Source organism: Sphingomonas elodea ATCC 31461 (genome assembly GCF_000226955.1).
Classification (GTDB): domain Bacteria; phylum Pseudomonadota; class Alphaproteobacteria; order Sphingomonadales; family Sphingomonadaceae; genus Sphingomonas; species Sphingomonas elodea.
This window is the reverse complement of sequence record NZ_AGFU01000040.1, coordinates 1-48,038: the sequence shown is the minus strand read 5'-3', so window position 1 is coordinate 48,038 and position 48,038 is coordinate 1. Positions and strand designations below refer to the sequence as shown.

Annotated in this window: 55 protein-coding genes; 23 read left to right on the top strand and 32 right to left on the bottom strand. The window is 67.4% G+C overall.

Annotation, left to right across the window (positions count from 1 at the left end; all coding sequences use genetic code 11):
- Positions 1-53: 53 nt before the first annotated feature.
- From KK7_RS0112515 to KK7_RS0112495, 5 genes are read right to left on the bottom strand one after another with little or no spacing between them, the layout of a single operon-like run.
- Positions 54-326 carry an HPr family phosphocarrier protein gene (locus tag KK7_RS0112515; RefSeq protein ID WP_010544990.1) on the bottom strand — a complete coding sequence of 91 codons (273 nt, stop codon included), beginning with the start codon at positions 324-326 and terminating at the stop codon, positions 54-56.
- On the bottom strand, positions 323-727 hold the full coding sequence (locus tag KK7_RS0112510) for a PTS sugar transporter subunit IIA (RefSeq protein ID WP_010544989.1): 405 nt from the start codon (positions 725-727) through the stop codon (positions 323-325). Before KK7_RS0112510 ends, KK7_RS0112515 begins: the two co-directional genes overlap by 4 nt.
- A 1-nt stretch (position 728) precedes the next feature.
- Entirely contained in the window at positions 729-1,661 is a 933-nt protein-coding gene (rapZ, locus tag KK7_RS0112505) for an RNase adapter RapZ (protein WP_029623251.1), read from the bottom strand.
- 50 nt (positions 1,662-1,711) lie between these two features.
- Positions 1,712-3,286, bottom strand: a complete 1,575-nt coding sequence (locus KK7_RS0112500; protein ID WP_029623249.1) for a sensor histidine kinase — start codon at positions 3,284-3,286, stop codon at positions 1,712-1,714.
- Positions 3,255-3,965 carry a response regulator transcription factor gene (locus KK7_RS0112495; protein WP_010544986.1) on the bottom strand — a complete coding sequence of 237 codons (711 nt, stop codon included), beginning with the start codon at positions 3,963-3,965 and terminating at the stop codon, positions 3,255-3,257. Before KK7_RS0112495 ends, KK7_RS0112500 begins: the two co-directional genes overlap by 32 nt.
- Before the next feature lie 189 nt (positions 3,966-4,154).
- On the opposite strand from KK7_RS0112495, the gene KK7_RS0112490 reads away from it, so the two are divergent.
- From KK7_RS0112490 to KK7_RS23395, 3 genes are read left to right on the top strand one after another with little or no spacing between them, the layout of a single operon-like run.
- A complete protein-coding gene (locus tag KK7_RS0112490) occupies positions 4,155-5,774 on the top strand; it encodes a phosphoenolpyruvate carboxykinase (protein ID WP_040598520.1) in 1,620 nt (539 codons plus the stop codon).
- A 53-nt stretch (positions 5,775-5,827) separates the two neighbouring features.
- Complete coding sequence (locus KK7_RS23400) at positions 5,828-6,085, top strand: hypothetical protein (protein ID WP_237709202.1); 258 nt, start codon at positions 5,828-5,830, stop codon at positions 6,083-6,085.
- On the top strand, positions 6,078-6,233 hold the full coding sequence (locus tag KK7_RS23395) for a hypothetical protein (protein WP_237709201.1): 156 nt from the start codon (positions 6,078-6,080) through the stop codon (positions 6,231-6,233). The genes KK7_RS23400 and KK7_RS23395 overlap by 8 nt, the downstream gene beginning before the upstream one ends.
- A gap of 178 nt (positions 6,234-6,411) precedes the next feature.
- Here KK7_RS23395 and KK7_RS0112480 read toward each other — a convergent pair whose 3' ends face one another.
- From KK7_RS0112480 to KK7_RS0112460, 5 genes are all read right to left on the bottom strand, one after another.
- Complete coding sequence (locus tag KK7_RS0112480; RefSeq protein WP_010544984.1) at positions 6,412-6,639, bottom strand: DUF4170 domain-containing protein; 228 nt, start codon at positions 6,637-6,639, stop codon at positions 6,412-6,414.
- Between the two features lie 75 nt (positions 6,640-6,714).
- On the bottom strand, positions 6,715-7,020 hold the full coding sequence (locus KK7_RS0112475; protein WP_010544983.1) for a hypothetical protein: 306 nt from the start codon (positions 7,018-7,020) through the stop codon (positions 6,715-6,717).
- A gap of 4 nt (positions 7,021-7,024) precedes the next feature.
- Positions 7,025-7,354: a DUF3618 domain-containing protein gene (locus KK7_RS0112470; protein ID WP_010544982.1), complete on the bottom strand. Its 330-nt coding sequence runs from the start codon at positions 7,352-7,354 to the stop codon at positions 7,025-7,027.
- Positions 7,351-7,692: a phage holin family protein gene (locus tag KK7_RS0112465; RefSeq protein ID WP_010544981.1), complete on the bottom strand. Its 342-nt coding sequence runs from the start codon at positions 7,690-7,692 to the stop codon at positions 7,351-7,353. The genes KK7_RS0112470 and KK7_RS0112465 overlap by 4 nt, the downstream gene beginning before the upstream one ends.
- Before the next feature lie 18 nt (positions 7,693-7,710).
- The gene (locus KK7_RS0112460; RefSeq protein WP_010544980.1) at positions 7,711-8,295 is read right to left on the bottom strand and encodes a hypothetical protein; all 585 of its coding nucleotides are present in this window, start codon (positions 8,293-8,295) and stop codon (positions 7,711-7,713) included.
- A gap of 114 nt (positions 8,296-8,409) precedes the next feature.
- Here KK7_RS0112460 and eno point away from each other — a divergent pair, with 114 nt between their 5' ends.
- The 4 genes from eno to KK7_RS0112440 all read left to right on the top strand — a co-directional run bounded on the left by eno (position 8,410) and on the right by KK7_RS0112440 (position 12,638).
- Complete coding sequence (gene eno, locus KK7_RS0112455; protein ID WP_010544979.1) at positions 8,410-9,690, top strand: phosphopyruvate hydratase; 1,281 nt, start codon at positions 8,410-8,412, stop codon at positions 9,688-9,690.
- Positions 9,691-9,747: 57 nt separating this feature from the next.
- Positions 9,748-10,068, top strand: coding sequence for an FtsB family cell division protein (locus KK7_RS0112450; protein ID WP_029623248.1), 321 nt, complete (start codon positions 9,748-9,750; stop codon positions 10,066-10,068).
- 142 nt (positions 10,069-10,210) lie between these two features.
- The gene (gene pdhA / locus KK7_RS0112445; protein ID WP_010544977.1) at positions 10,211-11,260 is read left to right on the top strand and encodes a pyruvate dehydrogenase (acetyl-transferring) E1 component subunit alpha; all 1,050 of its coding nucleotides are present in this window, start codon (positions 10,211-10,213) and stop codon (positions 11,258-11,260) included.
- Position 11,261: 1 nt separating this feature from the next.
- Entirely contained in the window at positions 11,262-12,638 is a 1,377-nt protein-coding gene (locus tag KK7_RS0112440) for a pyruvate dehydrogenase complex E1 component subunit beta (RefSeq protein ID WP_010544976.1), read from the top strand.
- 59 nt (positions 12,639-12,697) lie between these two features.
- Here the strand turns inward: KK7_RS0112440 and KK7_RS0112435 are convergent, their stop codons facing one another.
- The 3 genes from KK7_RS0112435 to KK7_RS0112425 are packed head-to-tail and all read right to left on the bottom strand — an operon-like array spanning position 12,698 to position 15,881.
- Complete coding sequence (locus KK7_RS0112435; RefSeq protein ID WP_010544975.1) at positions 12,698-13,432, bottom strand: TadE/TadG family type IV pilus assembly protein; 735 nt, start codon at positions 13,430-13,432, stop codon at positions 12,698-12,700.
- Positions 13,429-13,998: a TadE/TadG family type IV pilus assembly protein gene (locus KK7_RS0112430; protein ID WP_010544974.1), complete on the bottom strand. Its 570-nt coding sequence runs from the start codon at positions 13,996-13,998 to the stop codon at positions 13,429-13,431. The genes KK7_RS0112435 and KK7_RS0112430 overlap by 4 nt, the downstream gene beginning before the upstream one ends.
- The gene (locus KK7_RS0112425; RefSeq protein ID WP_010544973.1) at positions 13,998-15,881 is read right to left on the bottom strand and encodes a TadE/TadG family type IV pilus assembly protein; all 1,884 of its coding nucleotides are present in this window, start codon (positions 15,879-15,881) and stop codon (positions 13,998-14,000) included. Before KK7_RS0112425 ends, KK7_RS0112430 begins: the two co-directional genes overlap by 1 nt.
- 144 nt (positions 15,882-16,025) lie before the next feature.
- On the opposite strand from KK7_RS0112425, the gene KK7_RS0112420 reads away from it, so the two are divergent.
- A complete protein-coding gene (locus KK7_RS0112420; RefSeq protein ID WP_010544972.1) occupies positions 16,026-16,706 on the top strand; it encodes a squalene/phytoene synthase family protein in 681 nt (226 codons plus the stop codon).
- A 60-nt stretch (positions 16,707-16,766) separates the two neighbouring features.
- Positions 16,767-17,258, top strand: a complete 492-nt coding sequence (locus KK7_RS0112415) for an EF-hand domain-containing protein (RefSeq protein ID WP_010544971.1) — start codon at positions 16,767-16,769, stop codon at positions 17,256-17,258.
- 4 nt (positions 17,259-17,262) lie between these two features.
- Here KK7_RS0112415 and KK7_RS0112410 read toward each other — a convergent pair whose 3' ends face one another.
- Together KK7_RS0112410 and purF are read right to left on the bottom strand one after the other, a co-directional pair.
- Positions 17,263-17,973, bottom strand: a complete 711-nt coding sequence (locus KK7_RS0112410; protein ID WP_010544970.1) for an SDR family NAD(P)-dependent oxidoreductase — start codon at positions 17,971-17,973, stop codon at positions 17,263-17,265.
- A 7-nt stretch (positions 17,974-17,980) separates the two neighbouring features.
- Complete coding sequence (purF, locus tag KK7_RS0112405; RefSeq protein ID WP_010544969.1) at positions 17,981-19,444, bottom strand: amidophosphoribosyltransferase; 1,464 nt, start codon at positions 19,442-19,444, stop codon at positions 17,981-17,983.
- 133 nt (positions 19,445-19,577) lie between these two features.
- Here purF and KK7_RS0112400 point away from each other — a divergent pair, with 133 nt between their 5' ends.
- Complete coding sequence (locus tag KK7_RS0112400; RefSeq protein WP_010544968.1) at positions 19,578-19,826, top strand: DUF7218 family protein; 249 nt, start codon at positions 19,578-19,580, stop codon at positions 19,824-19,826.
- Positions 19,827-19,829: 3 nt separating this feature from the next.
- On the opposite strand, the gene KK7_RS0112395 is transcribed toward KK7_RS0112400, so the two are convergent.
- On the bottom strand, positions 19,830-20,930 hold the full coding sequence (locus tag KK7_RS0112395) for a lysozyme inhibitor LprI family protein (RefSeq protein ID WP_010544967.1): 1,101 nt from the start codon (positions 20,928-20,930) through the stop codon (positions 19,830-19,832).
- 100 nt (positions 20,931-21,030) lie between these two features.
- Here KK7_RS0112395 and hisI point away from each other — a divergent pair, with 100 nt between their 5' ends.
- The 5 genes from hisI to KK7_RS0112370 all read left to right on the top strand — a co-directional run bounded on the left by hisI (position 21,031) and on the right by KK7_RS0112370 (position 24,423).
- A complete protein-coding gene (hisI, locus tag KK7_RS0112390; RefSeq protein ID WP_010544966.1) occupies positions 21,031-21,393 on the top strand; it encodes a phosphoribosyl-AMP cyclohydrolase in 363 nt (120 codons plus the stop codon).
- A complete protein-coding gene (locus KK7_RS0112385; RefSeq protein ID WP_010544965.1) occupies positions 21,390-21,893 on the top strand; it encodes a hypothetical protein in 504 nt (167 codons plus the stop codon). Before hisI ends, KK7_RS0112385 begins: the two co-directional genes overlap by 4 nt.
- 66 nt (positions 21,894-21,959) lie before the next feature.
- Positions 21,960-22,136 (top strand): hypothetical protein, encoded by a 177-nt coding sequence (locus KK7_RS22925; protein ID WP_158000003.1) that lies wholly within the window; start codon positions 21,960-21,962, stop codon positions 22,134-22,136.
- Between the two features lie 45 nt (positions 22,137-22,181).
- The gene (locus KK7_RS0112375; protein WP_010544964.1) at positions 22,182-22,610 is read left to right on the top strand and encodes a MerR family transcriptional regulator; all 429 of its coding nucleotides are present in this window, start codon (positions 22,182-22,184) and stop codon (positions 22,608-22,610) included.
- Between the two features lie 10 nt (positions 22,611-22,620).
- Positions 22,621-24,423: an acyl-CoA dehydrogenase C-terminal domain-containing protein gene (locus KK7_RS0112370; protein ID WP_010544963.1), complete on the top strand. Its 1,803-nt coding sequence runs from the start codon at positions 22,621-22,623 to the stop codon at positions 24,421-24,423.
- On the opposite strand, the gene KK7_RS0112365 is transcribed toward KK7_RS0112370, so the two are convergent.
- Complete coding sequence (locus KK7_RS0112365; RefSeq protein ID WP_010544962.1) at positions 24,420-25,763, bottom strand: cell wall hydrolase; 1,344 nt, start codon at positions 25,761-25,763, stop codon at positions 24,420-24,422. The two genes, KK7_RS0112370 and KK7_RS0112365, sit on opposite strands and share 4 nt — an antisense overlap.
- A gap of 163 nt (positions 25,764-25,926) precedes the next feature.
- Between KK7_RS0112365 and KK7_RS0112360 the strand changes: the two genes are divergently transcribed.
- The gene (locus KK7_RS0112360; RefSeq protein ID WP_010544961.1) at positions 25,927-27,744 is read left to right on the top strand and encodes a cation:proton antiporter; all 1,818 of its coding nucleotides are present in this window, start codon (positions 25,927-25,929) and stop codon (positions 27,742-27,744) included.
- Complete coding sequence (locus tag KK7_RS0112355) at positions 27,741-28,364, top strand: OmpA family protein (RefSeq protein ID WP_010544960.1); 624 nt, start codon at positions 27,741-27,743, stop codon at positions 28,362-28,364. The genes KK7_RS0112360 and KK7_RS0112355 overlap by 4 nt, the downstream gene beginning before the upstream one ends.
- Here the strand turns inward: KK7_RS0112355 and cysK are convergent.
- The 5 genes from cysK to KK7_RS0112330 form a co-directional block, all read right to left on the bottom strand.
- Positions 28,361-29,281: a cysteine synthase A gene (cysK, locus tag KK7_RS0112350; RefSeq protein ID WP_010544959.1), complete on the bottom strand. Its 921-nt coding sequence runs from the start codon at positions 29,279-29,281 to the stop codon at positions 28,361-28,363. The genes KK7_RS0112355 and cysK overlap by 4 nt on opposite strands.
- Complete coding sequence (locus KK7_RS0112345; protein ID WP_010544958.1) at positions 29,278-30,600, bottom strand: MFS transporter; 1,323 nt, start codon at positions 30,598-30,600, stop codon at positions 29,278-29,280. The genes cysK and KK7_RS0112345 overlap by 4 nt, the downstream gene beginning before the upstream one ends.
- Positions 30,601-30,665: 65 nt before the next feature.
- Positions 30,666-32,060 (bottom strand): MFS transporter, encoded by a 1,395-nt coding sequence (locus tag KK7_RS0112340; protein ID WP_010544957.1) that lies wholly within the window; start codon positions 32,058-32,060, stop codon positions 30,666-30,668.
- Positions 32,061-32,285: 225 nt separating this feature from the next.
- Complete coding sequence (locus tag KK7_RS0112335) at positions 32,286-32,480, bottom strand: HP1242/YdcH family protein (protein ID WP_237709200.1); 195 nt, start codon at positions 32,478-32,480, stop codon at positions 32,286-32,288.
- 236 nt (positions 32,481-32,716) lie between these two features.
- Positions 32,717-33,238 (bottom strand): glycine zipper 2TM domain-containing protein, encoded by a 522-nt coding sequence (locus KK7_RS0112330; protein WP_010544955.1) that lies wholly within the window; start codon positions 33,236-33,238, stop codon positions 32,717-32,719.
- A gap of 195 nt (positions 33,239-33,433) precedes the next feature.
- On the opposite strand from KK7_RS0112330, the gene KK7_RS0112325 reads away from it, so the two are divergent.
- Positions 33,434-33,763, top strand: coding sequence for a WYL domain-containing protein (locus tag KK7_RS0112325; RefSeq protein ID WP_237709199.1), 330 nt, complete (start codon positions 33,434-33,436; stop codon positions 33,761-33,763).
- A 9-nt stretch (positions 33,764-33,772) separates the two neighbouring features.
- Here the strand turns inward: KK7_RS0112325 and KK7_RS0112320 are convergent, their stop codons facing one another.
- Entirely contained in the window at positions 33,773-36,082 is a 2,310-nt protein-coding gene (locus KK7_RS0112320; protein WP_010544953.1) for an ATP-dependent helicase, read from the bottom strand.
- A gap of 166 nt (positions 36,083-36,248) precedes the next feature.
- Here KK7_RS0112320 and KK7_RS22575 point away from each other — a divergent pair, with 166 nt between their 5' ends.
- Positions 36,249-36,443: a hypothetical protein gene (locus tag KK7_RS22575; RefSeq protein WP_138983953.1), complete on the top strand. Its 195-nt coding sequence runs from the start codon at positions 36,249-36,251 to the stop codon at positions 36,441-36,443.
- 63 nt (positions 36,444-36,506) lie between these two features.
- A complete protein-coding gene (locus KK7_RS0112310; protein WP_010544952.1) occupies positions 36,507-38,150 on the top strand; it encodes an inorganic phosphate transporter in 1,644 nt (547 codons plus the stop codon).
- 38 nt (positions 38,151-38,188) lie between these two features.
- Here KK7_RS0112310 and KK7_RS23175 read toward each other — a convergent pair whose 3' ends face one another.
- Positions 38,189-38,362, bottom strand: a complete 174-nt coding sequence (locus tag KK7_RS23175) for a hypothetical protein (RefSeq protein WP_010544951.1) — start codon at positions 38,360-38,362, stop codon at positions 38,189-38,191.
- 125 nt (positions 38,363-38,487) lie between these two features.
- On the opposite strand from KK7_RS23175, the gene KK7_RS0112300 reads away from it, so the two are divergent.
- Positions 38,488-39,750, top strand: coding sequence for an MFS transporter (locus tag KK7_RS0112300; protein WP_010544950.1), 1,263 nt, complete (start codon positions 38,488-38,490; stop codon positions 39,748-39,750).
- A 4-nt stretch (positions 39,751-39,754) separates the two neighbouring features.
- Here the strand turns inward: KK7_RS0112300 and rsmD are convergent, their stop codons facing one another.
- Positions 39,755-40,294 carry a 16S rRNA (guanine(966)-N(2))-methyltransferase RsmD gene (rsmD, locus tag KK7_RS0112295; protein WP_010544949.1) on the bottom strand — a complete coding sequence of 180 codons (540 nt, stop codon included), beginning with the start codon at positions 40,292-40,294 and terminating at the stop codon, positions 39,755-39,757.
- Positions 40,294-41,697 carry a pseudouridine synthase gene (locus tag KK7_RS0112290; protein WP_029623243.1) on the bottom strand — a complete coding sequence of 468 codons (1,404 nt, stop codon included), beginning with the start codon at positions 41,695-41,697 and terminating at the stop codon, positions 40,294-40,296. Before KK7_RS0112290 ends, rsmD begins: the two co-directional genes overlap by 1 nt.
- Positions 41,698-41,806: 109 nt before the next feature.
- On the opposite strand from KK7_RS0112290, the gene KK7_RS0112285 reads away from it, so the two are divergent.
- Positions 41,807-42,238 (top strand): response regulator, encoded by a 432-nt coding sequence (locus KK7_RS0112285; RefSeq protein WP_010544947.1) that lies wholly within the window; start codon positions 41,807-41,809, stop codon positions 42,236-42,238.
- 6 nt (positions 42,239-42,244) lie between these two features.
- On the opposite strand, the gene KK7_RS23595 is transcribed toward KK7_RS0112285, so the two are convergent.
- Both KK7_RS23595 and KK7_RS20575 read right to left on the bottom strand, forming a co-directional pair.
- Positions 42,245-42,376, bottom strand: coding sequence for a hypothetical protein (locus KK7_RS23595; protein WP_272941572.1), 132 nt, complete (start codon positions 42,374-42,376; stop codon positions 42,245-42,247).
- Between the two features lie 26 nt (positions 42,377-42,402).
- Complete coding sequence (locus KK7_RS20575; protein WP_010544946.1) at positions 42,403-43,596, bottom strand: aromatic ring-hydroxylating oxygenase subunit alpha; 1,194 nt, start codon at positions 43,594-43,596, stop codon at positions 42,403-42,405.
- Positions 43,597-43,641: 45 nt separating this feature from the next.
- Here KK7_RS20575 and KK7_RS0112270 point away from each other — a divergent pair, with 45 nt between their 5' ends.
- Complete coding sequence (locus KK7_RS0112270) at positions 43,642-45,000, top strand: AmpG family muropeptide MFS transporter (protein ID WP_237709198.1); 1,359 nt, start codon at positions 43,642-43,644, stop codon at positions 44,998-45,000.
- A 4-nt stretch (positions 45,001-45,004) separates the two neighbouring features.
- Here KK7_RS0112270 and KK7_RS0112265 read toward each other — a convergent pair whose 3' ends face one another.
- The 4 genes from KK7_RS0112265 to KK7_RS20570 all read right to left on the bottom strand — a co-directional run.
- On the bottom strand, positions 45,005-45,436 hold the full coding sequence (locus KK7_RS0112265) for a DUF6628 family protein (protein ID WP_010544944.1): 432 nt from the start codon (positions 45,434-45,436) through the stop codon (positions 45,005-45,007).
- Positions 45,437-45,513: 77 nt separating this feature from the next.
- The gene (locus KK7_RS0112260; protein ID WP_010544943.1) at positions 45,514-46,830 is read right to left on the bottom strand and encodes a bifunctional folylpolyglutamate synthase/dihydrofolate synthase; all 1,317 of its coding nucleotides are present in this window, start codon (positions 46,828-46,830) and stop codon (positions 45,514-45,516) included.
- Positions 46,831-46,958: 128 nt separating this feature from the next.
- Positions 46,959-47,819 carry an acetyl-CoA carboxylase, carboxyltransferase subunit beta gene (gene accD / locus KK7_RS0112255; RefSeq protein WP_010544942.1) on the bottom strand — a complete coding sequence of 287 codons (861 nt, stop codon included), beginning with the start codon at positions 47,817-47,819 and terminating at the stop codon, positions 46,959-46,961.
- A partial coding sequence (locus KK7_RS20570; protein ID WP_010544941.1) for a tryptophan synthase subunit alpha occupies positions 47,816-48,038 on the bottom strand: 223 nt, incomplete at its 5' end. The genes accD and KK7_RS20570, both read right to left, overlap by 4 nt.

The following is a 48,038-nucleotide window of genomic DNA, read 5'->3' as shown; positions in this document are numbered from 1 at the left end:
AGACACTGCCCCACCCCAACCCCTCCCCTGAAGGGGAGGGGCTTAAGTAGTCGCTATTCCTCGTTGAACCGCGCTTCGACCAGTTCGACCAGTGCCTGCACCGCGCCTTCCGCGCCGTCGCCTTCGGCGGAGATGGTGATCGTGTCGCCCTTGGCGGCGCCGAGCATCATCAGGTCGAGGATCGAGGTGCCGGCGGCGCTGTTGCCGTCCTTCTCGACGGTGAGTTCGCAGGGCTGGGTGCTGGCGAGCGTGACGAACGCCATGCTGGCGCGGGCGTGGAGGCCGCGGCGGTTCTCGATCAAAACCTCGCGCGACACCCGGCTCATTGCGGCGGCCCCAGCATTTCCGACGCGACGGTCACATATTTGCGGCCGGCGTCGCGCGCGGCGAGCACCGCGTCGGTGACGGACATGGTCTTGCGGGCGCTGCCCAGGCGGATCAGCATCGGCAGGCTGATGCCGGCGATCACCTCGACCTTGCCGGCCTTCATCAGCGAGATGGCGAGATTGGAGGGGGTGCCGCCGAACAGGTCGCTCAGCACGATCACGCCTTCGCCCGAATCGACCGCGCCGATGGCGGCGGCGATGTCGGCACGGCGGCCCTCCATGTCATCCTCGGGGCCGATGCAGATCGCGGCGACCTGCTCCTGCTTCCCCACCACATGTTCCATCGCGACGACGAACTCCTCGGCGAGTCGTCCGTGCGTCACGAGCACCAACCCGATCATTCTATTCTCCGCCCCTAGCCATGGACACCGGCGCCCCCTCCAGGGAGTCCTGTGGCGCGGTCTGCAAATCTCTGTGCGTCACCGTGGGCGAAAATCCTTCGTCGCGCAACCGGGCGGCCATCCGTTCGGCGACATGGACCGAGCGATGCCGTCCCCCGGTGCAGCCGAACGCGATCGTCACATAGGCCTTTCCCTCCGCCTGGTAGCGCGGGAGGAGGAGCAGCAGCAGCGACTCGATCTGCGCCATCGCGGCATCGTACGCGGGATCGGCGGCGATATAGGCGGAGACGTCGGCATCGAGTCCCGTGCCGGGACGAAGCTGGGTGTCCCAGTGCGGATTGCGCAGGAAGCGCATGTCGAGGACGAGATCGGCGTCGCGCGGCAGCCCGCGGGAAAAGCCGAAGGAGGTGACGCTGAAGGTGGTCTTGCCGCCATCCGCCGAGAAGATCTGGCGGATCGCCTGGGCAAGCTGGTTCGCCTTCATGTCGGTGGTGTCGATCAGCCGGTTGGCCCAGCGGCGCAAGGGGCCGAGCAGCTCGCGTTCGCGGGCGATGCCGTCCTCGGCGGGGCGGTCCTGCGCGAGCGGGTGGCGGCGGCGTGTCTCGGAGAAGCGGCGGAGCAGCTCGGCGCCGCTGCATTCGAGGAACAGCGTGCCGACGTCGAGCCCCTGGTCCTCGCGCAGCTTCTTGATGCGCTGGACGATGCTCTCGGCGTCGAAGCCGCGCGTCTGGGTGCCGAGACCGAGCGCCAGCGGGCGCTCGTCGTCACCGCCATCGGCACCCGGCGCGGTGTCGAGCAGGCGGTTTAGGAGGAGCAGGGGGAGGTTGTCGACCACCTCCCAGCCGAGATCCTCGAGCGTGCGCAGCACGGTCGACTTGCCGGCACCCGACATGCCGGTGACGAGCAAGATATGTTTGGGGCGACGCCGTTGCATGATGCTCTCGTTATAGGCTGCCGGGAGCGCGGGCGGGTCGAGGGGCGGGCTCATGCGCGGGCTGCCAATGGCAGCCGCACCACGAAGCGTGCGCCCTGCGATCGATCCTCCCGCGATTCCACGATTATGCTTCCCTGATGGCCTTCGACGATGGTGCGGGCAATGGCAAGCCCGAGCCCCGAATGCTGGCCGAACGCCTCGCTGGACGGGCGCACCGAATGAAAGCGGCGGAAGATCGCCTCGCGCGCCTCTTCGGGCACGCCGGGGCCTTCGTCCTCCACCCAGATAGCGAGCGTGTCGTCCTCCTCCTGCGCCGAAATCGCGATCAGGCCGCCGGGGGGCGAGAAGGACAGGGCGTTCTCGATCAGGTTCTCGAACACGCGCTCCAGCCGCGTGGGATCGCCCATCACCTCCATCGACTGGCCGCGGGGGCGATCGAAGCGGAGGCGGATCTCCTCGGGCACGCCGCGGGTCTCGCGCTGGCCGATCAGCGCGGCGATCAGCGCGCCCAGGTCGAACGGCTCGAAGGTGGTGCGGCTGAGCTGCGCGTCGATCCGCGAGGCTTCCGAAATGTCGGTGATCAGCCGGTCGAGCCGGTGGACGTCGTCGCGAACGATGTCGAGCAGCTGGTCGCGCAGAGCGGGGTCCTTGACGTTCGACAGCCCCTCGACGGCGGAGCGGAGCGAGGCGAGGGGGTTTTTCAGCTCGTGGGTCACATCGGCGGCAAACGTCTCGGTCGCGTCGATACGGGCGCGGAGGGCTCCGCTCATGTCCGAAAGCGCGCGGGCGAGCATCCCGATCTCGTCGCGGCGCTCGGGCAGGCGGGGCACCACCACCTCGCGGGCCCGGCCGAGGCGCACGCGGATCGCCGCCAGCGCCAGCCGCCGCAGCGGCCGCACGATGGTGCGGGCGAGGAACAGCGAGAGCAGCACCGAAACCAGCGATACGATGCCGAGCACCACACCCAGCCGGTAGCGCTCCAGCCGCACCGTCTGGGTGATGTCGCGGGCGTTGTATGCGGTCATCACCACGCCGAGGCCGGTGATCGGCGCGGCGGCGGTGATCACCGGCGTGCGATCGGGCGCGCGCCAGACCGACGCAGCGGCGGCATGGGTTTCCAGCGCGGTCTTGACGTCCGGCCACTCCAGCCCGGCATCGCGCGGCCGTTCGCGGTACAGCGGCGCGCGATCGGCACCGGCGACCTTGTCGATCACTGCATCGAGGAAACGCGCGATGGTCTGGCCCACCGGATCCTTGTCGGGATCGCGCAGCACCAGGTTGCGCAGGCCCAGCTCGCGGCTGTCGCTCAAGAGCTTGCCCTGCGGATCGTAGAGGCGGATGCGCGTGCCCATGTCGCGGGCGAGGCTGAGCACCAGCAGGTCGCGGCGCTTGTCGGTGGCGGAGGCGAGCGCCTGCGCGATCAGGCGCACCTCGCGGCTGGTCTGCTCGACGCGGCTGTCGACGATGCGGCTGCGATAGCTGTCGAGATAGAAGAATCCGCCGCACAGCAGCGCCAGCGCGAAGATGTTGACCGCGAGGATCCGCGGCGTGAGGCTGACCCGGCCCGACCATCGCAGCGCCAGGTCGCGCTCGTCATTCATCCGAGAAGCGGTATCCGGCGCCATAGAGCGTCTCGATCGCGTCGAATTCCGGATCTACCTGCCGGAACTTGCGGCGGACGCGCTTGATGTGGCTGTCGATCGTGCGGTCGTCGACATAGATATCGTCCTGATAGGCGGCGTCCATCAGCTGGTTGCGCGTCTTGACGATGCCCGGGCGCTGGGCGAGCGTCTCCAGAATCAGGAATTCGGTGACCGTCAGCGTGACGTTGACGCCGCCCCAGGTGACCTTGTGGCGGGCGGGGTCCATGCTCAGCCGGCCGCGCTCGAGCGCCTCGGCGGGCTCGGCCGGGGCTGCACCCTCCGCTACCGGCGCGGCCGGCTCGGTGCGGCGCAGGATCGCGCGGATGCGGGCGATCAGCAGGCGCTGCGAGAAGGGCTTGGCGATATAGTCGTCGGCGCCCATCGCCAGGCCGAGCGCCTCGTCGAGCTCGTCGTCCTTGCTGGTGAGGAAGATCACCGGGATCTGGCTCTTCTCGCGCAGGCGGCGGAGCAGCTCCAGCCCGTCCATCTTGGGCATCTTGATGTCGAGCACCGCCAGTTCGGGCGGGTTCTCGATCAGCGCCTTGAGCGCGCTTTCGCCGTCCGAATAGACGCGGGTGAGAAAGCCCTCGGTCTGCAGCGCGATCGACACCGAGGTGAGGATGTTGCGGTCGTCATCGACCAGCGCGATCGTGGCGGTCATCCGGCAACCCGGGGCTGGCGCAAAATCAGCATTTCCACCCGTTAGACCAAAGTTCTGCGCGCCTCAACACGCCGACAACGTTTACCCGGATTGACCCTGTTTGCACCGCCATGCGAGGGGGCGAGTCGCAATAAACGTACGCCAGCGGCAAATCATCTGGTTTGTCATATAAATGGCGGCGTAATAAAAATGGAGGCTTGGGTGGATAAGCGTCAATCGCGCCATGGTCTTGGCGAACAGGGGATCGTCACCTCGGCGACCCTGCACTGGAACCTGATTACCGCACCGCTGGTGGAGCACGCGATCCGTCGCGGAGAGGGCAGCCTGGCCGCCGAAGGTCCCCTGGTCGTTGCTACCGGCAAGCATACCGGCCGTTCGGCCAAGGACAAGTTCATCATCCGCGATGCCGAGACCGAGACCAGCGTCTGGTGGGGCAAGACCAACCAGGCGATGACGCCGGCGCATTTCGCCGCGCTCAAGGCCGATTTCCTTGCCGAGTTGGCCACGCGCGACGAGCTGTTCGTGGCCGACCTCTATGGCGGTTCGCAGGCCGAGCACCGCGTGCAGGTGCGTGTGATCAACGAACTCGCCTGGCACAATCTGTTCATCCGCACGCTGCTGGTTCGGCCTGCAGCGGACGCGTTGGCGGATTTCGTGCCCGACTACACCATCATCGACCTGCCGAGCTTCCGCGCCGATCCTGCGCGCCACGGCACGCGCGGTGAGACGGTGATCGCGGTCAATTTCAGCGAAAAGCTGATCCTGATCGGCGGCACCGCCTATGCCGGCGAGATGAAGAAGAGCGTGTTCGGCCTGCTCAACTATCTGCTGCCCGAACAGGGCATCATGCCGATGCACTGCTCGGCCAATATCGGCCCCAAGGGCGATACCGCGATCTTCTTCGGCCTGTCCGGCACCGGCAAGACGACGCTCTCGGCCGATGCGTCCCGCACGCTGATCGGCGACGACGAGCATGGCTGGTCGGACACCGCGGTCTTCAACTTCGAAGGCGGCTGCTATGCCAAGATGATCCGCCTTTCGGCCGAGGCCGAGCCGGAAATCTTCGCCACCACCAAGCGCTTCGGCACGGTGCTGGAAAATGTGGTGATGGATCCGGCAACCCGGACGCTGGACCTCGACGATGCGAGCCTCGCCGAGAACAGCCGCGGCTCCTATCCGATCGATTTCATCCCCAACGCCTCGGCGGACAATCTCGGGCCGGTGCCGAAGAACATGATCTTCCTCACCGCCGATGCCTATGGCGTGCTCCCGCCGATCGCGCGGCTGACCCCCGAACAGGCGATGTACCATTTCCTCTCGGGCTATACCGCGCGGGTGGCGGGAACCGAGATCGGCGTGACCGAGCCCGAGGCGACCTTCTCCACCTGCTTCGGCGCGCCGTTCATGCCGCGGCATCCGTCGGTCTATGGCAACCTGCTCAAGAAGCGGATCGCGGAAGGGAATGTCGCCTGCTGGCTGGTCAACACCGGCTGGACCGGCGGCAAATACGGCATCGGCCACCGCATGCCGATCAAGGCGACCCGCGCGCTGCTCAATGCCGCGCTCGACGGCAGTCTGAACCAGGCCGAGTTCCGCCGCGATCCCACCTTCGGCTTCGAAGTGCCGGTCGCGGTGCCGGGCGTCGATTCGGCCATCCTCGACCCGCGCGAGACGTGGCCGGACAAGGCCGACTATGACGCGACTGCCGAGAAGCTCGTCGACCAGTTCGTCGAGAATTTCACGCAGTTCGAGGATCATGTGGAGGCCGGCGTCCGCGCTGCGGCTCCCAGGGCGCGGGCGCTCGCCTGAACGGGCGCGCCACCGACCTTCCGCCGCGGTGCTTTGCCAGCGCCGCGGCGATCGTGAGGGTGGGGGAGGGGCTGCTCGCCTGCACCCTGCCGCGCGCGGACTGGACGCACGAGGCGCATCTTGCCGCGTGCTGCTATCTGCTGAGCGAGCGTCCGGACGTGGATGTCGATGCCGACATCGGCGGCATCATCCGACGCTTTAACGACAGCACCGAGGGTGTGAGCGACGATCATCACGTCTATCAAGATACCGTTACCTGCGCCTCAGTCGCGGGTGTGCATCTGCATCTTGCTGATTGCCGAGGTGCCTGAAGCCGATCTCCTGGCGCGGGCGAACGGGCTGCTGGAATCGCCGATGGTCGTAGGCGACTGGCCGCTGGGCTTTTACAGTCGAGAGCGGCTGTTCTCGGTGGCGGCCCGGCGCGGCTTCGTGGAGCCCGGCCTGGCGCCGCTGCCGTAAGGGGCGGCCTTAAACATCTCTAAAACGACCGGTATCCCTGCGAAAGCGGGAATCCATTCTCGCGCGCGTTGCAGCGAGAGCCGAGAATCCGGCGTCAATGGATTCCCGCGTTCGCAAGGATGACCAGGGGGTGGTCAACATGATCGCAGGCCCTGGAGAGGGACGCGATCAGCGGAGATCAGGCCTTGCCGGCCTCGGCGTCCGGATCGAGCAGGCGGTGGAGATGAACCACCACATAGCGCATCTCGGCATCGTCGACCGTACGCTGGGCTGCGGCGCGCCACGCCTTTTCTGCAGCGGCATAGTCCGGGAAGATGCCGACCACGTCGAGCTTGGACGGATCGACGAAATCGAGGGTCGTCGGGTCGGCAACGCGGCCGCCGAAAACCAGGTGAAGCTTGCTCATTAGGCCTCCTGGGGTGGGGGGATGCCGCAGCCCTTACCGGGACAGCGGCATCCGGCTCAACCCCTTATAGGCGGCTTAGCGCTTGGCCGTTGCGTCCTTCGCCGCGTCGATCACCGTGCCGAACAGCGCCGAGACGCGTTCCTTGGTGGCATCGCTGTTCGGGATCAGCGATTCGATCTGCTCGCGGCCGCTGTCCTTCGCGGCCTGCACGGCGGCTGCGGCGCCATCGGCGAGCTTGCGGCCGAGGGGCTCCAGCGCCGCTTTTTCGCGATCGAAGCGCGGCAGCAGCATCCCGATCACCACGCCGAGCGCGACGCCGCCGGCGAGCAGCAGCGCGGGGTTTTCGGTGAGGCGCGATCCGGTTTCGGTTTCGGTGCTCATGGCGTCATCCTTCTGTGCGGTCTTTGGGTGTCGAACCCTTTGCGGGTCCGTCGGTTTCGTGTTTGCCCTTGCGGAAGATATCGACGATCCAGCCGCGCGCGAGCACCAGCCCGATCCCGCTCGTCAACGCGGCGGCGAGCCACGGGCGGGTGCGGACGGCCTCGGTGCCCTCGCGGGCGATGGACGTGACGCTCTGCTTGGCGTTCTCCATGGCTTCCTGCGCGATGTTGCGCGGCTTCAGGCGTTCCTGGACGGTACCCAGGGTGGTCATCAGCCTGTCGCGGGCTGCGCGTGCGCGAGCGCGGGCGGCGTCGGCGTTGCGCGGTACGGTCATGCCTTCGCTCCCATCGCCTTGCGGATGCCCCGCGCTGCCGCCCAGCCGAGCAGCGCCGCGATCAGCAGCGCCACGCCGACCACGATCAGCGTCGCCCAGCCCGGACCGACGAGCGTCGCCAGCGTGAGGATGGCGCCGACGATCAGCCCGATGGCCGCCGCGAGCGCCAGTGCGAGGGCCAGCACCGCCGCAATCGCGGCACCCTTCACCTCGCTGACCTTCGCCTGTGCCACCGCCTTGAAGTAATCGACTTCAGCGCGGGCGTAATCCTTGGCGTCTTCGGTGAGCTGGCCGATCAGCGCACCGATGCCGGCTTCTTCCAGATTTGGGGCGTCCATGCCCTGTATGGCCCGTCCTTAGCTCTGGGTCGTGCCGGGCGACGCCGACGGACCGGTGCCGAAGCCGACGGGCTCGACCTTCCGGTCTTCGGTCGAGGGTGTGTTGCCGGCCGGGGCGGCCGTGGTGGCGGTCGTGCCCGATGCCTCGATGCCCGACTTGATCACCCGCGCCAGCACGAAGCCGAGCGCAGCGGCGGTGCCCACGGCGATGGCGGGACTCTTCTTCACGAACTCCGTTGCCTCGTCGAGCAACTCGTTCACTTCCTTGCCGCGCAGCGACTCCGCGAAGCCCGCGATGCCGTCCGCCGCGGTGCGTGCATATTGGCCGTACTGCTCGCCGAGCTTGGCATCGACATCGCCTGCTGCCGTGCGCATCATCTCGGCTACCTCGTCGAGCGCGCTGGTCGCGCGTTCCTTGCCGGTGCCGGCGAAGCCGAGGATATGCTCCTTGGCCTGATCGGCGTATTTCGACGCCTCCTCGCGAATCGTGTCCGATGCGCTGCGCTTGGCGCCTGCATCCTCGGTGCCGCCACCGGCCGCGCCGGTCGCACCTGCATTTCCACCCAGCGGATCGCCCGCAATGCTGGTCGTTTCGTCTGCCATGATCAAAAACCCTCCATGCCTCGTCGAAACAACAACGGCCCCGTTTGCGAGTTCCCTCATGAACCGCTAGAGGCACCGCGCGCCTCATTCCTGACATGTTACGGAGACCATGACGTGACCGCAATCATCGACGTCCACGCCCGCCAGATTCTCGACAGCCGTGGCAATCCCACGGTGGAAGTGGATGTCCTGCTGGACGATGGCAGCTTCGGCCGCGCCGCCGTGCCCTCGGGCGCCTCCACCGGCGCCCATGAGGCCGTCGAAAAGCGCGACGGCGACAAGTCCCGCTGGCTCGGCAAGGGCGTCGAGGGCGCCGTCGATGCGGTGAACGGTGAGATTGCCGAGGCCGTCGTCGGCCTCGACGCCGAAGACCAGGCCGATCTCGACCGCACCATGATCGAGCTCGACGGCACCGCCAACAAGGGCCGCCTGGGCGCCAACGCCATCCTCGGCGTCAGCCTCGCCGCCGCCAAGGCTGCGGCCGATGCCCGCGGCCTGCCGCTCTATCGCTATGTCGGCGGCGTCAACGCCCATGTCCTGCCGGTGCCGATGATGAACATCATCAACGGCGGCGAGCATGCCGACAACCCGATCGACTTCCAGGAATTCATGATCGTGCCGGTCGGGGCCGAGAACATCGTCGAGGCGGTGCGCTGCGGTTCGGAAATCTTCCACACGCTGAAGAAGAAGCTGCACGAAAAGGGCTTGGCGACCGGCGTGGGCGACGAGGGCGGCTTCGCCCCGAACATCGCCTCGACCACCGAAGCGCTCGACTTCATCATGGCGAGCATCGAGGCTGCGGGCTACAAGCCGGGCGACGACGTGATGCTCGCGCTCGACTGCGCCGCCACCGAATATTTCAAGGACGGCGCCTACGAGATGGTGGGCGAGGGCAAGACGCTCTCCTCGATCCAGAATGCCGAGTTCCTGGCCAAGCTCGCCGCCGACTATCCGATCTTCTCGATCGAGGACGGCATGGCCGAGGACGATTTCGAAGGCTGGAAGGCGCTGACCGACCTGATCGGCGGCAAGGTGCAGCTGGTCGGCGACGATCTGTTCGTGACCAACCCGGAGCGCCTCGCCATGGGCATCGAGAAGGGCCTGGCCAACTCGCTGCTCGTCAAGGTCAACCAGATCGGCACGCTGACCGAGACGCTGGAGGCCGTCAGCCTCGCCCAGCGTTCGTCCTACACCGCGGTCATGTCGCACCGTTCGGGCGAGACCGAGGACGCGACGATCGCCGACCTCGCGGTCGCCACCAACTGCGGCCAGATCAAGACCGGCAGCCTCGCGCGCTCGGACCGGCTCGCCAAGTACAACCAGCTGATCCGTATCGAGGAAGAGCTGGGCGACGCGGCGGTCTATGCCGGCCGTTCGGTGCTGCGCCGCGCCTGACCCTAAGTAGGAGCCGCAAGCTTGCTAAGAGCCGATGGATCAGCGAGAATCACGGGCATGAAGCGCGCTTCTCCCATGACCATGCTGCTGCGCCGGGCGGGGCTTCCCGCCGCGGCGCTGATCGCCATCGGCTTCTTCGGCTATAATGCGGTTCTGGGTCCCAACGGGATCGTCGCCGCCAAGCAGGTTCGGCTGGAGCTTGCCGCCAAGCAGCGCGAATATGCGGTGCTTGAGAAGAAGCGGGCCGAACTGAAGAATCGAGTCGACCTGCTCGATCCGAAGCACGGCGCCGATCCCGACATGGTGGACGAGCTTGCGCGTAAGCAGCTCAACGTCGTCCGCCCTGATGAAGTGATCATCCCGCTCGACAAGAAGTGATGCCGTAGGGGTAGTTGCCAGCTACGGCGGAGCGTCTTAGGGCGGATGTACGGTTCCTTTGTCCGCGCGTTGGTTGCAAGCCTTGCGAAAACGCGCGTATAGGCACCCGCCTTTCCCCTCCCCGGATGAGGAATATCTGATCGTGGCCAAAGCACCGGCACGCAAAGCACCGACCCCACCCGCAATCCCGAATCGCGAGCGCCCGGCCGAACCGGAACGGTTCAAGGCTTCGAAGGAGCAGCTGCTCGAATTCTATCGCCAGATGCTGCTGATCCGCCGCTTCGAAGAGAAGGCGGGCCAGCTCTACGGCCTCGGCTTCATCGGCGGCTTCTGCCACCTCTACATCGGCCAGGAAGCCGTTGCGGTGGGCCTGCAGTCGGCGCTGGACGGCGAGAAGGACTCGGTGATCACCGGCTATCGCGACCATGGCCACATGCTCGCCTACGGCATCGACCCCAAGGTGATCATGGCCGAGCTGACCGGCCGCGGCGCGGGTATCTCGCGCGGCAAGGGCGGCTCGATGCACATGTTCTCGACCGAGAAGAAGTTCTACGGCGGCCACGGCATCGTCGGCGCGCAGGTCTCGCTCGGCACGGGCCTCGCCTTCGCGCACAAGTATAACGAGGATGGCGGCGTCGCCATGGCCTATTTCGGCGACGGCGCCGCGAACCAGGGCCAGGTGTACGAATCGTTCAACATGGCCGAGCTGTGGAAGCTCCCGATCATCTATGTGATCGAGAACAACCAGTATGCCATGGGTACCAGCGTCAACCGCTCCTCGGCCGAAGACCAGCTGTACAAGCGCGGCGAGAGCTTCCGCATCCCGGGCATCCAGGTGGACGGCATGGACGTGCTCGCCTGCCGCGGTGCGGCGGAAGAGGCGCTCGCCTGGGTGCGCGCCGGCAAGGGCCCGGTCATCCTCGAGATGAAGACCTATCGCTATCGCGGCCACTCGATGTCCGATCCGGCCAAGTATCGCAGCCGCGAGGAAGTCCAGTCGGTTCGCGACAAGTCGGACCCGATCGAGGCGGTGAAGCGCGAGCTCGAGACGATGGGCGTCACCGAAGAGCAGCTGAAGCCGCTCGAGGCCGAGATCCGCAAGATCGTGAACGAATCGGCGGACTTCGCCGAACAGACGCCGGAGCCCGATCCGGCCGAACTCTATACCGACGTACTGGTGGAGACCTACTGAGATGGCGATCGAACTCAAGATGCCGGCGCTCTCGCCGACCATGGAAGAGGGCACGCTCGCCAAGTGGCTCGTCAAGGAAGGCGACGTCGTGAAGTCCGGCGACATCCTCGCCGAGATCGAGACCGACAAGGCGACGATGGAATTCGAAGCCGTCGACGAAGGCACGATCGCCCAGATCCTGGTCGCCGAAGGCACGGACAACGTGAAGGTCGGCACCGTGATCGCGATGATCGCGGGCGAGGGCGAGGACGCCTCGACGGCGGCCGCCGCACCGGCCCCCGCCAGCGAGCCGGCCCCGGCCCCCACCGAAAAGGCACCGGAAACCGGCACCGCTCAGCTGACCGCCGCAGTCGAGAAGACGCGGCCCGCCGATCCCGCCGTGCCCGCCGGCACCGAGATGGTGAAGACCACCGTCCGCGAAGCGCTGCGCGACGCGATGGCCGAGGAAATGCGCGCCGATCCGCGCATCTTCGTGATGGGCGAGGAAGTTGCCGAGTATCAGGGCGCCTACAAGGTGACCCAGGGCCTGCTCGACGAATTCGGCCCCAAGCGCGTCATCGACACGCCGATCACCGAATATGGCTTTGCCGGCGTCGGCACCGGTGCTGCGATGGGCGGCCTGAAGCCGATCATCGAGTTCATGACGTTCAACTTCGCCATGCAGGCGATCGACCACATCATCAACTCGGCGGCCAAGACCAACTACATGTCCGGCGGCCAGATGCGCTGCCCGATCGTGTTCCGCGGTCCCAACGGCGCGGCCAGCCGCGTCGGCGCGCAGCACAGCCAGAACTACGGCCCGTGGTACGCCAGCGTTCCCGGCCTGATCGTGATCGCGCCCTATGACGCGGCCGATGCCAAGGGCCTGATGAAGGCGGCGATCCGTTCGGAAGACCCGGTCGTATTCCTCGAGAACGAGCTGATGTACGGTCGCAGCTTCGACGTGCCGAAGCTCGACGACTATGTCCTGCCGATCGGCAAGGCCCGCATCATGCGCGAGGGCAAGGACGTGACGCTGGTCAGCTACTCGATCGGCGTGGGCGTCTCGCTCGAAGCGGCAGAGAAGCTGGCGGCCGAGGGCATCGATGCCGAGGTGATCGACCTGCGCACGCTGCGTCCGCTCGACAAGCAGACCGTGCTGGAGAGCCTGAAGAAGACCAACCGCATCGTGGTGGTCGAGGAAGGCTGGCCGGTCTGCTCGATCGCGTCGGAGGTCGCCGCGTTCGTGATGGAAGAGGGCTTCGACGACCTCGACGCGCCGGTGCTGCGCGTCACCAACGAGGACGTGCCGCTGCCCTACGCCGCGAACCTGGAAAAGCTCGCCCTGGTGAACGCCGACAAGGTGGTCGCCGTGGTGAAGAAGGTCACCTATCGCTGATCTTCGTCTTCTGACGAGAAAATGGGCCCGCCCGACCCAGTGTCGGGCGGGCCTTTTCGTTACGCGGCATACAGATCGCATGTCGAGCGGCTCGCGGCGGGTGCGGGGTTGTAGACCTGGCCATAGTCGCGATTGTCGCGCACGACGAACGAGGCGATGTAGCGCAGCACCTTCGGGCTGGCGAACCAGCCATTGCCGACGATCGGCGTGTAGAGATAGTTGATCTCAACGAACATCACGCCGGAATTCGCGGGCGCATTCACCTGCGCGCCGGTCTCTCCCATGCCGTTGGGGGCGAGGGTACCGGGATTGCTGGCGCTGTTGTCTCCGGTCGCGGCGGTGTTGACGCCCGCGCGCGGATCATAGGTGACGCCATCCGGCATCAGCGTCTTGCCATAGTGCGAGTCATAGTCGACGCCGGATTTGGCGCCGATGCAGCGCTGCCAGTGGATGCGCTGGGTGCCGTTGCTGTTTTCCAGGCTCGACAGGGTGATGCGGCCATTGGCGGTCAGGTTGAACGGCGCGCCCTGCTGCTTGGCGGCGAGCAGGACGTCGTTCAGGTCCACCTCGCGCATCTGGGTGGTGCCGGTGCCGTTGAACAGGCCGACGCGGCTGCTGTTGTCGGCCAGTGCCAGCGCCACCTGGCTGAGGCGCTGGTTGGTTAGGGCATAGTTGGTCAATTCGGCCGCCCAAAGCCCGCCGGTCAGCAGCACCGGCAAGCCGATCGCGAACTCGATCAGCGCGGCGCCGGAGCGGTCGGCTGCGAGGCGGCATAGCAGGCGTGGCGGGTTCATTTGCACAGCACCTGCTGGGTGGGCACCGACTGGGCATTATAGGGCTGGTTCTTGAAGCGGGTGGAGGCACTCAGCACCACCTGGTTGCTCCAGCCGATCAGCCCTGCCATGAGGAAGAGGCGGCCATAGGTTACCGTCACCTTGTACACGGTGACGTCGCTGGCACTGCCCTGGCCTACAATGCCGGGATCCGCATCCCACTGGCCGTTGCCGTTGACATCGGTGAAGCAGTCGCCGGCATCGTAGCGATTATTGCCGTTGTTATCGGTGTAGCTCTCGGCCTTGATCAGGCCGAAGCTGGCATAGCTGCGCCTGCTAGGGGTAACGGTGGCGTTGCCCGCCACCCGCCGTACCGAGGTCACGACGCGCGCATCGATCGTCGCCGTATCCGCTGCCTCGATCGTGGAGTCGCGTCCGGCCTTCTGCACCGCCCCTTCCAGGACCGCCTGGACATAGGCCTGGTAGCTGATGTCCATCAGCCCCATCAGCAGCGCCATCAGCACCGGCAGCAGAATGGCGAACTCGATCAGCGTCGCGCCTCCGCGATCGTGCCACAGCCGCCGCATCACCGGGTGAGCCGCAGCATCGCCACGCGCTTGGCGATCGTCTGGAAGGCGGCATTGAGCGCTGTATTGTCGGCCGCATAGAAGGCCTGGCCCGGCGACGCGCAACTCTGCAGCTGGCTGGTCAGCGTCTGGCCGAAGCCGACGATGAACACCGAGATGTTGCGTGCCTTGGCGGCGGCGCAGGCGGCGAGGAAGCGCGCATAGTGATTGGCCTGCTGGCTGCTGTCCGAGCAGCCGGAGTGGAACCCGTTCGACGTTACCCGCTGGTCGTAATTCTCGATCCCGTACATGCCGTACAGGCACATGCTCGGCGCCATGTCGCCATCGGTCATGAACACGATATAGCGCTTGGGCGGGTTGCGGCCGGGCCAGGCGGAGGTGTCGGTGGCGAACAGGCCCGTGGGGGAGAGCAGCCGCGTTCCCCAGATCATGCCGGTGTCGTGATAGGTGCCGCCTTGGGGGACGAAGTCGGTCGCGTTGACATAGTCGCTCACGTCCTGCCGCGTCATGACCTTCAGCCGCTGGACCGGCTTGCCGCACGATACCCAGCCATAGGCGATGTTCTGGTGGGCGGTGAGCGGCGTGAAATAGTCGAGCGCATAGGGGCTCGTACCGTCGCCGAACGGGTTGGAGCTGTTGCCCGAATAGGTGAGGCTGGAATATTCGCCGCGATAATAGACCACGTCCGGCCACATCGGCCGCCATCGGGTGGTATCGTTGGTCGGCACGAGATCGGGATCGAGGTCCGGCGGCAGGCTGGAATAGTCGAAGGAGCCGGTCGCCGTCGTGTCCCGCTCCTCGATGCAGCCCTGCCAGCGCGATGTGGCCCCGGTGATCTTGGTCGGATCGGTCACGGCGGTGCCCAGCTTGAACTGGCTCGTGTCGAGGTTGACCTTCCTGTAGGTCCAGTTGGGCTTCACTGGCTGTGCGGTGACGACGCAGCTGCTCGGGGTGCTGCCGTTCGCCGGAGTCCAGCTTGCCGTCGTCACCGTTGCCGCGCCCGAGGCGCTGAAGCCGGTGGCGGGGCTGCGCCCGGCATAGGCGTTGCACTGGCCCTGGTTCTTGTTGCTGTAGGTGGTGCTGCTGCTCGCTCCGTTGTTGGCGTCGCCGGCCAGCGCCCGGCTGTTATAGGTCCAACTGTCGACGATGTAGCTGGTCGACAGCGCGGTCACCGCATAGCCGGCGTTCACCGTGGAGGTGTAGGGGACGAAGCCGTACCGCAGATGGGTTGCGGGATCGACGGCGGCGGCCAGCGTATCGTAGAAGTTGAGCACAGCCGAGCGCAGGCCGGCGATCTTCGAGCCCGTCTTCTCCTGGACCGCATAGCCGGTGGTGCCGCCATAGCCAGGGGCGCCGGCGATCGTCGGCCGCGTGTAGGTGTACACCGGCTGATTGCAGCCCTCGGTCTCCGAACTGAGGCATGCCATCGATCCGGTCGTGTCCAGCACGAACAGGATGTCCGTATCGGCAACGTCATAGCGCGCCTCGCAGGCGACGGTCAGCGTCTGGTCGCCGAAGCCCATCATCGCGGTGAGCGTCATCGGTACCGTGGCCGAGGCGGTACCGGCGACCTGGTTGTCGCCGGTCTTGGAGGGGGTGAAGCTGATCGCCTTGGCGCCGAACAGCCCCGCCTTGAAGTTGTTGGCGAAGAAGGCGTTCGCCTGGGTGGTCGCGGTGGCGTCGAGTGTTGTGGCGTTGGTCGAGACCATGAAGCGGCGCCCGGCCAGCGCGCCCGCGTCGCATGCCTGCTGCAGCCGCGTCTTGACCATGTAGAGCCGCGCGGTGTCCACGGCGGAGCCGGCAATGAACAGCAGCGGTACCAGCGCGATCGCCATGATCGCCAGGGTGTTCCCCGCTATGTCGCCGCGCAGCCGCCGCAACAAGGCCTGGGAGTTCCCCCGCGGGACGCGGCGTCGCCGCTGCAATCGCTGGAAGAACGTGCCACGCATCGTGATCGATCGAAACCCTCGGGCGTCGGCGCGCACTGCCCCCTTTCGCCGGCGAGCCTCTCGCCATAGAGGGGAGGGGTGAACGCTTCGCTAAATTCGATGCCCGACGATCCCGAACGGGCCCTGATTCTCTCCTACGTACCGTACGTTAGCCGGTCTGCCCTGGCGGCGCTGCTGGCGCTGGACGATGCGCTGGCGCAGCTGCTGCGCACCACCAGCCAGCCGGCGGTGGGGCAGTTGCGGCTTGCCTGGTGGCGCGAGGCGCTCGCCAAGCTGGATACCGCGCCGCCCCCGGCCGAGCCGGTGCTGACCGGCCTCGCTGCCGAATTGCTGCCGCGTGGCGTATCGGGTGCCTCGCTGGTGCCGATCGTGCATGGCTGGGAAGTGCTGGTCGAGGAGGAGGCGCTGGACGGCCTTGCCCTTGCCCGGTTCGCTGCCGGACGGGGCAGCCTGTTCGTCGCGGCGGGCAAGGCGCTCGACGCGGGAGACGATCCGCTCGCGGCGGCGGGCGAGGGCTGGGCGCTGGCGGACCTCGCCCGGCACCTTGGCGATGGCGACGAGGCGGACGCGGCCCGCACCGCCGCCCGGCCGCGGTTGGCCGAGGCGCTTGCTCCCCGCTGGAGCCGCAATGGCCGCGCGCTGGGCGCGCTGGCGCATCGGGCGCGGATGGATCTGGAGATGCCGGCAGGTGCACCGCTGCCGTTGGGCGCCCCCAAGCGGGTGGGTCGGCTGCTCTGGCATAGGCTGAGCGGACGATAGGGCTTGGCTGCACGCCCCTGAAGCTATAGCTTCCTGCAAGTCTTGCGGGGAGACGGTCCGATGTGGCGATATGCGGTAGGTGCCGGGGCGGCGTTGTTGCTTGCGTTCGGGGGATTGCTGCTGTTCCAGCGCGGGCCGTCGCCGTCGCCGCTGGCTGCGGTGTTGCCGGCGATGCCGGGCAACGCCAGCGCGGCCGCACCGCTGCCCGATGCAGCGCCGGAGGCCGATGCCAAGACCCGGGAGCAGAAGCGTTTCGATCGCTACGACAAGGATCGCAACGAAGCGGTGAGCCGTGACGAATATTTCGCCGCGCGCCACAAGGCGTTCGCCAGGCTGGACGCCAATGGCGACGGCAGGCTGAGCTTCGAGGAATGGGCGGCCAAGTCGATCGCCAAGTTCACCGGGGCGGATGCCGACAAGTCGGGGGTCCTCACCCGATCCGAGTTCGCGGCGACGGCGCCGCCTCGACGGCCGCCGGCCGCTCGGTGTGCGTGCGCCAAGCCGGTACCTGCGCCGAGCCCCGCCGCCAAGGGCGACGAAGAGGAAAACTAGACCCTCAGCCGACCCGCTCGAAATGGCCGCGCTCGAACCCGGCGGCCATCAGCGCGACGATCCGCTCGGCCACCACCTCGGGGGCCTTTACCGTCGCCGGATCCTCGCCCGGAAAGGCGCGGGCGCGCATCTTGGTGCGGGTGGCACCCGGATCGACGATGCCGACGCGGACCTCGCTCACATTCTCCAGCTCGTGGCCGTAGCTGAGCAGCAGGTTCTCGAAGGCCGCCTTCGATGCACCATAGACGCCCCAATAGGCGCGCGGGGTACGACCGACGCTGGAGGTGATGCCGAGCACGCGGGCGGCGGGCGCCCGGCGCAGCATCGGATCGAACGCCGCGAGCATCGCGGCCTGTGCGCTGACGTTGAGGGTCAGCACCTTGGCCAGCTCGGCGAAGTCGATCGCGGTCACCGCGCTCAGCGTGCCGAGCATGCCGGCGTTGAGCACCAGCATGTCCAGGGCCGGCCAGCGCTCGGCGATCGCGCCAGCGAGGCGACCGATCGCGTCGTGCTCGGTAAGGTCGAGCGGCGCGATCGTGGCGCTGCCGCCGGCCTGGAAGATCGCGTCCTCCACTTCCTCGAGCCCGCCCGCGGTGCGCGCGGTGAGGACGACATGGGCGCCGGCGGCACCCAGTGCGACGGCGGTCGCTGCGCCGATGCCGCGGCTGGCGCCGGTGACGAGTGCGGTCTGACCCGCGAGCGGTCCCTGGCTCATGCCCGGCTCAGCCGACCTTCTCGGCCAGCAGCGCGAGCTGGTCCGGCGGCGGTGCCAGTTCGTCCTGGTCGGTCAGCGTCGTCGGATAGTCGCCGGTGAAGCAGGCGTCGCAATATTTCGGGTGGATATCCGCGCGGCGTGCTTCGCCCAGTGCCTTGTACAGCCCGTCGATCGAGACGAAGGCCAGGCTGTCGGCATGGATGAAGTCGGTCATGCCGCCAACATCCATCTTCGCGGCGAGCAGCTTGGCGCGCTCGGGCGTGTCGACGCCGTAGAAGCAGCTGTGCCGCGTCGGCGGCGAGGCGATGCGCATGTGCACTTCCTTGGCGCCGGCCTCGTGCATCATCTGCACGATCTTGAGGCTGGTGGTGCCGCGAACGATCGAATCGTCGATCAGCACGATGCGCTTGCCCGCGATCAGCTCGCGGTTCGCATTGTGCTTGAGCTTCACGCCGAGGTGGCGGACCTTGTCGCCCGGCTGAATGAAGGTGCGGCCGACATAGTGCGAGCGGATGATGCCCAGCTCGAACGGAATCCCCGACTGCTGCGCATAGCCGATCGCCGCGGGCACGCCCGAATCGGGCACCGGCACGACGAGATCGGCCTCGACCGGCGATTCGATTGCCAGCTGCGCGCCGATCGCCTTGCGCACCGAATAGACCGAGCGATTGTCGCTGATCGAATCGGGGCGGGAGAAATAGACATATTCGAAGATGCAGGGGCGGGCCGCCTGGGGCGCGAACGGTTTGTGGCTGGAAAGCTCGCCATTGCCCTTAACGATCACCAGCTCGCCCGGCTCGACATCGCGGACATAGTCTGCGCCGACCACGTCGAGGGCGACGGTTTCCGAGGCGAAGATCACCGATTCGCCCAGCTTTCCCATCACCAGCGGGCGGATGCCGAGCGGATCGCGGCAGGCGATCATGCCCTCCGGCGTCATCACGATCAGCGAATAGGCGCCCTCGACCTGCTTCAGTGCATCGATGAACCGGTCGATCAGCGTGCGGTACTGGGAGGTGGCGACGAGGTGGATGATCACCTCGGTATCCGAGGTCGATTGGAAGATCGCGCCGCGGCGGACGAGATCGCGCCGCAGCCGCATCGCGTTGGAGATGTTGCCGTTATGCGCAACCGCGAAGCCGCCGCTGGCCAGCTCGGCATAGAGCGGCTGGACGTTGCGGATCGCCGAGCCGCCCGTCGTCGCGTAGCGGACATGGCCGCAGGCGGCGAGGCCGGGGAGCGACCGGATCACGTCGTCGCGATCGAAATTGCCGGCGACATGGCCCATCGCCCGGTGGGAGTGGAACTGATGCCCATCCCAGCTGGTGATGCCGGCGGCCTCCTGGCCGCGGTGCTGGAGGGCGTGCAGCCCGAGCGCGACCATCGCGGCCGCGCCCTCGCTGTTGGAAACGCCGAATACGCCGCACTCTTCGCGCAGCTTGTCGTCATCGAACGGGTGTGTGGTAAGCATTGGCCCTCGGGGGGAACGGCAACGGTTGGCGGCCATATAGGCGCTTCGTCAGGCTTTGTCTCCGGTCTGTCACACGGAAAAGGAGCGTTTACCCATTTTGCCGGTTAAGCCCTTGGCAAATGCGAGACGAAGCATGGCCAAGGACCATGGTGCGCAGATCAAGAACGACACCCTGTACGAGAAACTCCGCGACGACGGCGCCTTGAAGGAGAAGGCCGCACGGATCGCCAATGCCCAGGCGAACGGCAGCCTCGACTCGGGAGGCGGCCGGCTGGAGGATCGCAGCAAGGCCGATCTATACGACGAGGCCAGGGCGATCGGTATCGAGGAGCGATCGAAGATGGACAAGGACGGCCTCATCAAGGCGATCCGAAAGCATTGAACCTCACTCGCACTGGTGCGCACCCGTCATTAGCCGGGAGAGCGCGCCGCGGGCCATCGTGGCGGCAGCCGCCGGAGCGCGGTGCAGATAGGTCGCGTAATAGGCGGTGAGGTCGCGTTGGACGCCGTCCAGATCCGCCCTCGTCACGCCCTTGCGTGCGCGCAGCGGCTTCGCCGTACCGGGCTCGACCATGCCCAGCCGTGCCGCGTCGATGTCGCGATTGAAGCTGCTGTACGCCATGTAGCGGATCGTGCCTTCGCATTCCGGCCAGCTGCGGAACAGCTTGGTTTGCAGCGCGTCGAGCGACGGCAGCGGCGGCAGGGTGTCACGGCAGTCGTTGCGGAAGATGAAATTGTCCAGGGTCGAGCCGAACGCCGGGCCGGTCGCCTCGAGCAGTTTCGGATGTCGGACGATCGCGGCGCAGGGCAGCGTGCGCGGCGCGCCGGAGAGCCTGGGTTCGTCAAGATAGGGGCCGAGCACGTTGAGGAAGGCGGCGAAGTGGCGATCGGAGCGGAACAGATCGTCGATCGTCTTCACCATGACGCCGTCGGTGCCGGGCGCGCGCAGGATGGCGTTCCCGAACGCCTGGTCCGGCTTGGTCTGGAGCCCGGTGAGATAGGGCTGGAGCAGCGCGGAGATGCGGGTGCGGGGCTTCGTACGTTCCGGTGCGGACCAGTTGGCGTCGACCGGCGCTTCCGACCAGAGTTGTACCGCCTCGAGTATCGGCGCGAAAGCGGGGTCGCTGCGGCGGAGGATCGGCAGAGCGGTCGCGGGCGCCTTGGGAAGGGCCGCGATGGCCAGTTCCTGGCTGCGCAGGGCGTAGCGATCCAGCAGGCAGGGGGTAAGCGGCGGCTTACAGGCGCGCATCTCCTGCAGCGCGGTGCGCTGGACGGCCAGCTGGTTGGAGGGGCCGCTGCCGAACGCGCTCTCCTTGGCGATTCCGAACAGCTGCGCCATTTCGCGATCGAGCGCGCCGAGCCTCGGATCGGCGCAGATGGCCTTTTCGGTCGGCATCGCGGCGGTCGAGCAGGCGAAGCTCGGGCCGGCCTGCGCCGGCAACGGCGCCGTCGCGAGGACGAGCGGGGCCAGGATATACAGGATCACGAAGAGTCTCCCTTCGAACGCAGGACGCGCGAGGCCCTAAACCGCTCCGCGCGGACAGGCGAGGGATGACGCTCGCCGCGAACCCCGCTACAGCGCTCGCGTGACCGATATCCGCGAAACGGGCGCCACGCTCGATCCGAAATATGATGCCAACGGCCTGATCACCGCCGTCGCCACCCATGCCGCCACCGGCGAGGTGCTGATGCTCGCGCATATGAACGCCGAGGCGCTGGCGGTGACGCTGGAGACCGGCAAGGCGACCTTCTGGTCGCGCAGCCGCGGACGGCTCTGGACCAAGGGCGAGACCTCGGGCCATTTCCTCCATGTCGTCGAGGCGCGGATCGATTGCGACCAGGATGCACTGTGGCTGCGCGTCGAGCCGCATGGCCCCGCTTGCCACACCGGCGCGCCGAGCTGCTTCTACCGCCGCATCGAGAACGGAGCGCTGGTGCGCGACGCATGAGACGGGCCGGGCTCGCGCTTCTGCTGTTGCTGGCGCTGGCGGCCTGCGGAGGCGCGTCGCCCGACGCGATGTCCAACGCCTCGATCGACCTGGAAGCGGCCGCGGTCCGGCGCGGGCTGGTGCGCGACCCGGCGAGCACGGCGATCCTCGGCGCCTATGCGCGCGGGGCCGACCGGCTGTGCATTGTTCCCGCCGACCAGGAGCACCGGATCGGCATCGTCATCGACTATGGTGAGGGTAACGGTTGCCGCGCGATCGGCCAGGTGCGGCGCATCGGCGAGGGGCTGGCGGTTTCCCTCGGCGCGGATGGCGGTTGCAGCTTCACCGCGCGCTACGACGGCGATCGGCTCGCGCTGCCCGGGGCGGTGCCGGGGGCGTGCCGCCGACTCTGCACCGGGCGGGCGGCGCTGGCGGGCACCCAGTTCGTGCGGCTGGGCGAGTCGGTCGCCGAGGGCCGCGCCATGCGGGATCCCGAGGGGCGCGCGCTCTGCGGCGAATAGACGGGCGGTGCGGAGGTGATAGGATCTCCCGATAGCGGCGGCGACCGCCTTTTCGGGAGAGTGACGATGCGTATTCTGCTCCTCGCCAGTGCCCTGAGCCTGCTTCCCCTCGCGCCGGTGTCCGCCCAGATCTGGGGTGGCCCCACCTACTCCGAAGCCGCCGAGCTCAACACGCGGGCGATGCTGCTCCATGAGGACATCGTCCGTGCCCGATCGACCGGCGGATCGCGCCCCAAGAAATAGCGCGCGCCGCTTGACGTTCACGTAAAGGGAAACTAGAAAGGCTGCATGACCGCTGCTGCCTTTCCGATCGAGGCCCTGGCGCCGATCGAACCGCGTCCCGATCGCGACGCCTTTTCCATTTCCGATCTGTGCGCCGAGTTCGGCGTTACCCCCCGCGCACTTCGTTTCTACGAGGACGAGGGGCTGATCTCGCCCGAGCGGCGCGGCACCCAGCGCATCTACACGCATCGCGACCGCGCCCGGCTCGCCTGGATTCTGCGCGGCAAGCGGGTGGGGTTCAGCCTGGGCGAGATCAAGGAGATGATCGATCTCTATGATCTCGGCGACGGGCGCCGCGTGCAGCGCCAGGTGACGCTGGAGCGCTGCATGGACCGCATCCGCCATCTCGAAGCGCAGAAGCGCGATATCGACGCGCATATCGCCGAGCTCGCCCAGTTCGTCGACCTGATCAAAAGCAAAGACAACGAGCACTGAGGAACCTGAAATGCCGCAGTTTACGCCCCCCGTGCGCGACACGCGCTTCGTTCTGGATCGGGTCATCGGGCTCGATCGCTATACCAACCTGCCGCACTTCCAGGCGGCGACCCCCGATGTGGTCGATGCGGTGCTGGAGGAAGGCGGCAAGTTCGTTGCCGAGGTGCTGTTCCCGATCAACCATAGCGGCGACCAGCAGGGCTGCACCCGCCATGCCGATGGCAGCGTGACGACGCCGGAGGGTTTCAGGCACGCCTACCAGCAGTTCGTCGAGAGCGGCTGGGGCACGCTCAGCGCGCCGGCCGAATATGGCGGGCAGGGCATGCCGCACGTCGTCTCCACAGCCTTCCAGGAATATATGATCTCCGCCAACATGGCCTTCGCCATGTATCCGGGCCTTACCCATGGTGCGATCGCCGCGCTGCTGGTCAAGGGATCGGACGAGCAGAAGGCCAAGTACGTTCCCAAGATGGTCTCGGGCGAATGGGGCGGCACGATGAACCTGACCGAGCCGCAGTGCGGCACCGATCTGGGCCTCATCAAGACCAAGGCCGAGCCGAACGCGGACGGTTCGTACAGCATCACCGGCACCAAGATCTTCATCTCGTCGGGCGAGCACGACCTGACCAGCAACATCATCCACCTGGTGCTGGCCAAGACGCCGGGCGCGCCGGACAGCACCAAGGGCATCTCGCTGTTCGTGGTGCCGAAGTTCATCGTCAACGACGACGGCTCGCTGGGAGAGCGCAACGCGGTCACCTGCGGCTCGATCGAGCACAAGATGGGCATTCACGCCAACTCGACCTGCGTGATGAACTATGACGGCGCCAAGGGCTGGCTGGTCGGCGAGGAGATGAAGGGTCTGGCGGCCATGTTCATCATGATGAACGCGGCCCGTCTGGGTGTCGGCCTGCAGGGCCTCGGCATTGCCGAAGTGGCGATGCAGAACGCCGTGCAATATGCCGGCGACCGTCGCCAGGGCCGCGCACTGACCGGTCCGAAGGAGCCGGCGGAGAAGGCCGACACGCTGTTCGTTCATCCCGACGTGCGCCGCATGCTGATGGAGGCCAAGGCGCAGATCGAGGGCCTCCGCGCGCTCTGCCTGTGGGGTGCGCTCCAGGTCGACATGGAACATGCCGCGCCGACCGAGGAGGAGCGCCAGCTCGCCGGCGATCTGGTCGGGCTGCTGACCCCGGTGATCAAGGGCGTCGGCACCGATATCGGCTACAAGGTCGCGACCGATTGCCAGCAGGTCTATGGTGGCCATGGCTATATCGCCGAATGGGGCATGGAGCAGTATGTCCGCGATGCCCGCATCGCGATGATCTACGAAGGCACCAACGGCGTGCAGGCGATGGACCTGGTCGGCCGCAAGCTGGCGCTGAACGGCGGCCGGGCGGTGCAGGCGCTGTTCCGCGTGGTGAGCGAGGAAGTCGCGGCAGCCAAGGGCGATGCGACGCTCGCGGGCTTCGCCGAGGCGCTGGAGAAGGCGCTCGGCCATCTGCAGGGAGCCACCATGTGGCTGGCGCAGAACGGGTTCAAGAACCCTGACCAGGTCGGTGCGGGTGCCTATCCCTATATGCAGCTGACCGGCACGGTGGCGCTGGGCCTGATGTGGCTGCGCATGGCCAAGGCGGCAAGCGAGGCGTTGGCCCAGGGCGCCGAGGACGTCGCCTTCCTCGAAGCCAAGCTGGTCACCGCGCGCTTCTATGCCGAGCGGTTCCTCCCCGATGCGAGCGGCCTGCGCCGCAAGATCGAGGCAGGCAGCGAATCCGTGATGGCGCTCGACCCGGAGATGTTCAAGGCAGCCTAATCGCTGCTGCTGGGACCCGACGAGGCCGGCGTTGCGGAAGACGCAGCGCCGGCCTTGTTCTGTGCGGGCGCCTTGCGACGGACGCCGTCGAGCGGCGCAGGCTCTGCGGTCGGCGCGGGCGTCGGCGTCGCGACCGGCGCGGGCGGCGGCTGGCGGCGCATGCACTGGGCCGGGCTGGGGCGGCGGAACTGCTCGCAATTCCACAACGCCTTCACATACTGCACCTTTTCATCGCGCAGATAGCTGAACGACATGGCGGCGGCCTGCTCGCCAGTGGGCGGGAGGCGGGCCGGCTTCTTCGACGAATCCAGCCAGGCCATGAACTTGCAATAGGGCCGGTCGCCGCAGGTCCGCAGGGCGAGGGCGGGGTAGAGGTCCGGCACCATGTCGTCGGGCAGCGTCACCAGGAACACGTTCTGGTCGCCGGCCACCGCAGCGGGCACCGCGCTCGCCGGGATTGCGCTGGCGGCCTTGGCGACATCGAACAGCAGGCCGGTTGCCCCGGGATCGCCAGCCTGGGCCGCAGGGTCCGTCGCACCGCCGATGTGGGCGGGCGAGAGCCTGGCGAGCTGGGGAATGTTCGGCTCGTCCGCGAAATAGCCGCGGTTGAAGGCGGGTGGGGTGCCCCACCAGCCGGCCCAGCGGAAGAAAAGATGGGTGTGGAGCGCCACGATCTTGTCGAGGCTCGCGCTCCAGTACGGCACCACCCAATCGGTATGATAATGGGTAGCATGGCCGACCGGGCGGAATACCGCGCCGTGCAGCGCCATCTTGGCGATCTCGCGGGCGCGGGCCCAGGCAACGGGCGTCGGCGACCAGCGGGTGAGCGCACCGTCGCAGCTGAAAGTGAACTGGCACCCGGTGCTGCGGTCCGATCCCTGAAACACCACGCCGCACACTGTTTTCGGGAAGGCGGGGTGGCGCACGCGGTTGAGGATCACCTGCGCCACCGCGCGCTCGCCCAGTGCGTCGTCGCCGGCTTCGTAGATCTCGGCAGCGGCGAGGCAGTCGAGCGCGCGCGCCTGGCTGTCTGCCGCGCCGACCAGATGGAAGGGGCGGGCGGCCGGGTTCGGATCGGTCGAGAAGGGGATGGCGGCGTTGAACGCGCGCGCATCGTCCGGCGAGAGGTCGGCGATTGCCACCGGCTCTACCGGCGGCAGCTCTTCCTTCGGCACGACGCGGTTGGGCAGCACCACGGGGGGCACGCGATGCGGCCGTTGCGGCACCTTGGGTGCATTGAGCACGAGCAGCGTCGGCACCGCCAGCGCGGCGAGCGCGACGACACCAAGGAGCAGCCGCAGCCAAGCGGGGACGGAAGCGGAAGGGATGCGTGGCGTCACAGGCAGATACGGCAATCTCGATGGGGGGCCGCCGCCTGTATCCGAAAGCGCCGGGCAGGGGAACAGGTGCCGGGATCGGCGCTCGGAACGGAACCGACACGGGTTGGAACCGTATTGTCGATGGGCACTCCATCTCTGCGCAGCAACGAAGGCACTGTACCGCATGCATCAACCCGCGCTCGTCATCGCGCTGATCGGGGCACTTGGCATTGGCGCGCAGTGGGTTGCGTGGCGCACTGGTTGGCCGGCGATCGCGCTGATGCTGGTGGCGGGTGTGCTCGCCGGGCCCGTGGCAGGGATCATCGAACCGCATGCCGTGTTCGGCGAGCTGCTGGAGCCGATCGTCTCCATTGCGGTTGCGCTGATCCTGTTCGAAGGCGGTCTCAGCCTCAACTTCCGCGAGCTGCGGCGTACCGATGGCGCGGTGACGCGCTTGGTGCTGCTGGGCGTGCCGATCGGCTGGGGACTGGGAATACTGGCGCTCTATTATGCCGCCGGCCTGGTCTGGCCGGTGGCGACGCTGTTCGCGGGGATCCTGGTCGTGACCGGGCCCACCGTGGTGCTGCCGTTGCTTCGCCAAAGCAACGTCGCGCAGCGGCCGCGGGCTATCTTGAAATGGGAAGCGATCGTCAACGACCCGATCGGCGCGCTGTGCGGGCTGGTCACCTATGAATATCTGCGGCGGTCCGGCGATGGCGGCACGTTGGTCAGCGTACTGGGCTCGCTGCTGGCGGCGAGCATCGTCGCCGGGCTGATCGGCTATGTCGTCGCCAAAGCGATCGGCTGGGCCTTTCAGCGCGGGCATGTGCCCGAATATCTGAAGGCGCCGGTGCTGCTGGTCGCGGTGATCGGCGTGTTCGTCGGCTCCAACCTGATCCAGCAGGAGACCGGGCTGATCACCGTGACGGTGATGGGCGTGGCGCTCGCCAATATGCGGCTGGATTCGCTGCGCGACATTCACCCGTTCAAGGAGAATGTCACCGTCCTGCTCATCTCGGGCGTGTTCGTGCTGCTGTCGGCCTCGCTCGATTTCGAGGTCCTGCGCCATTTCGAGTGGCGCTTCCTCGCCTTCCTCGCCGCGCTTCTCTTCCTCGTGCGGCCGATGACCGTGCTGCTGAGCCTCGCCTTTACCAAGGTGCCGTGGAACGAGCGGCTGCTGGTCGCCTGGATCGCCCCGCGCGGCATCGTCGCGGTGGCGATCTCGGGGCTGTTCGCGTTGCGGCTCGACAAGCTCGGCTATAGCGACGGCTCGATCCTGGTGACCCTGTCCTTCGCCGTGGTCGTCGCGACAATCGTTGCGCACGGCTTCTCGATCGGGCCCGTGGCGCGCCTGCTCAAGGTAACCGGCGCCACCGAACGCGGCCTGCTGATCGTCGGCGGCACGCCGTGGAGCCTGGCGCTGGCCGAGCAGCTCCGCCAGATCGAGGTGCCCGTTACGATCTGCGACACCAGCTGGCAGCGGCTGCGGCCCGCGCGCTCGGCGGGCATTGCCACCTATCACGGCGAGATCCTCGCCGAGGCGACCGAGGACCGGCTGGACATGTCGCAGTTCCAGGTGCTCGCCGCGACCAGCGACAACGAGGCCTATAACGCGCTGGTCTGCAACGAATTCGCCCATGAGATGGGGCGCGACAATGTCTACCAGCTCGGCAGCGGCGGCGACGACGAGGATGCTCGGGCGCTGCCCGAATCCCTACGTGGCCGCGCCCTGTTCACCAGCGGCCACGGCGTCGACGAAATCGTCGAGCGCGAGCAGGGCGGCTGGACCTTCCGCAAGACCCGGCTGACCGAACAATTCGACTTCGACGCCGCCAAGGCCGACCTGCCCGACGCGGCGGACATGCTGCTGCTGGTGCGCAAGGGCGGGCTGCTCCGCTTCTTCTCGCACGCCAGCCGACCGACGCCGCAGCCGGGCGACACGATCATCTCGTACGTGCCCCCCATGCCGGCGGCGCGACGGCTTCAGGAGGAAGTTGCATGAGCAGATGGGCGATGCTGCTGATGATGGGAGTGCTGGCAGGCTGCAATGCCGGTACGCCCGCGCGCGAGAATGCGGCGGCCGAGAACAAGAGCATCCTCGCCGAGGAGGGTGGACTCGCGAACAACAGCGCCATCGAGGCACCCAAGTCGATCCTGCGGCCCGACGTCGTGCCCGACGAGCCCGAAACGCCCGCGCTGGCGCCGCTGAGCCTCGTGGTACCGTTCGGCACCTCGGGACTGAAGCTGGACGATGCCGGCAAAAAGCTGCTCGACGAGATGCTGGTCAATCCCAGCACCGCCGCCGGCGGCCCGATCACGATCGGCGGGCATAGCGACACACGGGGCAACGACCGCGACAACCTCGTTTCCTCGCGCAAGCGGGCGGAGGTAGTGCAGGCCTATCTGCTGTCGAAGGGCGTTCCGGCCGAGCGGATGACGGTGATCGCGTTCGGCGAAACCCGCGCGCTGGTGCCGAATGCCAACGCGGACGGCAGCGACGATCCCGAGGGTCGGGCGAAGAACCGGCGGGTCGAGGTGCAGGTGGCGCTGCCGCAGCCCGCACCTGCGGAGACGGCCCCGGCCGCCCCGGCAAACGGGACGGCCGAGACGCCTGCTCCTTAGCTCTCGGGCAGGAAGTCCGGCACGCTCAGATAACGTTCGCCGGTATCGTAGTTGAAGCCGAGCACCCGCACGCCTTCGGGCAGGTCGGGCAGCTTCTGGAGGATGCCCGCCAGCGTCGCGCCCGAGGAAATGCCGACCAGCATGCCCTCTTCGCGGGCAGAGCGGCGCGCCATGTCCTTGGCGACGGCGGCATCGACCTTGATCACGCCGTCGATCGCGTCGGTATGCAGGTTCTTCGGCACGAAGCCGGCGCCGATACCCTGAATCGGGTGCGGGCCGGGCTGGCCGCCGGAGATCACCGGCGAAAGCTCCGGCTCCACCGCATAGACCTTGAGGTTCGGCCACTCCTTCTTGAGCGCCTCGGCGACGCCGGTAATGTGGCCGCCGGTGCCGACACCGGTGATGATCACGTCGATCGGCGTGTCACGGAAGTCGTTGAGGATTTCCTGTGCGGTGGTGCGCACATGGACGTCGATGTTCGCAGTGTTTTCGAACTGCTGCGGCATCCAGGCGCCGGGCGTGCTCTCGACGATCTCGAGTGCGCGCTCGATCGCACCCTTCATGCCCTTCTCGCGCGGGGTGAGATCGAAGCTGGCGCCATAGGCGAGCATCAGCCGGCGGCGTTCGAGCGACATGCTCTCCGGCATGACGAGGATCAGCTTGTAGCACTTCACCGCCGCGACCATCGCCAGGCCGACGCCGGTATTGCCGCTGGTCGGCTCGACGATCGTGCCGCCGGGCTTGAGGCTGCCGTCCTTCTCGGCCGCCTCGACCATCGCCAGCGCGATACGGTCCTTGATCGAGCCGCCCGGGTTCGAGCGCTCGGACTTGATCCACACCTCGGCGCCGGGGAACAGCTTGTTGATACGGACGTGCGGCGTGTTGCCGATCGTCTCGAGGATCGAATGGGCCTTCATGTCGTCATCTCCTTGGGAGGAACTTCGAGGGTGGCCGGAGGATCGAAGGTTCGAGCCCGCTTGAGTTCGGGGAATAGCTTCGACCACAGCAGCGTGACAAGGATCGCGCCGATGCCGCCGCCGATTACCGCGGCGACGGGGCCGATCAGCGCGGCGAGGAAACCGCTTTCGGCCTCGCCCAACTCGTTCGAGCCGGAAATGAACAGCGTGGAGACCGCGCCGACGCGTCCGCGCATCTCGTCCGGCGTGTAGAGCTGGATCAGCGACTGGCGGACATAGACCGAGACCATGTCGGCCGCGCCGAGCACGAACAGCGCGGCGAGCGAGAGCAGCACGGCGGGCGAGAGGTCGGTGCCGACCGCCTTGGGGCCGAGCACCGGCACCAGCAGCGCCGCCGCCGCGCCGAACACCACCGTCGCGAGGCCGAACACCGCGACCGCGACCAGCATCTTCACGCCCACATTGGTCTTGAGCGGGCGCCACGAGAAGAACAGGGCCGTCACCACCGCTCCCAACGCAGGCGCGGCGCGAAGGTGCCCGAGGCCCTCGGATCCCACCTGCAGGATGTCGCGCGCATAGACCGGCAGCATCGCCGTCGCGCCGCCGAGCAGCACCGCGAACAGGTCAAGCGAGATGGCGCCGAGTACCAGCCGGTTGCGGCGGACATAATGAAGCCCGTCGACCATCTGCGACCAGGGGCTGCCGGTGAATTTTCGCGCGGCGACCGGCACCGGGCCGATCAGGAAGAGCATCAGCAGCGAGACGAGGAACAGCCCGCCCGAAACCCCATAGGCCAGCCACGAGGTCGCGGCGTATAGATAACCGCCCATCGCCGGGCCGATCACGGTGCCGGTCTGCCAGGCAAGCGAGCTGAGCGCGATCGCGGTGGGCAGCACGGCCTTGGGGACGAGGTTCGGGGCGAGCGCCCCCAGCGCCGGGCTGACGAACGCCCGGGCGACGCCGAGCAACGCGGCGATGCCGAACAGCGCGGGCAGGGTGACGGTATGCCGCCAGGTGAGCCAGGCGAGGGCGAGTGCGCAGCACGCTTCCAGCGCGACCGCGGCGCGGGCGATCCAGCGCCGATCGATACGGTCCGCCACCCATCCGGCGAACAGCGACAGGAACAGCAGCGGCAGGAACTGCGCCACGCCGATCATGCCGAGCTGGAAGGCGGCTTCCTTGATGCTCATCGAGCGGCGGGCGATGTCGTATACCTGCCAACCGATCACGATCACCATCGCCATCTGCCCCAGGGTCGACGCGAGTCGGGCTACGAAATAGGCGCGGAAATTGCCGATGGCGAAAGGATGTGGAGCCATGTTGCCGCTCTTGGCGCGCGGTGGGCGTGCGTGCAATGCTTCCATGGTTGGGGGGGGCTAAAGCTTTAACCCATCTGGGCCGGTTGGGCCTGGTCTGCCTCGACCTTCCCCGGATTGCGGATCGCCGGGCGTAGGCGGGCGAGGCTGCAGATACCGGCGATCAGCGCGAGGCCGGAGGCAACCAGCGCCGGCGTCATCCCCGCCCCGACGCCCATCGCCAGCAGTGCGGCGACCAGCGTCGCGCCAGTGGTCTGCCCGACCATCCGGGTCGTCGAGATCAGCCCGCCCGCCGCGGCGGCCCGCTCGACCGGTGCGGAGCCGATAATCAGCCGCGCATTGGGGGAGAGGAACATGCCGAACCCGGCGCCGGTGAGCGACATGCGCCAGGCAATGTCGAAGAAGCTCGGATCGTGCGGCAGGAAGGCGAGGGCGACGAGGCCCGCGATCGCGATCCCCATGCCGATGCCGCCCAGGGCGCCCGCGGGGTATCGATCCGACAGCGATCCCGCGAGCGGCGCCACGAACATCGTGGTCAGCGGCCAGGGTGCGATCGCCGCGCCGACTTCGGAGGGCGCAAAGCCATAGCCGTGCTGCAGCCGAAAGGGCAGCGCGAGCAGCAGCGTCATCGTTGCGACGAAGGCAGTGAAGGCGCCGATGGTTGACAGCGCAAGTACCGGGCGGGCGAGCAGGTCCACCGGCAGGATCGGTTCAGCCTCGCCCTGTTCGCGGCGGACGAAGATCACGCCGATGGCGATGCCCGCGATCACCACTGCCGCGGAAACGACCGGGCTGTCGCCGTGCACGGCGCTTTCCAGCCCGCCGATCACGAGCCCGAACATCGCCGCGCACAGCACCGCGCCGAGCACGTCGAACGGCGCCTTGGAGCGAGGAATGTCCGGCAGCGAGCGGCCGAGCAGCAGGCTGGCGACGGCGAAAGGCACGGCCGAGGCGAAAACCCAGGGCCAGGGACCGACGCCCAGCACCAGCCCGCCCAGGGTCGGCGCGATCGCGGAGGAGACCGAGACCACCACCGAGTTGACGCCCAGCCCGCGGCCGAGCTGCTTCGCCGGATAGATCTGCCGCACCAGCGCCGAGGAGACGCTGAGCGCCGCGGCTGCCCCCGCTGCCTGCGCCGCGCGGACGATTAGTAGGAAGGGCAAGCTCTTGGCAAAGAAGCACAGGATGGTGGCCACGGTGAAGACGATCTGGCCCATCTGGTACAGGCGCTTCAGGCCCACGCGGTTGCCCAGTCCCGAAAAGGGCAGGAGCAGCATCACCAGCACCAGCTGGTACACCGTCACCACCGCCACGGCGGCGGAGGAATCGACATGGAGATCGCGCGCGATGGTGGGCAGCGCCACGGTGGCGATCGCGCCGTCGATCACCACGAGCGCGGTGCCGAAGGAAACGGCGGCAATGGCGGTGAGGCGGCGGGGCAGGGGAAGACCGTCGGTTTGCATCGCGGCCTTAGTGCATCAGTGGGCGCTCGGTTCCCACCCCCGGAACTCCAGTCCCGACCCATTGTTTAGCCAAGTGCGAAACGACGCGTATCGGAGAGTTCCATGGGTAAGGGTATCCTGTTGTGGCTGTTGGGGATTCCGCTTCCCATCATCATTCTGCTGCTGATCTTCTGGCACTGATGCGACCGGGTCCGTCGCCCATGCGACGGACCCTTGTCCGCCGCGTCAGCGCCGGGTCGGCACCAGAGCGAGCCGCGCCGCGGGCGCCGGAAGGTACAGGTGCAAGCGATCCTTCACCGCCAGCTTGTGCTTCTTGAGCTGCGAAAGGCGGAAGGCATCCGGCAATACACTGCGCAGTTCGCGACGGATCTCACGCTCGAGCATCCGGTGAGTCGCGATCAGGCGTTCTACAATCGTCATCGTCATGGCTCCAATCGATGGATCTGCATCGATCGAGCGGCCCGATGGAGGCGTGGTGCGAGGGAGTGGGAACACCGCCGATCCTGCACCGAGCACGCTCGATGCGGTCCGACATCACGGGGCTTGCAATGAAGCCGCCGCCAGAGGGGCCCGGTCCCGCACTATCAATATAGGGGCGTCTTCCTGTCCGGCAAGAGGCTCCGCGCCGAAAAATCGACGCGGAGCCGGTGCGACGCTCAGCGGCAGCGGACGTCCTGGTTGTTCATCTGGTTGTTCTTGTCGACCGAGGCACCGATCGCGCCGCCGGCAATCGCGCCGAGCAGCGTGCCGACGGTGCCCGAGCGGCGGCTGGAGATGACGTTGCCGAACAGGCCGCCCGCCGCCGCGCCGACGATCAGGCCGGTCGTGCCGTCGGGACGCTTGCAGTAATAGCGGCCGTCATCGCCGCGATAGACGCGGTCGTCGCGGGTCAGAACGCGCTCGCTGCCGCCGGGCCGGTAATAGCGCGAGGGCTCCCAATCGCCTTCGTCGCGGATATCGACCCGCGGCGGGGGCGGGGCGTGTGCCAGCCAGTCGCTGTAGTTTGCATAGCGCTCGGATGCCTGCTGGAACGCGCGATACTCACGGTCGAACCGATCTCGCGCCGCCTCGAAGCGGGCGCGCTCCTGGTCCGGTGAGGAATATTGCTGCGCCGACGCCGGCGCCGCGAACGACAGCCCGGCGGCCGCAAGGGCTGCGAGGGCGAGGACGTGCTTCATGCTCATCTCCTTCAACGACACTGCCGGCGCACGCGCCGGGAACCCGTGCTTCTTCAAGGCTTGCGCGTGAAGCGTGGCTGAACGAAGCTGGCCGCGAAACAATGCTGGGAGAGGACCGTCCCATGGGCTATGCGCTTTGCCCTTGCTGCTGTGCAGCATTGGTATCATATTTGTCTCATGAACGTTAGCGCTGCCGTGACCGAAGCACCTGTCAACAACACCCCTTTCGTCCTGGAAGGCATCGTGCGCCTGCGCTGCCTGCAGGTCACGTACAACCGCACGCGGATGATTGTGGCGCCGCACATCCTCTACACCCGCAATGAATCGCTCTATACGGATGCGTTCATCGTCTCGCGCGAGGGCATGCTGCCGCGCGAGCCAAAGATCGCCACGTTCAAGGTCGACGGACTCAAGGAAGTCTCGGTGCTGGATCGCGCGTTCGAGATCAGCGACCTGTTCGACCACGAGCTCGAAAAGTACGAAGGTGTCACGCTGATGAAGGTCGAACCGGCACCCGAGGCCTGACGCCGTCGCTCAGTCGTTGAGACTGACGAAGCTGTCCATCACGCGCTTGCGCCCGGCCTGCTCGAAATCGATCTCGAGCTTGTTGCCTTCGATCTCGGCGATCGTGCCGTAGCCGAACTTCTGGTGGAACACCCGCATGCCGAGCGCGAGGTCGCCGCGCGGCTTGGCGCCGAAACTGACGGCGGACGCGCGGCTTTCGAGCACGCGGGGCTGATCGCGGGTGAAGGTGCGCGCCGTGAAGCCGCCGCCCGGGTTCTTCGGATCGACGCCCGCTGCGCGCTGCCAGCCGGGCCCGCGCCCGGCGCCGCGCGCTACGTCCGCGAAGGGATCGCTCCGCTCGCTCCAGTTCGCCCGCCACAGGCTCTCGCCGCCGGTCATCGAGCTTTCCGATTCGACATGCTCGGCAGGCAGTTCGCCGACGAATCGGCTCGGCAGGCTCGACGTCCATTGCCCGTAGATCCGCCGATTGGCGGCATGCAGGATGATCGCCCGCCGCCGAGCCCGCGTGATCGCGACATAGGCGAGGCGGCGTTCCTCCTCGAGGCTGGCCAGCCCGCCCTCGTCGAGCGCTCGCTGCGACGGGAAGATGCCTTCCTCCCAGCCGGCGAGGAACACCGTATCGAACTCCAGCCCCTTGGCGGCGTGGATGGTCATGATCGTGACCTTGGGTTCCTCGGCCGAGGCTTCGTTGTCCATCACCAGGCTGACATGCTCGAGGAAGGCCGAGAGGCTCTCATACTCCTCCATAGCGCGGACGAGTTCGTTGAGATTCTCCAGCCGGCCTGCCGCCTCGGCAGTGCGATCGGCCTGCCACATCGCGGTATAACCGCTTTCGTCGAGGATGATGCGGGCGAGGTCCGGGTGCTGGAGATCGTCGCCCATGCTGCGCCAGCGCGCCATGTCGCCGATCAGATTGCCGAGCGAGCGCCGCGCCTGCGGGGTCAACTCGTCGGTATCGAGGATACGCGCGGCGGCGGTGGTGAGCGGAAGGCCTTGCGCGCGAGCGAACTGGTGGACCTTGGAGAGCGCCTTGTCGCCCAGTCCGCGCTTGGGCACGTTGACGATGCGCTCGAAGGCGAGGTCGTCGGCCGGTTGCGCGACCACGCGCAGATAGGCGAGCGCGTCGCGGATTTCCTGCCGCTCATAGAAGCGGAAGCCGCCGATGATGCGATAGGGCAGGCCGATCGCGATGAACCGATCTTCGAACTCGCGGGTCTGGTGCTGGGCGCGGACCAGGATCGCGGTGGCGTCGAGACTGAGGCCGCCGCGCTGCAGCCCCTCGATCTCCTCGCCGACGCGCCGGGCTTCCTCCGGCCCGTCCCACACGCCGAGCACCTTCACCTTCTCGCCGACATCGATCTCGGTCCACAGCGTTTTGCCCAGGCGACCGCCATTGTTGGCGATCACGCCCGAGGCGGCGCCGAGAATGTGCGGCGTCGAGCGGTAATTCTGTTCCAACTTGATCACAACGGCGCCGGGGAAGTCCTTCTCGAACTTCAGGATATTTTCCACCTGCGCACCGCGCCAGCTGTAGATCGACTGGTCGTCGTCGCCGACGCAGCAGATGTTCTTCCGCTCCTGCGCAAGCAGCCGCAGCCAGAGATACTGAACGGCGTTGGTGTCCTGATACTCGTCCACCATGATGTAGCGGAAGCGCTTTTGGTAGAGTTCCAGAACTTCACGATTGGTCTTAAGAATCGTGAGCATATGGAGGAGAAGATCGCCGAAATCGCAGGCGTTCAGCAGGCGCAGCCGCTCCTGATACTGGGCGTAAAGCGACTGGCCGCGGCCATTGGCGTAGCTCTCGGACTCGCCGGCATCGAGATCGGCCGGGATCAGCCCGCGGTTCTTCCACCCGTCGATCAGGCCCGCGAGCTGGCGGGCGGGCCAGCGCTTTTCGTCGAGGTCGTTGGCGAGGATCAGCTGCTTGAGCAGGCGGAGCTGGTCGTCGGTATCGAGAATGGTGAAGTTGCTCTGCAACCCGACCAGCTCGGCATGGCGGCGGAGCATCTTCGCGCCGATCGCATGGAAGGTGCCGAGCCACGGCATCCCCTCCACCGCGTCGCCGACTAGCCGGCCGACCCGCTCCTTCATCTCGCGCGCCGCCTTGTTGGTGAAGGTGACCGCCAGAATCTCGGACGGATAGGCCCGCCGCGTCCAGAGCAGGTGCGCCAGGCGGGCGGTAAGCGCCGCCGTCTTGCCCGTACCCGCACCGGCGAGCACCAGCACCGGACCTTCGGTGGTGAGCACGGCCTCGCGCTGGGGGTCGTTCAGGCCCTGGAGATAGGGCGCGTCCTGGGGGGAAGGGGTAAGCGACATCCGTGAACAACTAGGGAACGATGCGGTTGGCCGCAAGCACCGGGGACATCCTGAGGAACGGTACGGGCCCGATCCTGCCCGGTCCGGGGTGACAATCCGGTGCGATGCCGAGGGGCCGGATTGCCTCCGGAAGCATGGGGGCCTATTGGGCCTGCGAGATCAACCCATGACAGTCCCGAACCCCTCCCGGCGCCTCAAAGTGCGGCTTGCGGCGATCCTGACCTTCGCGATCATCGCGGCGGTGGTGGCCTGGCGTTCGGCGTCCGTGCCGCAGCGGCCTTTGTGCGCGGCCGGGCGGCATGAGGAACGCGATGCCGCCGGCAAGCTTGTGCGGATTACGCACACCGAATGTGTGCGCTGACGTTCGAACTTTCCCACGCCTGTCATCATCCTGTCATCCGCCAACCCCAAAGGCTCAACCATCATGGCGACGCTCGCAGTGGAACAGGCTAGCACGGCAGAATTGCCGCGAAGTCCCCGATTCGACGATAAAACCCATCCCGTTGCGAAGCTGCTGTTCGCCGCGATCCTGATGGGAGGGCTCGCCTTTGCCGGCTGGAGCATCCTTGTGGACACGCGCGAGGCCGGCGAGACGCTGGCGCTCGGCGTCTTCGCGTTTCTGGGGCTGGCGCTGCTGATCGCGCTGGGCTTCGAGTTCGTGAACGGCTTCCACGATACTGCCAATGCCGTCGCGACCGTGATCTACACCAATTCGATGCCGGCGCAGCTTGCGGTCATCTGGTCGGGCTTCTTCAATTTTCTGGGCGTGATGCTGTCGAGCGGCGCCGTCGCCTATTCGATCATTACCCTGCTGCCGGTGGATCTGCTGCTCAACGTGGGATCTGCGGCGGGTTTCTCGATGATCTTCGCGCTGCTGCTGGCGGCGGTACTGTGGAACCTGGCGACCTGGTATGTCGGCCTGCCCAACTCCTCCAGCCATGCGTTGATCGGATCGGTGCTGGGCGTGGGCTTCGCCAACCAGCTGATCCTCAGCGGCTCGCGCGGCGGCACCGCCGGAGTGGACTGGGCGCAGGCAACCAAAGTGTTTTCGGCACTGTTCTGGAGCCCGCTGATGGGCTTTGCCGGCGCGCTCGTCCTGTTGCTGGTGCTGCGCATACTGTTCCGCAGGCAGCCGCAGCTGTTCCGGGCGCCATCGGGCAACACGCCGCCGCCGCGCGGCATCCGCGCGCTGCTGATCGGCACCTGCACCGCGGTTTCGTTCTTCCACGGATCAAATGACGGCCAGAAGGGCATGGGGCTGATCATGCTGATCCTGATCGGCTGCGCCCCCACCGCCTATGCGCTCAACCGCACGCTGCCGGCGAGTGCGACCGCCGACTTCGTCCAGACTTCGCGGGCCGCCAACACGGTGTTCGATGCGCGCAGCAACGGCATCACCGTCACCCCGGCGCAGGCGCGGGTGATTCTCACCGACGCGCTTCAGCACCGCAAGATCGATGGTCCCAAGCCCTATGCAGCGATGGAGGCGATCTCCACCAGCCTCACCGAAGAAGTCGCCAGCTACGGCTCGCTGAGCAAGGTGCCGGCGCGCGCCAGCTCCAACGTCCGCAACGACATGTATCTGGTACTCGACTCGAGCAAGCTCGCCACCAAGAAACCGGTCGGCTTCAGCGAGGCGGAGTTGAAGACGCTCAAGGCCTATCAGAACGATCTGGAGCGCGGCACGCGCTTCATTCCCGTCTGGGTGAAGATCGTCGTGGCGATCGCGCTGGGTCTGGGCACGATGATCGGCTGGAAGCGGATCGTCGTCACGGTGGGCGAGAAGATCGGCAAGCAGCACATGACCTATGGCATGGGCGCCGCCGCCGAGATCGTTGCCGCCGCCACGATCATGGGGGCCGACCGTCTGGGCGTGCCGGTCTCCACCACGCATATCCTGTCCTCGGGCGTCGCCGGCGCGTCGGTGGGCAGCGGCGCGGGGCTGCAGGTGCGCACGATCCGCAACATGGCGCTGGCCTGGCTGATGACGCTCCCGGCGGCGATGCTGCTCTCCGGTGGCCTCTACTGGCTGATGCTGAGCGCAGTGCGCGTCTTCGGCCTGCACTGATCGGGAAGGGCGGGGGCCAGACCCCGCCCGTTGCCGCTTCAGCCGTGAAGCAGATCGTGGACCGCCAGATGCAGGCTGGTCCGCACGCCGCTGGTATCGGCCCGCAGATCGGCCTTCACATGATCCACCGGATTGTAGGCGGCCACCAGCACGCCCGCGAGCAGGCTGAAAAAGGCCGCATAGACCAGACGCTTGATCGGCGATTCGCGCATCTCCCGACTCCCTGATTGCGGTGCTGCGAGGTACCGGTTCGATACCGTGCCGAAACTGTCGCTCCGCTGAACGCGGCTTGACCCGCGCGGCGACTGGCCCGAGGGAGGCGGCGGGAGGAGCCGCCATGTCCAATGCCGCCGCGCCCGCGTCGCACCGCCGCATCCTGTTTGCGAGCCTGGTGGGAACGTCGGTCGAGTTCTACGATTTCTACATCTACGCGACCGCGACGGCGCTGGTGTTCGGCCCGCTGTTCTTCCCCGCGCAGGAGCCCTGGCTGCAGCAGGTCGCCGCCTATGCCAGCTTCAGCGTCGCCTTCTTCGCCCGGCCGCTGGGCGGTCTCGTATTCGGCCATTTCGGCGATCGGCTCGGCCGCAAGTCGACCCTCGTCGCCTCGTTGATGCTGATGGGACTCTCCACCGTGCTGATCGGCTGCCTGCCGGGGCATGCGATGATCGGCTGGGTGGCGCCGCTGCTCCTCTGCCTGCTCCGCTTCGGCCAGGGGCTGGGGCTGGGCGGCGAATGGGGCGGAGCTAGCCTGCTGGCGGTGGAATATGCGCCCAAAGGCTGGGCGTACCGTTATGGTAGCTTCCCGCCGCTGGGCGCGCCGGTGGGGTTCATCGCCGCCAACGGGTTGTTCCTGCTGCTCGGCGCCTTTCTGAGCGATGACGCCTTTCGCGACTGGGGCTGGCGCTTGCCGTTCCTCGCGAGCGCCGCGCTGGTCGGCCTCGGCCTGTGGGTGCGGCTGCGCATTGCGGAGACGCCTGCCTTTGTCGAGGCGGCCGAACATGCCCCGCCGCCGCAGGTCCCGCTGGGCGTACTGGTGCGCCAGCACCTCGGCGCGACGATGGCGGGGACGCTGGGCACGGTCGCCTGCTTCGCGCTTTTCTATGTCGCCACGCTGTTCGCGATCGGCTTCGGTACCAAGACGCTCGGCTATCCGCGGGAGGCGTTTCTTGGCGCGGAGCTTGCCGCCATTCTGTTCATGGCGCTGGGCATCGGCGTGGCCGGCTGGATGGCCGACAAGCGCGGCGCGACGCTGGTGCTGGGGCTAGGCTGCATCGCGATGGTGCCGCTGGGGCTGGCGATGCCGGTGCTGCTGGTGCCGGCATCGCTGGGCGCAGTGTTCGTTTGGCTCGCCGCAGGGCTGTTCGTGATGGGCTTCGTCTATGGCCCGCTCGGCGGCTGGCTGCCCAGCCTGTTCCCGGCACAGGTGCGCTACACGGGCGTTTCGGTGACGTTCAACCTTGGCGGTATCCTTGGCGGCGGGCTCACGCCGCTGATCGCCGAGACGCTGGTCCAGCGCGGCGGGATCGGGACGGTCGGCTGGTATCTCGCCGCCGCCGCAGGGCTCAGCCTGATCGGCCTGCTCCTGACGCGGCGGCGCTGATCGCTCAGGCCGGGCGAAGCAGGGTCAGCTTCGCCTTGCCATAGACGCGTTCGGCATCGACCACGAAGCCGGCCAGCTCGACATCCTCGGTCTTGCCCGTCTCGATGCTGATCAAGGTGCCGGGCCCGGTCCAGCCTAGCCGCGCCAGCTTGTCGAGCGCGACCACGCCAGCGCCGGTGCCATAGGGCGGGTCCATCAGGATCAGGTCCAGCGGTGCGCGTGCCGGGCCGAGCGCCATCACCGAGCCGGGGCGCACGTCAGTGCCCTTGGCGCCGAGCTTGGCGATATTGGCCTTGAGCACGTCCAGCGCCGCGCGATCCTGTTCGACGAAGAGGCAGGAGGCGGCGCCGCGCGACAGTGCCTCCAGCCCCAGCGCACCCGATCCGGCGAAGAAATCACCGACAGCGAGATCCTCGAAGCTGCCGACGCGCGAGGCGAGCATGGAGAACAGCGCCTCCCGAGTCCGATCGGCAGTGGGTCGGGTGGTATCGCCCTTGGGGGCGGCGAGCGGGCGGCCGCGCCATTCTCCAGCGATGATCCGCATCAGTTGCGGCCTCCGCGCGGGGGACGGCCGGGGCCGCCAGGCCGTTGCGGGCGATTGCCGCCAGGGCTGCCAGTGCCGCCCGGTCGCGGCGTTCGCGGACCTCGCGGCCGCTCGCCGTCCCCCCCCGACCGTGCGGGCCCCTCGCCGCGAAAGTTGCGCGGACGCTCGCCCTCGGCACCGCCGAAGCGGGATGGGCCTGTGCGCGCGCGATCGCCCTGGCCGGCGCCGGGGCGGCCCGGGCGGGCGGTACGACTGCGCTCCCCGCCTTCGTCGCCGCGCGACCAGGGGCGTTCGACACCCTGCTCACCGCGAGCGTCGCGGCGGCCACGGGGGCGGTCGACCAGATCGCCGGCACGCGGCTCGCGCGTGTCGCGGAAGGACTTGGCACGGGCCGCGCGGGCGGGCTTGCCGACGCCGCCCTCGCCACCTTCCCGCACGCCAAGCTTGCCGGTGGTACGCGGCCGTTCCTCGCCGTCCTTCGGCTTGGCCTTGGGCGTGGCGCGGGCGGTGAACACGGGACCCTTGGTGACAGGCACCGCCTTGGGCAGACGGCGGCGGCCTTCGGGCTCGACCTTGGTCGCCTTTTCGACGGGCTCGATCGCGCGCTGGCGGATGGCGAACTGCAGGTTGGAGGCCGCCTTGCCGCCGCCGGGTTTGCCCAGCACGGTGCGGAAGGTGATCAGATCGGCCTGGCGGATTTCGTCCACATCCCCCGCGGGCAGGTCGTTCAGGTAGAAGGGGCCATAGCGGGTGCGGATCAGGCGGCTGACCTGGAGCCCCAGGAATTCCAGCACGCGGCGGACTTCGCGGTTCTTGCCTTCGGTCAGCGTCATCTCGATCCAGAGATTGGCGCCGGTCCGCCGTTCGATATTGGCGTTGATCGGGCCGTAGCGAACGCCCTCGATCTCGATGCCGAGCATCAGGTCTTCGAGCTGTTCCTGGCTCACCTGGCCATAGGCGCGGGCGCGATAGGTCCGCTCGACGCCGACGGCGGGCAGTTCCATTTCGCGCTTCAGCTCGCCGTCGGTGGTGAGCAGCAGCAGCCCCTCGGTGTTGAGGTCGAGGCGGCCGACCGGCATCACCCGCGGCAGGCCCTCGGGCAGGCGATCATAGATGGTCGGGCGGCCGGTAAAGTCGCGCTCGGCGGTCAGCAGGCCGGCGGCCTTGTGATAGCGGAACAGCCGCGCCGGGGCGGCTTCTGCAACGGGATTGCCGTCGACGGTGACGCCGTGGAGCGAGTTGAGAATGGTCGCCGGGGTTTCGAGCACGCTGCCGTTCAGGGCGATGCGGCCCTCTTCGATCATGCGTTCGATCTCGCGCCGGGAGGCGACGCCGGCACGGGCGAGAAGCTTGGCGATGCGCTGCGGCGCACTGGTGGATTTAGGGGGCTTGGAGTCAGACACCGCCGCGATATAGCGATGTTGGCGGGTCGAGCAAAAAATTATGCGGTGCCACTTTGTGACTCGCGCGTTACGGGCTTGTGCAAGCGGTTGATTTGGGGGCCCAAACGGCATGTTGTTCGGACGGAAGAAGCGGCGGATCGAACATCTGCTTGTCGTGGAGGACGAGCCGCTCGTCGCGTTCGATACCGAGCATTTTCTCCGCGAATCGGGGTTCACCATCGTTGCGACGGTGGACTCGGTGGCAGATGCGACTCGGGTTGTGGGCGGCGGCGAGACGCTCGATCTGGTACTGGCCGACATCAACCTGGCGGACGGCAGCGGCGTGGAGGTGGCGCGGACGGCGTTCGCGCACGGGGTGCCGGTGCTGTTCGTGACGGGCCAATGTCCGGCCGATGCGCGGGCGCTGGCAGCGGGTTGCCTTGCCAAGCCCTACGCACAGCGCGATCTGTTGGCGGCGATCGATGCGATCGAAGCGGTGCTGGAAGGCGGCAAGATTCCGCGTCGCCTTCCCGGCAGCTTCAGCCTGTTCCTGGGCAGCTGACGCCGTTCAGTGGACGAACAGCTCCACGACCACCCCGGCCCAGGCGAACACGGAAGCGAGCACTGCCAGCTTCGCGACGATCTCCGAAGGCGAGGCCTGCTTGGGAGCTGCTGCGGCGCGAGTGCGGGTACGGGACATGACGATCTCCTGTGCTCAGACCCGCCTTATAGCATCCCTTCCTGAACAGAAGCCTGCCCAATGGGGTGATTCGTGCGGATCTGGCGAAGATCGTCGCACGAAACCCACGTATCGACCGCATCGTGGAAAACGCGGACCCCGGTTTCGAGATTGCCAAGCGTGACGCGGTCGAGCGCCCCTGCGGAAAGACCCTGCTGGGCAAGCGCACAGGCGCGGAAATCCTCCGCGGCGAAGACGCCGCCGTCGAGCAGCTGCCAGCTGCGTTCCCAATGGTCGCGCGCCCTGTCGGTGACGGGGGCCTCGGGGATCAGCATGAAATCCTCCACCAGCACCTCGTCGACCGAGCGCGGCATCAGCACCATCAGGTTGATATAGTCGGGGCTCACCGCCAGCACCGCGCCGGGGAACATCTGGTAGGTATAGGTGATCGCGCCGCGCAGCGTCGGCCAGTCCTCCGACTCGAATTCGGCGATGTTCGCCAAACGTCCCACCGCCGAGCGCTGGTGCGGGCCGATATGATCGGCTGCGGAGATGCCGTCCTGAAAGAAGGGCGCGATGCTGCCGGCATGGAGGCGCTGGATGTGATAGCTCTCCAGAAACGCATCCATCACCAGCTTCCAGTTGGCGGGCACGCGGTGGGTGCGCCGACGGAAGCAATGCTGGCCGGCAAGATCGAAGGCGGCGAAGTCCTGCGCCAGCGTATCGGCGTGCGAAAAGTCCGCCGCCTTGTCGAAGGAGAACCAGATCAGGCCGCCGGCTTCGTGCGCGGGCAGGCGACACAGCGCAAAGTCTGCCTTGTCGATGCCGGGAAAGGCCTCGGCGCGCGGGACGCCGGCGAGGCGCCCGTCCAGCGCATAGCTCCAGGCATGATAGGGGCAGACCAGTCGCGGCGCGCTCACCGTATCGCAGCCCTCGACAAGCCGTGTGCCACGATGGCCGCAGACGTTGAGGAACACATGGACCTCGCCCTGCTTGTCGCGGGTGATCAGCAGCGGCTTGCCGAACCCGTCATGCGGTACCGCCATGCCGGGCTCGGGCAGCAGCGCGGAAGGCGCGAGCACAAGCGGTGCGCGGCCGAAGATCCGCGTACGCTCGGCGGCGAAGCGTTCGGGGCTGGTATAGACGCTAGCCTCGACATGTGTGACGGGACCCGCGCCGGCATCGCCGCCCCGCGCCAGTACCGCCGCGAGCGCGCGCTGGCCTTGCGTCGGTGCGTTCATCCTTCCTCTCCGTCGCATTTCCGCTAGTGTCGCGCGTCCTGAAGCTTGGAGCAAGGCATGGCGGGTACGGAACAGCAGGAAGGCGAAGGGCGGCAGGGGTTCGTGGCGACGATGGGACCGTATTTGCGGCCACGGCCGATCGCGGCGCTACTGCTCGGCATATCGAGCGGCTTTCCCCTGGCACTCCTGCTCGGCACCATGACCTTCTGGCTGGCCAAGGTTGGGATAGAGAAGAAGACGATCGGGTTCGCGATCGGCCTGACGACCCCCTACACGCTCAAATTCCTGTGGGCGCCGCTGATCGACCGGCTGAGGCTGCCGTTGCTGACCCGCCTGTTCGGGCAGCGGCGGTCTTGGTTGTTCCTGATCCAAGCGTTGCTGTTCGTCGCGGTATGGATGCTGGGCGCAAGCCGGCCCGAGCTGCATCTGGGCGTCTTCGCGTTCTGGGCGATCGTCACGGCGTTCCTTGCGGCGACCCAGGACATCGTGATCGATGCCTATCGGATCGAGATCTTGCCCGAAGCCGAGTTGCCGCACGGCACCGCCAACAATCAGTTCGGCTACCGGCTCGGTGCCTTCATCGCGGGCGTGGGCACCATTGCGATGGCCTCCCCCGAAGGTTTCGGTTTGGGCTGGGCAATGGCCTATGGCCTCACCGGGCTTTGCGTGCTGCCGGGTCTTGTCGCGGCAATCTGGGCCGGGCCCGGCTTGCATGATCGGGTGCTTGAGAAGGTACCCGGCCACGGCACAGGGGTATGGCTCGAGACAACGCTGATCGGGCCGTTCCGCGAGTTTCTGCAGCGGCGCGGGGCATTGCTGATCCTGCTGTTCGTGCTGATCTACAAGCTCGGCGACGCGATGGGCCAGTCGATGCTCAACCCCATGATCGTGGAACTCGGGTTCAGCGACACCGAGTTCCTCGCGATCAACAAGGTCGTCGGATTCTGGGGACTGATCGTCGGTACCGCGCTGTCCGCCCCGCTGCTTGCCTGGCTGGGGATGGGCCGCGCGCTGTTCGTTTCGGGCATGCTGATGATGCTGAGCAACCTGACGTTCGCCGTGCTCGCGACGCAGGGGCATTCTAATGTGTGGCTCACCATCGCCGTGGCGACCGAGCAGGTCACGAGTGGGCTTGGTCTCACCGTGTTCGTCACCTATCTCTCCGGCCTCTCCAGCCTTGCCTATACCGCCACGCAGTTTGCGTTGCTGTCCTCGCTCGCCGGCGTCGGCCGGACGTGGCTGGCAGCCCCGGCGGGCATCTTCGCCGAGAAGCTCGGCTGGGCCGGCTTCTGGGTCATGACGTCGGTTGTCGCGATTCCGGGCATGGTTCTGCTCTGGCTGTTGTGGCGGCGCGGCTTCGTCGTGGAAAGCGTTCGCGCAGCGCGAGCCGGCGCGGAGGGTTGATCCCTCACGGCTCCAGCGGCAGCGCCAGATCGGCGAAGCTCTGCGCCAGCGCATGGGCGGTCGGCAGCAGGCCGGTCGCGTCGCGCACCCCGATCAGGTCGGCGAGCAGCAGCGCGGCGGCCTGCGGGTTAGTGCGGACCTTGCCCAGCGCGCCGACCAGGGCAGCTTCGGACGCGGTCATGCGTGGGCAGCACCAGGGGGCGATCTGCACCGGGCCGGTCGCCATGGCCGACATTTCGTGCATCAGCGTGCGCAGCAGCATCAGCGGTCGGCGAAATCCCTTGCCGAACGCGACCAGAAAGGCGTGCGCGGTGCTCGCATCATGCAGGCCGTTGGCGCCGGTCTGGCGGACGCCGAACAGCAGCAACCGTACGCCCGGATCCTCGGGCTGGAGCTGGGGCAGGGCGGTGACGAGGGTCTGGACGGACGGCTGCATGTGATTCTCCGATGGGCGTCGGAGCAATCATGCCGCCCTGTTATTAATAGTCAATCGCAATAAGGCGCGATGAGCGATCAGTCGGGTAATTCCCCGTTCGCCTCGAGCACCACCCCGGCAAGATAGAGCGAACCGAGGATCAGTACCGCGGCGGGTGCAGCTTCACGCACGCTCCCGGAAAGGGCCTGAAGTGCGGCCGGCACGTCGGTCGCGGTCGCGACATCGGCCACGCCGAGCGCGCGCACACGGGCGGCGAGCGCATCCGGCGCATGATGCGCATGGCCGGGGATGGGCACGGTCACGACGCTGGCAAGCCGGGGCGCCAGATCCGCCAGCAGGCCTTCCGGATCCTTGTTGGCGAGCATGCCGAGCACCAGGTGGCACGGGCGATCGGCAGCGAGGCTCGCGACGGTATCTGCGATCGCCGCCCCGGCCGCGGCATTGTGGCCGCCGTCCAGCCAGACCGCCGTGTCGTCGGGCAGCAACGCGGTAAGCGGTCCGGTGCCCAGCCGCTGCATGCGCGCTGGCCAACGGGCGCCGGTCGCAGCGGCAGCGAGCGCCGTATCGGGGATGGTGAGGACCGTCTGGTGCCGCAGCATCGCGATGGCGAGCGCGAGGTTACCGGGCTGGTGTGGGCCGGACAGCGCCGGGAGCGGTGTCTCCACCGTGCCGTGGGCGTCGCGGTAGGTGAGACGGTCACCCGCCACGGTATAGTCCCACGCCGTGCCCTGCGCGAACACCGGCGCACCCGCGGCGGCGACCACGGCAGCGATTTCGGCATCGTAGCGCATCGTCACCATCGGCACGCCGGGCTTGGCGATGCCCGCCTTTTCCCGGGCGATCTGCGGCAGCGTGTCGCCGAGGAATGCTTGATGGTCGATACCGAGCTGGGCAATGGCGGTCGCGATCGGGGCGGGCACGACGTTGGTCGCATCCAACCGTCCGCCCAGGCCCACCTCGATCACGCAGGCATCCGCCGGCGTGCGGGCGAAGGCGAGGAAGGCGGCGGCGGTCGTCACCTCGAAGAAACTCGCGCCGATATCGCCGCCGGCGTCCAGTACTTCGGCAAGCAACGGGGCGAGGGTATCGTCGTCGATCAGCGTGCCGGCGAGGCGGAGGCGCTCGTTGAAGCGGACGAGGTGCGGGCTCGAATACACATGGACGCGCATGCCCGCAGCTTCCAGCGCGGCGCGGAGGAAGGCGCAGGTGGAGCCCTTGCCATTGGTGCCGGCGACGTGGAGCACCGGCGGCAGGCGCAGATGCGGGTTGCCGACGCGCTCCAGCAGCCGGGTGATCCGCTCCAGCCCGAGAATGTCGGCGCCGGGGGAGAGCAGGGTCAGCCGGTCGAGCTGGGCCTGGACGGCGGGATCGGTGGAGCGAGCGAAGTCAGGCATTGCCTTCTCTAAGCCCCTCCTCCTTGGAGGAGAGGTTGGGGGTGGAGTGATTCCAGATCAGACGTTGGTCTCGGTGAGACACGGCCCCGCCCCAACCCCTCCCTGAAGGGGAGGGGCTAAGGGAAGTATTACGCCGCCACTCGGGCCTCGCAGAGCAGGCCGATCAGCTGGCCCAGCGTGTCGCGCAGGTCGCGGCGGTGCGTCACCATGTCGACCAGGCCGTGATCGCGATAATATTCACTGGTCTGGAAATCGTCGGGCAGCTTTTCGCGGATCGTGTTCTCGATCACGCGGCGGCCGGTGAAGGCGAGGGTAGCACCCGGCTCGGCGATCTGGACGTCGCCCAGCATCGCATAGGCGGCCATCACGCCGCCCGAGGTCGGGTCGGTCAGCACGACGATATAGGGCAGGCCGGCATCGTGGAGCATCTCGATTGCCACGGTGGTGCGCGGCATCTGCATCAGGCTGAGAATGCCTTCCTGCATGCGTGCGCCGCCCGAGGCGGTGAACACGATGTACGGCGCACGGGCCGCGATCGCGGTCTCTACGCCGGCGATGAACGCCTCGCCGACCGCCTGGCCCATCGATCCGCCCATGAAGGCGAAGTCCTGCACGCCGATCACCGCCTTGTGGCCGTGGATCGTGCCGCTGGCATTCTGGAACGCGTCCTGCTCGCCGGTCGTCGCCCGCGCCGCCTTGATCCGCGCCGTATAGGGCTTGGAGTCGCGGAACTTCAGCGGGTCCTCGGCGACCTTGGGGCTTGGCAGCAGCTTGTAGACGCCGTCGTCGAACAGCTGCTCGAAGCGCTTGGTCGCGCCGATGCGATCGTGGAAATCGCAATGCGGGCAGACATTCTGATTGTCCTCGAACTCCTTCATGAACACCATCTGCCCGCATCCCTTGCACTTGTGCCAGAGATTGTCGGGGCTCTCCTCGCCACGGGTGGTGACATAGGCGAGCGCGTTGCGAACGCGCGTAATCCAGCTCATGCGACTTCCTTGCGTGCGGCGACCAGCGCCGTCTTCAGCGTATCGATATAGGCACGGACGGGTTCGCCCGCATCCGCGCCGTGACGGCCGACCAGCTCGACGATCGCCGAGCCCACCACCACACCGTCGGCGACGCGGCCAATCGCGGCGGCCTGTTCTGGCGTGCGGACGCCGAAGCCGACCGCGATCGGCAGATCGGTGGCGGCCTTGAGGCGGGGG

What these genes read in the sequence shown, in the direction of transcription:
- KK7_RS0112310 (WP_010544952.1), top strand. Translation starts at nt 36,507, where the DNA reads ATGGCGACGCTCGCAGTGGAACAGGCTAGCACGGCAGAATTGCCGCGA.
- KK7_RS0112500 (WP_029623249.1), bottom strand. Translation starts at nt 3,286, where the DNA reads ATGGCGCCGGATACCGCTTCTCGGATGAATGACGAGCGCGACCTGGCG.
- purF (WP_010544969.1), bottom strand. Translation starts at nt 19,444, where the DNA reads ATGCTTACCACACACCCGTTCGATGACGACAAGCTGCGCGAAGAGTGC.
- KK7_RS20575 (WP_010544946.1), bottom strand. Translation starts at nt 43,596, where the DNA reads ATGAACGCACCGACGCAAGGCCAGCGCGCGCTCGCGGCGGTACTGGCG.
- KK7_RS0112460 (WP_010544980.1), bottom strand. Translation starts at nt 8,295, where the DNA reads ATGGCAGACGAAACGACCAGCATTGCGGGCGATCCGCTGGGTGGAAAT.
- KK7_RS0112480 (WP_010544984.1), bottom strand. Translation starts at nt 6,639, where the DNA reads ATGAGCAAGCTTCACCTGGTTTTCGGCGGCCGCGTTGCCGACCCGACG.
- cysK (WP_010544959.1), bottom strand. Translation starts at nt 29,281, where the DNA reads ATGAAGGCCCATTCGATCCTCGAGACGATCGGCAACACGCCGCACGTC.
- KK7_RS0112490 (WP_040598520.1), top strand. Translation starts at nt 4,155, where the DNA reads ATGGAGGCTTGGGTGGATAAGCGTCAATCGCGCCATGGTCTTGGCGAA.
- KK7_RS23595 (WP_272941572.1), bottom strand. Translation starts at nt 42,376, where the DNA reads ATGTCCCGTACCCGCACTCGCGCCGCAGCAGCTCCCAAGCAGGCCTCG.
- KK7_RS22575 (WP_138983953.1), top strand. Translation starts at nt 36,249, where the DNA reads ATGACAGTCCCGAACCCCTCCCGGCGCCTCAAAGTGCGGCTTGCGGCG.
- KK7_RS0112320 (WP_010544953.1), bottom strand. Translation starts at nt 36,082, where the DNA reads ATGTCGCTTACCCCTTCCCCCCAGGACGCGCCCTATCTCCAGGGCCTG.
- KK7_RS0112375 (WP_010544964.1), top strand. Translation starts at nt 22,182, where the DNA reads ATGACCGCTGCTGCCTTTCCGATCGAGGCCCTGGCGCCGATCGAACCG.
- KK7_RS0112370 (WP_010544963.1), top strand. Translation starts at nt 22,621, where the DNA reads ATGCCGCAGTTTACGCCCCCCGTGCGCGACACGCGCTTCGTTCTGGAT.
- KK7_RS0112340 (WP_010544957.1), bottom strand. Translation starts at nt 32,060, where the DNA reads ATGCAAACCGACGGTCTTCCCCTGCCCCGCCGCCTCACCGCCATTGCC.
- KK7_RS23175 (WP_010544951.1), bottom strand. Translation starts at nt 38,362, where the DNA reads ATGCGCGAATCGCCGATCAAGCGTCTGGTCTATGCGGCCTTTTTCAGC.
- rapZ (WP_029623251.1), bottom strand. Translation starts at nt 1,661, where the DNA reads ATGCAACGGCGTCGCCCCAAACATATCTTGCTCGTCACCGGCATGTCG.
- KK7_RS0112265 (WP_010544944.1), bottom strand. Translation starts at nt 45,436, where the DNA reads ATGCAGCCGTCCGTCCAGACCCTCGTCACCGCCCTGCCCCAGCTCCAG.
- KK7_RS0112495 (WP_010544986.1), bottom strand. Translation starts at nt 3,965, where the DNA reads ATGACCGCCACGATCGCGCTGGTCGATGACGACCGCAACATCCTCACC.
- KK7_RS0112345 (WP_010544958.1), bottom strand. Translation starts at nt 30,600, where the DNA reads ATGGCTCCACATCCTTTCGCCATCGGCAATTTCCGCGCCTATTTCGTA.
- KK7_RS0112410 (WP_010544970.1), bottom strand. Translation starts at nt 17,973, where the DNA reads ATGAGCCAGGGACCGCTCGCGGGTCAGACCGCACTCGTCACCGGCGCC.
- rsmD (WP_010544949.1), bottom strand. Translation starts at nt 40,294, where the DNA reads ATGCGGATCATCGCTGGAGAATGGCGCGGCCGCCCGCTCGCCGCCCCC.
- KK7_RS0112415 (WP_010544971.1), top strand. Translation starts at nt 16,767, where the DNA reads ATGTGGCGATATGCGGTAGGTGCCGGGGCGGCGTTGTTGCTTGCGTTC.
- accD (WP_010544942.1), bottom strand. Translation starts at nt 47,819, where the DNA reads ATGAGCTGGATTACGCGCGTTCGCAACGCGCTCGCCTATGTCACCACC.
- KK7_RS0112470 (WP_010544982.1), bottom strand. Translation starts at nt 7,354, where the DNA reads ATGACCGTACCGCGCAACGCCGACGCCGCCCGCGCTCGCGCACGCGCA.
- KK7_RS22925 (WP_158000003.1), top strand. Translation starts at nt 21,960, where the DNA reads ATGCGTATTCTGCTCCTCGCCAGTGCCCTGAGCCTGCTTCCCCTCGCG.
- KK7_RS0112465 (WP_010544981.1), bottom strand. Translation starts at nt 7,692, where the DNA reads ATGGACGCCCCAAATCTGGAAGAAGCCGGCATCGGTGCGCTGATCGGC.
- KK7_RS0112510 (WP_010544989.1), bottom strand. Translation starts at nt 727, where the DNA reads ATGATCGGGTTGGTGCTCGTGACGCACGGACGACTCGCCGAGGAGTTC.
- KK7_RS0112360 (WP_010544961.1), top strand. Translation starts at nt 25,927, where the DNA reads ATGCATCAACCCGCGCTCGTCATCGCGCTGATCGGGGCACTTGGCATT.
- KK7_RS0112335 (WP_237709200.1), bottom strand. Translation starts at nt 32,480, where the DNA reads ATGACGATTGTAGAACGCCTGATCGCGACTCACCGGATGCTCGAGCGT.
- KK7_RS0112430 (WP_010544974.1), bottom strand. Translation starts at nt 13,998, where the DNA reads ATGCGGCGGCTGTGGCACGATCGCGGAGGCGCGACGCTGATCGAGTTC.
- KK7_RS0112260 (WP_010544943.1), bottom strand. Translation starts at nt 46,830, where the DNA reads ATGCCTGACTTCGCTCGCTCCACCGATCCCGCCGTCCAGGCCCAGCTC.
- KK7_RS0112450 (WP_029623248.1), top strand. Translation starts at nt 9,748, where the DNA reads ATGAAGCGCGCTTCTCCCATGACCATGCTGCTGCGCCGGGCGGGGCTT.
- KK7_RS0112400 (WP_010544968.1), top strand. Translation starts at nt 19,578, where the DNA reads ATGGCCAAGGACCATGGTGCGCAGATCAAGAACGACACCCTGTACGAG.
- KK7_RS0112355 (WP_010544960.1), top strand. Translation starts at nt 27,741, where the DNA reads ATGAGCAGATGGGCGATGCTGCTGATGATGGGAGTGCTGGCAGGCTGC.
- KK7_RS0112515 (WP_010544990.1), bottom strand. Translation starts at nt 326, where the DNA reads ATGAGCCGGGTGTCGCGCGAGGTTTTGATCGAGAACCGCCGCGGCCTC.
- KK7_RS0112475 (WP_010544983.1), bottom strand. Translation starts at nt 7,020, where the DNA reads ATGAGCACCGAAACCGAAACCGGATCGCGCCTCACCGAAAACCCCGCG.
- KK7_RS0112285 (WP_010544947.1), top strand. Translation starts at nt 41,807, where the DNA reads ATGTTGTTCGGACGGAAGAAGCGGCGGATCGAACATCTGCTTGTCGTG.
- KK7_RS0112440 (WP_010544976.1), top strand. Translation starts at nt 11,262, where the DNA reads ATGGCGATCGAACTCAAGATGCCGGCGCTCTCGCCGACCATGGAAGAG.
- KK7_RS0112435 (WP_010544975.1), bottom strand. Translation starts at nt 13,432, where the DNA reads ATGAACCCGCCACGCCTGCTATGCCGCCTCGCAGCCGACCGCTCCGGC.
- KK7_RS0112330 (WP_010544955.1), bottom strand. Translation starts at nt 33,238, where the DNA reads ATGAAGCACGTCCTCGCCCTCGCAGCCCTTGCGGCCGCCGGGCTGTCG.
- KK7_RS0112385 (WP_010544965.1), top strand. Translation starts at nt 21,390, where the DNA reads ATGAGACGGGCCGGGCTCGCGCTTCTGCTGTTGCTGGCGCTGGCGGCC.
- KK7_RS0112300 (WP_010544950.1), top strand. Translation starts at nt 38,488, where the DNA reads ATGTCCAATGCCGCCGCGCCCGCGTCGCACCGCCGCATCCTGTTTGCG.